This window comes from Facklamia sp. P13064 (assembly GCF_050409425.1).
Classification (GTDB): Bacteria; Bacillota; Bacilli; order Lactobacillales; family Aerococcaceae; genus Facklamia.
Map to the genome: position 1 here is coordinate 1 of NZ_JBNUPM010000011.1, position 57,671 is coordinate 57,671.

Genomic DNA, 57,671 nt, shown 5'->3' on the forward strand with positions numbered 1-57,671 from the left:
TAGTTTTATCCCGCAAATTTTTAAAATTTCAGGACATTTTCATTTACGGTTGACATAGCTTTTTTAACTTTTTATAAATTTTTTGTGAATTCTTTTTTGTTCTTCAATTCTATCAATAACCTCTGATGAATAAAAATCATTTGAGACGATCTATAGTCCGACCATCTCAAATGTTTTAACTTTTATTATCGATTGATAATTCTATATTCTTTGACTAAGTTCCTTTGTTAATTCTTCATAACCATCTTTACCAAGTAAGGCAAACATATTACGTTTATAGGCTTCGACTCCCGGCTGATCAAATGGGTTGACACCATTAAGGTATCCAGAAATAGCGACTGCCATTTCAAAGAAATAAATCATTTGACCGAGGCTTTCTTCATTCATTGCTGGAATGTTAATAATAAGATTAGGTACCTCTCCGTCCGTATGGGCAATCATAGTTCCTTGATAAGCCATTTGGTTAACAGTTGACATTTTTTCTCCCTCTAAATATGAAAGACCGTCAACGTCTTCTTCTAATTGAGGGATTGTTAAATCTTTCCTAACTTTTTGGAAGTTTAATACCGTCTCAAATATATTTCGTTGGCCATCTTGAATAATTTGACCAATTGAATGTAGGTCTGTTGAAAAGTTAGCTGAACATGGGAAAATTCCTTTATGATCTTTTCCTTCAGACTCGCCAAATAACTGTTTCCACCATTCACCGAAAGCTTGTAAAGCTGGTTCATAGTTGATTAACAATTCATTGACCTTTCCTTTGCGATAGAAAATATTTCTTATAACAGCATACTGCATGGCTTGATTTTTTGCTAAATCCTCATTTAGATAAAGCTCTCTAGCAATTTTTGCCCCTTCAATCAGCCTTTCTATGCTTGCACCACTTACAGCAATCGGAAGCAAGCCCACTGGTGTTAAAACTGAGAAGCGCCCACCGATACCATCTGGGATTACAAAAGACTCATAATTATTTTGTTGGGCTTCTTTTTTTAATGCTCCTTTAGCTTGATCGGTTGTCGCATAAATTCTTTGATAAGCTTCTTTTTTTCCATATTTTTTGATTAGTTTTTCTTTTAAAACCCGAAAAGCAATTGCTGGTTCCGTAGTTGTTCCTGATTTAGAGATGATATTAATAGAGAAATCACGCTCTCCAATTACTTCTATTAAATCATTCAAGTAAGTGGATGATATGTTGTTACCAGCAAAAAGTATTTGAGGCAAACTTTTGCTTGGAGCCATCATATTATAAAAAGTATGGTTTAAAAAATCTATGGCTGCTTTAGCTCCTAAATAGGATCCGCCTATGCCGATTACTACTAATACTTCCGAGTTCTTTTGAATTTTTTGAGCTACTCCTTTAATTCGCTCTATTTCGGATTGGGGGAAATCAAGTGGCCAATCAATCCAATCCGTAAATTCAGAACCTGCCCCTGTTTTTTCTTTAAGTTCACGTAAAGAGGATTCTGCGAACCCACTTAAGTGCTCCATTTCTTTTTCTTGAAAAAAGTTCAAAGCCTTCGAATAATCAAAGCTAATTGTTTCCATTTATAAACCTCCTAAACTTCTATCTTGGTATTAAACTCATTTTCTTCAATAGAATGCATTGCTTGATCAATCCATTGTGGCATCTTATCTGCTATGGTCTTAAATCCTATGTCTGGTAAATTCCGTCTTTTTTTTCTTCGATTTCTAACAGGAAACAATGGGGTGTTAATTTTATCTAGTGCTCGCATGGATAAAGAAATTTTCTTACTGTATTCATCAATATCAATTACAACTACTTTAACTTTTTCTCCAATATTAATGAATTCATCTAAAGCCCCTACATATCCATGTTTACATTCGGAAATATGCACTAGACCCTGTTCTTCATCAGAAAGCTTTATAAAAATACCATAGTTCTGGATACCGGTTACTTCTCCTTCAATAATATCTCCTATTTTAAACTTCATATCGATTACCGTGCTTTCTCACTTATTTAGAAACGGTAACGGATTCAATCATCACATCTTCAACCGGTTTGTCTTGAGGCCCTGTTGTAACATTTTGGATAGCTAAAACATTCTCCATACCTCCAACGACTTGACCAAAGACAGTATGGCGTTGATCCAACCAAGGGGCTCCTCCTTTTTCTTCATAAGCCTTCACAACTTCATCAGGGAACCCTAAGTCTTTTAACTGTTGGAGCATATCAGCCGGTACATTTGGTGCAGTTACAATAAAAAATTGACTGCCATTTGTATTTGGTCCTGCATTAGCCATTGAAAGAGCTCCATAAAAGTTAAAAAGATGCATTGAAAATTCATCTTCAAAACTTTCTCCCCATTTGCTTTCACCACCCATGCCTGTTCCTGTTGGGTCTCCTCCTTGGATCATAAAATCTTTAATAACTCTATGGAAAATCACGCCATCATAGTAGCCTTCTTCAGCTAAAGTAATGAAGTTTTCGACTGTCCTGGGTGCTTGTTCTTTAAATAATGCTAATTCAATGTCACCCTTATTAGTATGTAAAACAACTTGACTTTGTATTTCCTCTGTCTTTAATTGTGGAAAATTATTCATTTTATCGCTCCTTATATCTATTTTCTCTATCATTTTACTCGAAAAAAAACTAAATTTATAGTTAAAGGGTCTTATTTTTGTTAAGATAGTTAGTGTTAAAAATAAAAAGAAGGATAAGGATGCTATGAATTACCCATTAATTGCTGCTTTTACCGCCATTTTTTTCGCGCAAATGATTAAATATCCAATTGCCTATTATTCAAAGCGAAGTCCTAAATTAGATATAATCACTTCTACTGGTGGCATGCCCTCATCGCATTCGGCTGCCGTCGCAAGTTTAATTGCCAGTCTTATATTTGAATACGGTTTTGCTTCAGCACACGTAGCCATAGCAACTGTATTCGGTGTTATTATCATGTTCGATTCTATGGGGGTCAGACGTCAAAGTGGTGAACAAGGCCTTGTAATTGATGCTATCGTTAAACGTCTCTCTCAATCAAATTATGAGGATATAAATGTTCAATCAATTAAAGAAAAACTAGAAGACTCTGAATTTGAAACTGAAATTATTGATAATTATCAAGACCTTATAGTTACTAAATACCTTGGACATAAACCAACAGAAGTATTTGCAGGTATTATTACAGGCGGATTTGTGGCAGTAGTCATGCGCTTAGTATTCCTTGCGTTTTTTTATTAGAAAGGCAGAAATTATGGAAAATATTTATGATATAACAATTATCGGTGCAGGCCCTGTAGGCCTTTATACCGCTTTCTTCGCTCATATGCGAAACGCAAAAGTAAAAATTATTGAGTCACTTGAGGAGGTGGGGGGGCAACCAAATCATCTTTATGGTGAAAAGTTGATTTTCGATATTCCTGCCTATCCTTCGATTAAGGGGAATATTTTGAGTCAAAAACTATTTGAACAGGTCAATCATTTTAAACCAGATATTTCTTTGGGAGAAGAAGTCTTAAATCTCTCTCCCAGAGAAGATGGCATCTATACAATTCAAACTAGTAAAGAAATTTATTACTCAAAGACCGTTATCATTGCAGCAGGTAATGGAGCTTTTCAACCCCGAAAGCTTGGAATGGATAATGCGAATCATTTCGAAAATCATTCCTTACATTATATTGTTAAAAAACCTGAACATTTTAAGCATCAGAGGATAGCAGTATGTGGAGGAGGAGACTCTGCAGTTGATTGGGCACTCACCCTAGAACCAATTGCTAAAGAAGTCTATTTAATACACCGACGTGAAAACTTTCGAGCTTTAGAAAGCTCAGTATCCAAATTACATGCCTCGTCTGTTAAAATTCTAACCCCCTATAAAATTTTAACCTTAGAGGGTAAAAATCACCAGCTCGAATCACTCAAGCTTCAGCAGGTGAAATCAAAAAAAATAGTAGAACTTTGCCTCGATCAATTAATTGTCAATTATGGCTTTTCTAATTCTTTAGGCCATATAAAAGATTGGGGACTCAAGCTTTCTCGCAACCAAATCAAAGTTTCATCATTAATGGAAACTAATTTGCCTGGTGTTTTCGCTGTTGGGGATATTGCTGACTATCCTGGTAAGGTAAAGATCATTGCAGCTGGATTTGGTGAAGCCTTATTAGCTGTTAATCAAGCCTTACACTTCATCGATCCTAATTATCGACCGTCGCCCTTACATTCATCAACTATTTTTGAAGGAGAGTTCAATGACTAAAGATTATATTCACTTAAAACACCTAGAATCCAGATCCTATGAATTGCTAGCTGAAAGAGGTGTTAGCATCGAAGAAATCGCTAAAATCGTCTACGATTTACAAAATACTTATGTTGAGACTTTAACTATGCAAGACTGCATTGATAATTTACATGCTGTGATGCAAAAACGAGAAGTTCAAAATGCTATTATAACTGGAATTGAATTAGATATTGCTGCTGAAAAAGGACTTTTGTCTCCACTTCTATGTGACTTATTAATGCGTGATGAGAGCCTCTATGGAATAGATGAAATTCTGACTCTATCAATCGTCAATGTTTATGGATCAATCGGTCTTACTAATTTCGGTTATTTAGATAAGCTTAAACCGGGCATTATTGGTAAACTAAATGATGAAAAAGATCAGCGGTGCAATACATTTATTGATGACATCGTGGGTGCCTTAGCCGCTGCCGCTGCAAGCCGAATTGCGCACGCACAACCACAAACTGATGAAATTTCCGTTCCTCCAAAAAAACCAAGTCATTTATAAGCTAAAAAAAGATAAGCTCAGCAGCTGAGCTTATCTTTTTTTATATTTTCTTTTTAATAAACAAATAAATAATTCCTAACAATAATTCATATAGCATAACGACAACAATTAGTAATAGAAAGAAGTAACTATCTGGAAGCACATTAATGACAGGATCTGTTAAAGGATCAAACAGCCATAAATCATTTTTAAAGAAAATTTGGTGAAAAAGAATAAAGATTTTATCAAAAGCGATAACTGCTAGAAATAATAAACCAATTGGCAACATGTAACTTAGCATCATATATATCTTAAGATAGGGATTACGTCTCCTCTGCTTGCGAATATTTATCAAAACAATCGCTAAAACAAAAATTAAAAACAAAGCTGCCATCATGGTTAGCTGGATTAAAACTTTAACTTCAGCAAAATGCTGAATCCCTCCGTCAGAAGAGGCAAAATCAGGCAATAGCATTTGACTTTCCATCGGATGGGTTAAGAAATCAACAATTGTTTGATAATTTTGATTTAATTGCTCACTCGTTAATCCAACTGTTTCATGCAATTTAAAATATTGATTAAAGATTCTATAAATAACTGGCGATAGAAAAACGGTCAATGAGATTGCCCCAGTTAAGGATGCTAGGCAAAATAAGCAAACTCTGGCAAAATTTTTAATGTGGTCAGTCAAACTATGGATCCTCGCTTTCTAATAAAGGCTAGTTGGGGCGTTTTTTTATAACGAAATCCTTCTTATGATTGATTCTGTTTGTCGGCTTATTCATCTTATTAGACCCGACAGTCAAATTGTTTTTACTTTCAGATTTACTTAGTGAGTGGCTTTTTTCATTTCTTCTCTTAATTTTAGGGGTAACAGTCTTAGAACGATGGCCGAGATTTTGAATTTTTCGATTCGTTCTTTTTTGATAGCTACGTCCCCGTGTGTTTTTATTTGAAGTTCTTGGATAAAGTGTCTTACTTTGAATGTTATTTATCTTGCCCGCCCTCAATCGATCTAATAAATGAGGATATTCAGCGATAGAGCTTTTTTTTCCAATAACAAAATACTTGGCGCCAAAATTACAATATTCATTGATATAATCCTCTAACGTTTCAATACGTTGATCGAAAGCCACTTTGGGTGTTCCGATTTGATAAAATCCTCTTAAGCGAAGCTGATTAAAAGCCCAATCACCAACAATATAATCATACTTAGCGAAGAGGTCTTGATAGCGATTATAGAAGGCTTCAAAGTCAAAAGCTTCTTGATGATTAATAATCAAATCGTATTCTTCGTCTTCAATCATTAAGGAACTGTCATTTAAAAATTTAATGTTTTTAATAACATCTTCATTTAATTCATCGCCCGTTAGGTCATCCAATAGTCGATCTATTTGTTTGTTAATTTTTAACTCTTTTGTTGAATCTGTCATAATTTACTCCTGTTCTAAAGGGAATTCTCCCTGAAAATAATCACTGATAATATGTCTTAAAATTAAGAAAGATAATCGTTAGTTTATCGTATTTCATTATAAACGGTAAAAAGGAAGATAGACACAGTCATCTAGACTGGCTAGACAATACATTTGTTCATTATCTAGCATTTCACAATCTATTAGCCATCGATTAATCCAACGTTCATAGAAACACCTTTAAAGAACATTGTAGCAAAAAATATACCTCCAAATCTATTGCCAAAGAGTCCCCTACTTGCTAATGTAAACTTTTGATGATTCATTTATTCGGAAAGAAATCTTAATAGCTACCGCTTTGCTCAATACGCTTTCTTTGGTATTGATATAAACTACTCTGATATATCGCTTTTCAGCTATCAATGCTATTTTATTAATAGATAAAACATGCAATTTAATTAACTATCCTTCTGCAGTTACATTTTTAACTCGTTATAAAAAGACCTCCTCTTAATAACAAAAGGAGGTTTTAAATGGACTATTTAAAAATACCTAAAAGTATATAAGCGACAATTAAGAATATTACACCAAATATAAGGTAAGTCATCCATTCTTTTTTTAGACGCGGAATTGGTTTTGCAATCACATAACCGGCAGCTAAGACTATCATAACAACCATGATAAGCACTGAAAAGACAGTTGCTGGTATAAGATAACTAAGTAAATAAAGTATCGGTAAGACAATAGCTACTGAAATTAAGGGAAGACCCAAATAGAAATTCTCTTCATCTATTTGATAAGCTTGAAATTCCAAGGGACGGTTAAAATGTGCTAAACGAATGGCTACAGCAGTTAAGTAGACTGCAATAGTAATCATACCTAATATTCCACCTTGAGTAGCTGTTAATAATAATCCAATTGGAATCAAACCAAAGGATAGAAAATCAGCTATAACCTCTAACTCTGTGGAAAAAGCTAGTTGTGCATCTGTCTGGTCAAATTGCTCAGAAATATCAATTGAATACTCATTAAGAATGGCTCCTATCATCATAGATATTAAACCATACTCAATTGCCCCTATATAGGCAAAGCCTAATCCTACAATCGAAAAAACTATTTGAACTAAGACGATTAAATTGGACCGATGTAGATCTCCTAACATAATCTTTCCTCCTCACATGAAATGTATGTCAACTCCTATTTTACCGATAATATGCTGTTTTTAGCAAGTGTTAAAATTAAACTTTCAATAAATTGAAACTGATTCTGAAATTAGTTATACTACTGATAATTAATTGACCATAATTGGGGGAAATATTATGCAGTGGAAAATAGTAACTGACTCTGGCGCGAGTATTCGTTCTGTCAAAGATATCAACGAGGAAATAGAGTTTGAAGTTGTTTCTTTAATACTGAATATCGATGAGCATACATATAAAGATAACAATCAAGTGGATACCCAAACTCTAGTTAATAAAATGGAAAGTGGCCAACAGACTGGAACTGCTTGTCCAAGCCCTGAAAGTTATGCACAAACATTTGAGTCCAATCAAAATGTTTTATGTTTCACTTTATCTTCAGGTGTTTCAGGCTCTTACAATGCTGCTTGTTTAGGAAGAGAGTTAGCCTTAGAGAAAAGTCCTGATGCTAATATTAAAATCATCGACAGTCGATCGGCTGGAGCTGAAATCGACCTACTTATTACTCTTGCTGCAAGTATCATTAAAGAAGAGACTGATTTTGATTCGGTAGTGGCAAGAATTGAAAAAGAACATTTAAATACAAATGTCAATTTTTTGTTAGAATCTGTTGATAATCTAGTAAAAAATGGCCGAATATCTAAAATTGTTGGAAACATGATTGGATTACTAAATATACGTTTAATCGGAAAAAGAAGTTCTGAGGGTACGATTGAACTTGCTCAAAAAGCTAGAGGCCATCAAAAAGCAATGAAAAAACTTTGGGCAGAAATAAAAAGCAAGGGATTTAATGGAGGGAAAATATTTATTAACCATGTCCTAAACCCGGAAGCGAGCCAAGAACTTCAGTCAATGATTCTTGCAGAATTTCCACATGCAGAAATTAATATTTTACCTTCTTCTGGCTTATGCACTTTCTATGCTCAAAGAAATGGTCTAATTGTTGGCTACCAAACCAAATAATTCAAACAAAGAAGGTTGCCTTAAACATCCCTTAAGGCAGCCTTCTTTGTTTACTATATATTTTTATTAATAAAGTGAAGGATTTGACTCACTATCTTTCTCACTTGATCATCATGTCCTAAAAGAATCTCGTGCTCACTTGAAGGTACAAGGAAGTTTAATGAATTTGGAAGACAATTATAAAAATGGAAGATACCCTCTTTTTTTACAATCTTATCACTAGCTGCTCGGAAGATGAGACTTGGAAAAGTCATTTTCTTGATTTCTTTTTCTTGATGGATAGTTTGCAAAGCATCTAAAGATGCCTTCAACCAGTTAATAGAGCCTGACTTGGTAGGATAAAGATGAAGTTTTTTATTGAGTTCAAAAAAGAAGCGCCCTCTTACTTCAGAATTGGACAGCTGATTGGGTGTTCTGAAAACTAAATGGTCATCTATTCCTCCATTTGAATCTTCAGGTAAATAATTCTTACCCCGGCCGACTTTTTGCATCAAGCTAGCGCTCATATGCGCCAATTCCATTGGCATTCCCTTAGTATCAATCGCAAGCATTGGGGAGGATAAAATAAGACCATCTACTAAATCTGGCCATAATTGAGCAAAGCGAGAACTGACAGCCCCACCCATTGAGTGTCCAAATATAAAGAGAGGCTGTTCTTCTCCACCCAGTTCTTTAACCCTTCTTACTAGGCATTTTAAATCATTGATATAAACGTTAAAATCTATAATATCAATTTGGGTTTGGTTAGGTGATAATTTAGATTCCCCATGTCCTCGTGCATCATAAGTCAGTACTTGAATTCCTGATTGTAATAAATAATATACTAATTCTCGATATTTTTCTTTAAATTCATTAAAACCATGGACAATAAGGCAAGTTGCTTTGGCTGTTTCTAAAGCATAGAAGTCATAAGCTAAGTGATAAGCCCCTTGGTTAATTGATCCCTCTTGTCTTAAATTATCGATAAATGGGCTTAGTTTTTCATCCCAATTCTTCTCATATTCTTCTTCTTGCAACCAATCCATGGAATTTTCAATTTCAGCTAATTCAAGCAATCTTTCAGCATGACTAATCTTAGGAAGTGGATGCTTAAAATTTTGATGTAATTGAGAAGCTAGAGAAATACTTGCTAATGCAAGAGACCATCTAAGGTAATTGTTACTTTTCATATTATCCTCCCTATTTAAAGTTTCTGTGTGTCAAAGTTTAATACCACAACAATCCGCACATAGGACGAATCATCTAGACGAAAATCACTGGCTGAAGCTTTAGCAGATATAAATACCGACCGCATGTCAGAAAAATCTTCATTTTGTTCGAAAAAAGCTTTGGCTAAATATTGAGCGAATACTGCTTCATCTTTAGACCAAGTATCTAAATGAATATCATCAGACGAAATAAAAACCTCATATAAGTTTTCGCCAATCCGATATTGATTATTTTCAATCTCGTAAAAACGCTCGCGGAAATTTAGTCCCTCTGTAGTTTTAGAATCTAAATATACATAATTGTCTAACTCATCGAGTCTAAGTAGATTCCCATTTGACAAATATGGTGCTAGATAGACTGTTTGTTGTGGGAGATAAACTCTGTTAATTGCTTCTATAAATGACCTGTTTAGCTGACTTATATCTAACTGCTTATTAAAAGAGTCTGCCATTTGCTGGCCTTTGATAAATCGAGGATGTGCTAAAACTGCTTGTGGATACTGGATGGGTTGTTTATTCCCTGGGTACGACTGAATCTGATTAATTATATCGGGAGAGTCTTCATCTGGAACTTTTTCAATTCCAATCAGTTCCTCAGATATTTTACTGAGTCTTTGATAAGTGGATAAACCTTCTTGAGACAAAGCTTGATCGATCATTTCTTCATGAAAGTGATAGATGGTGCTTAGTCCAAGTATTATAAATAAGAGTTTAAAATAAAAAGATAGAGGAAAATATTTTTTCAATCGATTCGCCTAGCTTTCTTTTTCAAAATTTGGTTTACGAATTAATAAAGGATCAACTATATGGTAACCTTGCTCACGATAACCGTCTACCATCCTCGAGATAGCACCATTAGTCCATGGACGATCATGCATAAGAATGTTTGCTCCTGCCCTTAAATAATCATTATTTAAAGACACTTCTAATAAAGCTTCGCTTTCTAAATACTCATCCATCCAATCATATCCAAAATTCCAAGTCATTAATTGCATTTCTAGTTCTTGGCATATCTGATAGGTATCCATGTTAAACAAACCAAAAGGCGGGCGGAACCATCTTGGTTTTTCTCCTGTAATTTCTTCAACCAAATCACTTGTTTGTTTAATTTCTTGATACTGCTGGTCGTAGGTCATTTCTTTTAAGTTAGGATGATGCTGAGTATGATTACCGATTTCGAATCCCATATCATAAATTTGCTTGGTAATCTTTCTCCCCTTTTCCTCTGTTAAGAACATACCATTCACTAAGAAAATAGCATTTACATCCTTAGCTTTTAATTGTTGGGCAATTTCAAGTGCATAGGAATTCGGTCTTTGAGGCGCATCATCAAAGGTAAATAAAAGAACTTTATGATCACTACTATCGTATAAAGGAAATATTTCCGAAGAAATATCAGGGTTTTCTTGCATATAGTAGGCATAGCCATCCTCATCGACTTCCGCATAGTTAGAATAATCTGTCCAAGCTTGACGAGTACCATCCTTTTTTAAAGAACTTTCTTTAGTGGAATCTTCATCGTAAGTACTCTCTAGTATTTCTAATTCATCAAGCTGTACTTGTTTTGATTCTGTTTCTTCGTTTAAAGGCGCCTTTTGACAAGCGGATAAACAAAATAATAAAAGAATTAAAGCCGAGAATTTCATCAATAATTTGTCCTTTCTAAATCCGATTTGCCTTTTTAGTTTATCATAGAAAGAATTAAAGTTAAAAGGAAGACTATCCTAATACACGCTACATTTAACAAAAAAGTCCCTAACTCACTAAAAGAGTTAGGGGATCAAGCAGGCTATTCATAGCGAGTTAACTTTTGTAATAAGCGTTTCATTTCGAGCACTTCATCTGTAGTGAATTCTTCAAAAACTTCTAACAAATGTTTACGGTGCTCAGGATAAATCTCATCCATCAACTTAGTACCTTCTGCTGTAATTTCAGCAAAAGTTACACGACGGTCATTTAAATCTGGCTTTCGTTCCACATAACCCTTATTACACAACTTATCAATCACGTAAGTGGTTGAAGAGGAAGCAATTAAAATTCGATTCCCAATTTGTTGAATTGGTTGAGGGCCACGATTATATAATAATTCTAATACAGCAAACTCCGTCACATTCATATCTGAATGATTCGCATCTTTTTTCACCAATTTCTCAAAGTAGGCATGTGCTCTCATCATACCAATATATGTTTTTAAAACTTCTGTATCTCGATCTAACATCTACTCTCACCTTCTTATCTTAAAATTTTTAATCTCGAAAGCGAAATAATTATATCTTATCTATTAAAATTAGTCAATCCATTCCAATAAAAATCTAAAAAATTTGTGTTAAACGTAAATGATAATGTCTCAAGAGAACACAAATCAAAATGTCCCACTTCTGAGTTATACTTCCTTCAGGGGGTTAGATGGGGAGTTATTTAATAATGTTCGAACAAAGAAAATATGCCGTCATTCAATCGGTTGCACAGGGCCGAAAATCAAAAACCAGAGCCCAGGTGGAGCTCGGTTTAACACGTCGCTCAATTAGTCGACGACTAACTGTCTATAAAACCGATGGTAAATTAGGCTTTCAACATGGAAATGAAGTGATTGGCTTTGCTTACCTTAGTGGTTTTTATAAAGCCTTTTTGCCTCAGGCTACTTTACTTTCAATCTAGACAGCTGAAGGTTGTCCAGTAAAGGGGGGCGGTCATGAACTTTATACGGTGATAGTGTTGATGCTCTCTCAAACTAATATCGAATACATCATTTCTACCATTGTCGCTGATAATTATCGCTCTCTAAGCTTTCATGAAAAAGAAGGCTTTAAACCTATGCTTACTTTCCCAAAATTAGTGCGCAAAGCTGAACGCTTTATTGATGTGATTTGGATGCGAAAAGCTATAAGAGCTGTTTCACCAAACCATTCAATATCCAGCAGTTGAATTCGACTTTGAAAGAGACCAATTAATTACTGATTAATTATATCACTACACAGTCAAATAAATAGCAGGTTTGTTGAAGTTTCATTTTAAACTCCATTATAAACCTGCATTTATTTTTGAAAAACTATTCGGGATAAGTAAAGCTTAAATCAGTCACTTTTTCAAGATTTTTTACATATCGCTTTACTTGATATTTAGCCATTGGTAGGTTTTGATCGAGATAATTTCCACAATCTCTGGCAGTAGCACCAGGTATCTCCCCTTCAAAGTCTGCTGTAAATTTAAAGGTTTCTTTAATTAAATTCAAAACTTCTAGCCCTTCTAAGGCGTCCGTTAAAATTAAATAGAAGCCCGTACGACAGCCCATTGGTCCAAAATAAATGACTTCCTTTTTATATTTTTCGTGATTACGTAAAAAAGTTGCTGCTAAATGCTCAATTGTATGTATTTCTGCTGTATTCATTACGGGTTCAGCATTTGGTGCTGTGAAACGTAAGTCATAGGTATGTAGTTTTCTTCCACCAATCTCATCTGTTCGAGACAAGTAGATACCGGGTTTTAAGATTAAATGATTGATGGTAAAACTTGGTATTTTTTCCAATAGAATTCCTCCTTTATATTGCTTCCAATGTAACGAAAGAAGAATTATCTGTCAATTTTTAGTTAAATAAAAAGTATATTAGAATAAAATGGATGATTAAACGCAAAAGATGATGGCTTATATTAGCTTGTCGACTACTTACCAATCGATCGCGATAGAGCGTAATGGAAAGGGCTAGTAACAAGATAGAAATAGCAATGTCTAAAGGTTTCAAGCTTGACCATAAATTCATTAGGGTCAAAAGAAATAGCAAATCAATAACAGTCAATGTTATCTTTGAAATATTGAGCTCATTTTTTATTCCTAAAATGCCAGTTATAAACACTATAGATGCATAGATAAAGACTATTATGTTCATCACAAACCTCCCTTTACTTCAATTTTTTAAAATATATCATATATCGCTAAGATAGTAAATTTGAATTTCTAATCTGTATATTTAAGTTCTCCTTGTTTATTGCTGTTCTAATTGACCAGCCATAAAAAGGTAAGTATGAAATTTCGATAGCACCGACATCTTGTGTATCTAAATAATTAAGGTGTCTTTTTTCTAATTTTTCAATTGTTTCACTATGAGGATGATTATAAGGATTGTCCTTCCCAGATGATATGAGCGCTAATTCTGGTTGCAGTTGGTCTAATAGATCTTCACTAGTAGAAGTTTTACTACCATGATGACCAATTTTTAAAACGTCTATTTTTTCACTTGAAAAAACTTGTAACAAAGATTTTTCTAGCTCAATTGGTAGATCTGCCATATTAAGAAATTTTTTATCGTCTATTACAAAAGAAGTGATTAGCGAAGAAGCATTACTAAAATCATCTTTAAGACTCGCAGGCATATCCAAACAAATTATCTCAATTTGATTGCCTCCTACCCTCACCTTAGTTCCCGGATTTAAGATGTGATGCTGGGTCTGATTAGGAATTTTATTTGCCATGGTTTGCCATATTGCTGACTCTTTAGTGAATTTTGAATAATACAAATGTTTTATTTCAATCTCTTGGATAAGTGTTATCAAATTACCAAGGTGGTCGATATCTGGATGAGTGATAATGACGCCTTCCAAACTAGCAATTCCTTGTGATTTTAAAGCTGGAATGACATTTTTTAAAGCAAATTGAGTATCCAATTTATTTTTCTCCTGGTAGCTAGCCATCTTCCCTCCGGTATCAACTAACCAAGCCTCTTTTGAAAAAGCCTTTTTATAGAGTAAAGCATCTCCTTGCCCTACATCTAAAACGATGATTCGCTCACGTGGATCAAGATAAGGATAAAATAATATTCCGATTGAATAACCGATAATTAAAGATTGCCAAGCTAATTTTGGGTTACTTTTTAAATAATAAAACCAAATAATAGCTATACCAAATAAAAAGATTGGTAAGAAAAAGCTTCCGTTTCCTAATAAGATTGTCCCGCTTTCTATAACAGAATGAAGCGAAAGGAATTCCCACATTCTTTGGAAGACATTAGATAGATAAGTAATGAACTTTAATAAAGCTGGATAGTACTGACTAACATATAATAAAATTGAAAAAGAGAACATGCTTGGCAGAATCCATCTTTCGAATATAGGCGTAAATAAAAGCACGACTGCTAGTTGTAAAAAATTAATGGTATAAGTACTTGAGAGTAAAAGGGGCCATGAAAATAAGAAACAAAATAAAGTTAGTTCACTTTTTTCTTGCCAAGTAGTTGAAAGGCTATCGACTATACTTCCTTGATAAAAATAAATCAGATACGACATTATGAATGATAAAAGAAAGGCTAAACTTTTTATATTAAAGGGATTAATAATTAGGAGGGTTATATAAATTACTGACAAAACATCTAAAGAAGAAAGTGGCCAATCAAACCTTTTGCGTAAATCATTAATTATAATAACCGACATAGAACGGATAACACCTATAGGCCAAGCTACTAACCATGCAAAAAAGGTTAAAAGTATAAAATTGATTTTTTTACTTACTAGAGGAGAAATACCTATTCTTAATAAGATAGTATTGAGAACTCTTCGGAGATAGTTGACATGAAAACCTGAGATTGAGAAAAAGTGTAAAATTCCTAAAGTCATAAAGGCCTGTTTATAATCTTGATAAACAGTGGAATTTAAATTGTAGAGTAATTTATTATGAATACTAACTAAAGGAATCTGACCACATTTTCTTATATAATGTGTTAACCTTGCTCTAACATTAGCAAGTAATACTAAGGGGTGGTTGATTAAATTAGATTGATTCAATGAAATTTTTTTAATTTTCTTTACCTCCACCCCCCAAGCTATGCCTTTTCTTTTTAAGTAACTTTGATAGTTAAAAAGATCAAAATTGCGATTAGGCTCTACTTGCTTAATTTCGCCTTCTATTTCTAAACGATAGGAGCTAAGGGTTAAGTCAGGTAAATTTTCTTGCAAAGCTTCCTCATTCCAATAGGTCACTGTCACAGGGAAAGTGGTATCATTTTCGATAATTAAGAAGACTTCACCATAAAAAGTATTTTCACTTTGTTGGATTTGGTTTGGATTGATAGTTATAGTGGCTTCAATTTTTTCTTGGTCATTAAGCATAGAAAGTTGTTCTTGTAACTTGTTTTCTAAAAACCGATGCCTTACGAACACTAACAATAAAAAAAAGACAGCTAAAATGATTACGGCCTTATTATCACACTTAATAATTCGTATAAGGCTTAAACAAAATAAAATGAAGAAAGACAAGGTGGAATGTATAAGAAACAATAAAAATAAACTAATTAGCATAGCAATTAAAGTCCAGTGATAACGACAACTTGTCAATTTATTCATTGCTGAAGCCCTACTGTAATAAGGTCTTTTAATCCTTCAAAGGTTTTTGGACCGATGCCTGAAACTTGTAAAATATCTTCAGTGGCTTGAAAAGAACCATGGTCCTGGCGATACTGAATGATTTTTTGAGCTTTAGAAGGACCGATTTGTGGCAAAGTTTCTAATTCTGCTTGATCTGCTGTATTAATATTAATGAGTGTTTGCCTCTCCTCTTTATTAGAAGATCCTACCAACATTAACTCCTGGTTTAAGGCCGATGTTTTCTGCTCGGATTGCTCGTTTATGATTAGGGTATCCCATTCCGACTGACTATATACTGTAACCATCATCTGATCTTCTAACAGTAACGCTAAATTTAAGCTGTCTTGTGCCGCATCTTCAGTAAAACCTCCAGCCTTATCGATTAAATCAATTAAACGTGATCCTTGCTGTAATTGATAAACTCCTGGTTTCATAACCGCTCCCTTCAAATCTACATAAAGTTGTTTTAATACAGTGGTCTCATTTTCTTGACTGGTCATTTCCAATGCTAGTGAATGCTCTTCTGCTTGTAAATCAACAGTATCCCTTAATAAATTGTTTTGATTTAGCATCATAAAAACACATACACAAGCAACTAATATCAATAAAAATGGCTTATTTCTAATTTTTGCATAAACAGACGCTTTTTGACTTTCTTCAAAATAAGACTTCATGACTTTCCTCCTCACTTGACAATCTTAAATACAAGGAGAATTTCTTAAAGGCGCTTTTAAGACCCCCAGCATCAAAATACTGAGGGTCTTAAAATAAGCTTTGGATATCTCTTTTTATTTTATCCTTTGAGCAAGTGCTTGGGCAACATTTGGAGGAACCATTTGCGAAATATCTCCACCAAAATAAGCGATTTCTTTAATTAAACTGGAGCTTAAATAGCGATAATTTTCATTCGCAAATAAAAGAACTGTTTCAAGGCCTGGGAATTGGGTTCGATTAACAGTCGCAATGTTCGCTTCATATTCAAAATCTTGTGCCGAGCGTACTCCCCGAATAAGGGAAATCGCCTTAACTTTTTGATAGTAATGAGCAATTAAGCCATCTTCTAAGTAATCAATTTTTACATTTTTAAATGCTGCTGTAGCCTCTTCGATTAAAAGCTTTCGCTCCTCAACTGTAAAGACGGTCTTTTTTGTGGTATTCACTGCAATTAATACGATTACTTCATCAAACAATTGACTGGATCGCTCAATCAAATCTAAGTGTCCATATGTTAAGGGGTCGAATGAACCAGGAAAAACACCTACCCTTTTACTCATACTCTTCGCTCTCCTCACCTTGGTATTGATATATTCGAATGACTGTAATCCCATATTTTTTATTTTTTAATTCAAGAAAATTAGGGATTTCTTTTACGGAATGCACTTCGTCAGCCTCAAGAACAATTAAGCAACTCGGATTTAGAAAATCATTTTTGATTAACCACTCTAAGTCTTGCTCAACTTGATTTTCAGCGTAAGGGGGATCAAGAAATACAAGGTCAAAGGCTCGTTGGTTTTTTAGACCCCAATCTAATAACTTTGTCCGGTTTTTGCCACTTAGAAGTACAAACTTTTCTTCTTCTTTTGTCATCTTTATATTTTCTTTAATCGTTAAAACGGCTCGCCGATCTTTCTCGCACATAACAGCTCCTGCCAGTCCTCTTGAAACAGATTCTATGGCCAAAGCTCCTGATCCCGCGTAAAAATCCAAACAATAGCCATCAATCGGTAATCGATTAGCCAAAAGGTTAAACATCGATTCTTTTATTTTATCGGTTGTAGGCCGTGTGTTTTTCCCGGGAACCGCCTTTAAAGGACGAGATCGATAACTTCCTGCAATGACTCGCATCATACCACCTACTTCTTATCTTTTGCTTCTGGGACGATTTCTTGGGCGAGATCTTTAAAGAATTCGTCAAAGGAAACCTCTTCTTCCTCTTCTGCTTTTAAATCAGGATCAATTCGATCCTTTATAGCATCTTTAAAAGTCATATCGATATCATCTCGGTATGAAACCTCTAATTCCCGCACAAAATTTAATTTACGCAAAGAAGATAAAGTTTCATCAAGCTGAGAATCATTCACGTACATGATGGCATATTTCAAGCGTTCACTTAAATAATGTACTGTGCCATATTTTCTTAATTGCTTCCATTGTTTAAGACTATATAACCATACAACAAGCGATTTTCTTTTTACTGCTTCAAATGTCATTAGCGTCCACCTTTCAAATTGGATACTTTTGAGCGATTAGTTGTTTGTCTCATCCGAGCTTCTTCACTGATGAATTTTTGAACAATGCCTATTATTATCAAATTGACTACCATGCTCGTCCCTCCATACGATATAAAGGGAAGTGTCACTCCAGTAAGGGGGATTAAACTTGTCAATCCTCCAATATTTACAAATGTTTGCGTAAAGATTAAAATAGCAAATCCCGTAATACAAATACGGTGAAACAATTTACTCATCATACTGGCTGTTCTGAGTAAGTAAAAAACTAAACCAAGTAATGTTAAGATTACAGCGCTTACCCCTAGCAATCCTGTCTCTTCTGCTATCACTGATAAAATAAAATCTGTATGAGCGGCAGGAAGCATTTCTTTTATTACTCCTTGACCTAAGCCCACACCGAAAAGGCCACCATTAGCGATTGCTTTATAGGATTGAATGACTTGATAGCCTGTCCCATGTTGATATTTAAACGGATCAATGAAAGATCCTAAACGTTCAAAAAAGTGCCTTCCAGTACCCACAAAATAGTCTGCAAAGTATATTGAAACAATATAGATAACTATAGTAACAACAATAAAAAATAACAGAGAAAGAATATTCTTCTTTCTTGATAAATTAAAAATCATAAACAGAGAATAAGCACAAAAACCAATAAGTACTGTTGTGCCTACATCAGGCTGAATTAAAACAAACATTGCCGATATTATCATTAAACCAAAGGGCAAAATGATATACCAAAAAGAAGACTTTTCTAGTGCTATCAGATAAGTTCTTTTAAAATAAACAGCCAGTCGACTACATGTGAGCACCATAGCTATTTTAAATAGCTCAGAAGGTTGAAAATTATATCCTCCAATATTGATCCAAGAAGATGCCCCTCCTCCTTCCTGACCGAAGAAAGTAGCATAAAAAATTAAAACCATTGTTAGAAAATTGAGTATATTAATTAAAAAGATGTTAGAAAACCATCCGTTTGGAACAAGCCGAACGAGTAAAATCATGCAAAAACCAATCAAAATTGAGAGGGCTTGCTTCTTCACCATGGCTAATGGATCTTGTGACATGGTAGAAGAAAAGACGGCTAACATGGAAAAAAGTAGTAAAACAATGACAATAAGACTTAGTAACTTATCGCCCTTTCCATATAGATCAAATTTTTTCTTAAAGCTTGTGATAAAACGCTCTTTATTCATTTCTTTAGAATCTACTTCTCTAGTTTTAGGAGTGATGTGAAAGACTTTGTTTTCCATAATTATTCCTCTCTAATTCGCTAAAAACATTATAGCATAAAGCATCAGTAGTGGGTATTTATGAAAATAAGATCGGGATTTACTCTGACTAGGAATTAAAAAAGCACTTACTTTTCTTAAGTTTAAAAACTTGGAAAGTAAGTGAAAACTAAATAGATAGTTTTAAAAATAATCATTATACTTATTTATTCATAAATATTATGCTGAAAAGCGTTCTGCAACTTTGTCCCAATTAATAATAGACCAGAAAGCTTTAACGTAGTCCGGACGTCTATTTTGATAGTTTAAGTAGTAAGCATGCTCCCAAACGTCTAAACCTAATAAAGGAGTTAAACCTTCAGTTAAAGGATTGTCTTGATTTGGAGTGCCTAAAACTTTTAGTTTGTCGCCATCTTTAACTAACCAACCCCAACCTGATCCAAATTGACCGGTTGCAGCTTTTGTAAATTCTTCTTGGAATTTTTCGAAAGACCCAAATTCTTCATCAATTTTCTTAGCTAAGTCTCCAGAAGGCTTGTTGTCTTCTTGAGGAGCTTGTAATGATTCCCAGAATAGCGAGTGGTTATAGTGGCCTCCACCATTGTTGCGAACAGCTGTTTGAATATCACTTGGAAGTGATTTTAAGCTCTTGATAATTTCTTCAATCGATTGGTCAGCATACTCGGTTCCCTCAACGGCTGCGTTTAATTTAGTAACATAACCATTGTGGTGTTTAGTATGGTGAATCTCCATGGTTTTTTGATCAATAGCGGGCTCTAAATTATCATATGCATAGGGTAATTCAGGTAATTTGAATGTCATTTTTACTCCTCCTAATTCTGTTATGATCTTTATCATATCATGCCACTATAGTCAGACAAAGAAATATGCTTATATATCTATTCACAAAGGCATTGAACCCAAAGATACTCTTTTATTATCTTCGAGTTCTATGTTTATATTATTTTTTATTTTTTTTCGCTTTTTCACGGGTTGATTTGTCTAGAATACGTTTGCGTAAACGGATTGCCATTGGTGTAATTTCACAATATTCATCATCTGCCATGAATTGTATAGCTTCTTCCAATGTCATTTTTTTAGTGGATTTAATCACAGCTGTTTGGTCTTTGTTAGCTGAACGGACATTCGTTAATTGTTTTGCTTTAGTGATATTAACCGTCAAATCATTCTCACGATTATGTTCGCCAACAATCATTCCTTCATATACCTCCGTACCAGGTTCAACAAAAATCGTTCCACGATCCTCAAGATTCATAATTGAATATGTGGTTGCTTGACCGCTATCGATGGAAACTAAGGTTCCGTTACGACGCTGACCAAGTTCTACATTAATCACCGGACGGTACTCATCATAAGTATGGTTCATAATGCCGTATCCCCTTGTTAAAGACATAAATTCGGTTGAGAAACCAATTAAACCACGAGCTGGAATTGAAAAGACCAGACGAATCTGTCCATTGCCAGAGTGAACCATATCTGCCATTTCACCCCGACGATTACTGATAGCCTCGATAATGCCCCCCATGTATTCTTCCGGGGTATCGATTTGAAGACGTTCAAATGGTTCTGACTTAACGCCATCGATTTCTCTTATAATCACTTGCGGACGTGAGACTTGGAATTCATAGCCTTGACGTCGCATATTTTCGATTAAGATCGATAAATGTAACTCCCCACGTCCAGCCACCTTGAAAGTATCTGGCGAGTCTGTTGGCGTAACATTTAAAGAAACGTCTGTATGCAATTCCTGCATCAAACGATCTTCCAAATTACGCGCAGTAACATACTTCCCTTCACGGCCAGCGAATGGAGAATTATTGGTTAAGAAGTTCATTTCTAGAGTTGGCTCATCGATATGAAGCAATGGCATAGCCTCTGGATTATCAACTGAAGCAATCGTTTCTCCTACATAAATATCATCCATTCCAGAAATTGCAATTAAGTCTCCGGCCATCGCTTCTTTAATTTCAATTCGGTCTAATCCAAGAAAACCATATAATTTTGTCACCCGGAAATTCTTCTTAGAGCCATCAATCTTAATAACCGTTACCGCATCCCCAACTTTGATCTTGCCACGGAAAACGCGACCGATTCCAATTCTGCCGACAAAGTCATTGTAATCAAGCATGGTGACTTGACACTGCAGTGGGTCATCTGAATTATCAATTGGTGCTGGAATATGTTCAATTACTGATTCAAAAATTGGATCCATGGTATTTTCTTGGTCTTGCAAATCACTAGAAAGCGAAGAAGTCCCATTAATAGCTGAAGCATAAACAACTGGGAACTCTAATTGATCATCATCTGCGCCTAATTCAATCAATAGGTTAAGCACTTCATCAACAACTACCTCCGGACGAGCCGATGGCTTATCAATTTTATTAACAACCACTAAAGGAGTCTTACCTTCTTCTAAGGCTTTCTTCAACACAAAGCGTGTTTGAGGCATAGTACCTTCATAAGCATCTACTACCAAGATAACGCCATCAACCATTTTCATAATACGTTCTACTTCACCACCGAAGTCTGCGTGTCCAGGCGTATCCATGATATTGATCCGTGTTCCCTTGTAATTTACAGCTGTATTTTTAGCTAAGATGGTAATGCCACGTTCTCTTTCAATATCATTGCGATCCATTGCACGATCGTCTATCTGAGCTCTAGCATCTAAAGTATCCGATTGCTTAAGGAGCTCATTAACCAAAGTGGTTTTACCATGGTCAACGTGGGCAATGATTGCAATATTTCTTATGTCATTTCTTATTTTCATTAAATTCTCCTAATTTTCTTTTGAATTAATTATCTGTAATACTTCCTCATAAACTGCAGCGTTAGAGAAGAGACCAGGATTCGCTGTTAAAAGGTTCAGATCCTGTCCGTTAGGTTGACTATACTTAAAACCTAAAGATTCTAAAATTGCTACTCCCGCTGCAAAATCCCACGGCATTAAACGACTTGCTAAATAAAAAGCGGATTCCCCTCTAATAACGGAAATCATTTCATAAGCTGCACAACCATAAGACCTTGAACCCAGAGATGCATGTAATAATGCTTGACTATTAAATTGGTTTTCAACTAAAATGTGGGCGTTTGTCACCATAAGCCCTTGCTCTAACGAATTAATTTCTAATGGTATCAGAGGACGATCATTCAAAAAAGCGCCTTGACCGACAAACCCATAATAAAGATCGCCTTGCATTACATCATAGATATAGCCCGCTAGCGGCCGACCGTCTTTATATATACCAATCATGACGCCAAAAAAACGCCCTTGCTTGACAAAATTCAAAGTTCCATCAATCGGGTCAATTATCCATAAGACTCCATGAGTCTCTTTAATCGAATGTCCCTTTCCTTCTTCGCCTAATACACGATGGTCGGGATAGTAAGTGTTAATTTGTTGGGTAAAATAGGCTTCTACTTCTTTATCCATCCGTGTGACTAAATCACTTGCGTTCGTTTTTTCTTCAACCATTAAATTGGTATTCAAGGAAGCGATCAACGAGTCCCCAGCTGTTTTTAACCAAGATATTACACGTTGATGTAATTGAAAATCCATAGTGACCTCCTAAGGCATTTTTAACGTTTGGGAATCTTTCAATGTTTTAGCTTTTTGCATGCATCGATAGATAGAGTATCCCGAAGCCGCTTGAAATTCACGATCAATTTGTTTTTCTTCACTTATCGAATTGACAATTTCTTTAAATGCTCGATACTTATCTTTAATCCGTTCTACTCTAATTCCTCTTTCATAGGCGGATTCAACCCCTGCTAAAAAATCAACAACGATCGTAATTTCTTGACTTGACCAATCTTCATTTAATGGATAGGAATAACTAGACATCTTATTACACCTCCAACAAATTCACTTCGGTTAATACTAATATAACGCATTTTTACGCAAATGAAAAAGTATTTCGAATATAAAACGTTTTCTTAATAAGATACATTGTTCTACTCAATCAAAAAGCGGATCCTAGTCAATAGAGCATACTAATTACCGTCAAAAACTCCTCACATTCAATATTTTGAACGCCTCAAATATAAAATGTTAAAAATAGTGTTTTATTTGCAACGTATCTTTTTATCTTTCATTCATGGATCTGTTTCTTGCTTGTTTAGAAAGGCATAATACTCCGGTGAAAGAGTGTTGGTAAACTCTCTTTCCACTTTCGGGACTACTTTGAGCGTTAAGCATACTTTTTTGAAGAGATATCAGAGAGTAAGGAGATAGAGTATCTCAAGACCCGTCCCTATTCTCTATGGCAGAACGGCATAGTTGAAAGAAGTCACCGAGAAGATGGGGAACGATTCTACAATCGTCGAGAATTTAAGAGTGTGCAAGAATTGAAGAAAGCACATCGTCGATATGTGAACCGAGGCAATAATATCCATCGAAAGTTTTAAATTTTAAGAGTCCCAATGAAGTAGTACGTAAATACTTTAGGAGCAAGCCTGCTTAGTCTTGCCCATGATCTCAAATTCTTTATTTCTGTCAAGGATCGCTCCGCTTTCCTCTTTGACAGATATAAAGAGTTTGAGGGCTAGACGCTAAGACATAAGCATGCCATTTTAGAAGCACCTTGTGTAACATATGTTTGACAACTCTAGATCACAAATTTTCTTTTTTAATTGGATCGTTTTACCTTTAGAATTTTTTTATGTTATAATGGGAAGTCGATTATCATAATAAAAATAAATTTGCTAAGAAAGGAAGAAATTTGTGACAGAAACTAATCCCTCGCTTGAAATTCCTAACATACACAACCCTCTTGAAACTGAACCCGTGTCCAAATTACTTAAACAATTTGCAATTCCCAGTATTATTGCCAACCTGGCCAACTCTCTTTACAATATCGTAGATCAAATCTTTATTGGACAAGGAGTTGGCTATTTAGGAAATGCAGCAACCAATATCGCTTTTCCGATAACGACGGTCTGTTTAGCCATCGGATTACTCACAGGAATTGGCGCCGCTGCTAACTTTAATTTAACTATTGGTCGAAAAGATTTCACTACGGCTCGCAATACACTCGCAACAGCCTTTGGATTTTTACTTTTATCGGGAATTCTTCTCGCTCTTGTAATCTTTTGGCAAGCAGGTCCACTAATGAAGTTTTTCGGAGCTACTGAAAAAGTTTATCCTCTGTCCGTTCAATATGTACAAATTATTGCTATCGGCATTCCTTTTTTTATGTTGAATATTGGTGGAGCAAATCTCGTTAGAGCAGATGGTAGTGCAAAATACTCCATGATAAGTGTTCTCGTAGGGGCAGCAATCAATATAGCATTGAACCCTCTGTTTATTTTCGGATTTAATTGGGGAATGCGTGGTGCTGCTTTGGCCACAATTATCGGGCAAATAGTCTCAGGACTTTTTATTCTTGCTTATATTCCAAAATTCAAACTAGTATCCATTCATTTTCGTGAAATAACTATCCAGCTGAACGAACTTTGGCAAATATTTAAACTGGGTATCAACTCTTTTGTCTTTCAGTTGTCAAATACCGTCGTTCAAATTGTCCTCAATAATACTCTTAAATTTGCCGGAGCCAACTCTATTTACGGAGCGGATATCCCAATCGCTGCTGCTGGTATTACCATTAAAATTAACACCTTGTTCATAGGTGTTGTCATCGGAATCGTTCAAGGAGCTCAACCTATTTTGGGTGTCAATTACGGCGCTAGAAACTATCAGCGCGTTAGAGACACTTTCAAATTAGAGATGAAAGTTTTAGCCGCTTTCTCATTAATAATGTTTGTTATCTTCCAAACCCTCACCCGTCCTTTAATCCGTATCTTTGGTAATGGTGAGGAGTTATACTTTACTTATGCCATGCATTACTTACGTAGCTTTTTATTCATGACGGTTATTATAGGCATGCACATTGGAATGGCAAATCTCCTATCAGCCATTGGTTATGGCTTTAAGAGTGCATTATTGGCCCTTAGTAAACAGATTTTTTTCTTGCTTCCCCTCATTTTGTTTTTTGGCCACCAGTTCGGTGTCGAACAAGTCCCTTTGGCAGCCCCTATCGCGGACGTAATGGCTTTTATCTTAGCTAGCTATGTCATTTATCATCAATTCCAATCAATGCCAAAAAAGGATCTGGGAACACTGCCTCCTCTTTAAGGATGCAAATCGTCTAACCTTAAAATTTAAGCCCCCTGCATGATTTTTGCATGGGGCTTAAATTTTTCCCCTAGTTGATTATTAAATACTGTCCCTTTTAGAAAACGAATAAAAAAACCCTTGATAGAAGTTGTTCTATCAGGGGTTATAGAGTTATTACATGTGAATTGGCATGCCGAGTGCTGCTTCAGCTGCATCCATCGTTGCTTCACTTAACGTTGGGTGCGCATGAACAGTTAAGGCAATATCTTCAGCATTCATACCGGCTTCAATTGCGAGGGTGATTTCTGCTAATACATCTGAGGCACTTGGCCCAGCCACTTGAGCTCCGATAATGACATCGTCCTCTTTTCTTGTAACCAAACGAACAAAACCATTATAGTGATCTAAAGCTACTGCACGGCCATTACCACCAAATGGGAATTTAGTTACAGTTACATCAATCCCCGCTTCTTTAGCAGAGTCCTTAGTGTGTCCTGCTGAAGCTAATTCAGTGTCAGAATAACATACAGACGGCATGGCTTTATAATCAACAATGTCTTTTCCACCAGAAATTGCTGATGCAGCAACTTTCGCTTCGAATGAAGCTTTATGGGCTAACATGGCTCCAGGAACGATATCGCCAATGGCAAAAATGTTTGGATTAGAAGTACGTCCTTGATTATCTACTTTAACCAATCCACGTTCATCTAATTCAACACCTGCTTGTTCCAAACCACAGTTGTCAGTGTTTGGACGGCGTCCTACAGTAACCATTACATAGTCCGCTTCAACTTGAATTTCTTTACCTTTGCGCTCATAAGTTACAACCACACGGTCTCCCTTTTCCTCAGCCTTCTTAGCCATTGCGTTTGTGACGATTTCGGCTCCTAAAGCTTTTAGATCTCTTTCAACAAGACGTGTCATATCTTTTTCAAATGAAGGAATAAATTGTTTAGATCCTTCTAAGATAGTCACATTTGTTCCTAGGTTTGCATAAACGCCTCCTAGCTCTGTACCGATAATTCCACCACCGATAACCACTAGATCTTTAGGAATTTCAGGCAAGTTTAATCCACCTGTTGAGTCAATCACACGGCCTTTGAATTCAAAACCTGGAATTTCAATAGGGCGAGATCCTGTTGCAACAATTGCATTTTTGAAAGTATAGGTTTGCGCTTCTTCACCGTTGACAACGCGAAGAGTATCTTTATCAGAGAAGAAAGCTTCTCCTTCAATAATCTCCACCTTATTTTTCTTAAGAAGCATTTCCACACCAGAAGTCATTTTCGCTACAACTTCATTTTGCTTCCAATTTTGGGTTTTTTCCCAATCAATTTCCACATTTGAAGTAGAAACACCAAATGTTTCACCATGTTTTGCTTGATGATACACGTGCCCTGCTTGAATCAAGGCTTTTGAAGGAATACAACCCACGTTTAAACAAACGCCTCCTAAGTATTCTCTTTCAATAATTGCTACTTTTTGTCCAAGCTGTGCAGCACGAATAGCTGCTACATAGCCTCCAGGACCTGCTCCAATTACGACGGTATCCAATTCCATTGCGAAATCTCCAACTACCATTTGATCACTATCCTTCCATTAATAATAGTTCTGGGTCTGCAAGAAAACGTTTCACTTCATTCAGTGCACGCTGTGCAGTTGCTCCATCAACAATACGGTGGTCAAAGCTTAATGACAACTTACATACACGTCCCACAGCTAATTCACCCGCTTCATTGACAACTGGCTGTTGCACAATCGAACCGAATCCTAAGATGACTACTTCAGGATGATTGATAATCGGGCTGAACCACTTTCCGCCGGCTGAACCAATATTTGAAATAGTCATTGTTCCACCTGACATTTCAGACATCAATAATGAACCATCATGAGCCTTTTCAGAAAGCTCAACAATTTCATTAGCAATTTGGAACATATTCTTAGTATTAGCTTCTTTAATGTTTGGAACGTATAGTCCCCGTTCTGTATCTGTCGCAATACCTACATTATAATAGTTTTTGTAAACAATTTCATTAGAAACATCATCAATTGATGAATTTATCACTGGATATTGCTTAGCAGCTGCGATTAAAGCCTTCACAACATATGGAAGAAAAGTCAATTTGACCTCTTTATCAGCAGCAATGACCTTATATTTCTTACGGTGTTCCCATAGTTTAGACACTTCAACTTCATCGAATAAAGTAACATGGGGAGCCGTATGCTTAGAATTGACCATTGCCTTAGCGATGGCATTTCTAGTGCCTGATAAAGGCACACGTTCTTCACGCTCAGTTTGATTGGATACAAATGGCTTGGCTTCAGATTTTGACTGTTGAGCTTCCGTTTTAGCCGCAATTTCTTCATTTGTGCTAGAAGTAGCCACTTTTTGCTCAGACTTATTAACTGGTAACTCCATTTTGGCCGATGCGGCGAAGTTATTAATATCTTCGGCTGTGATGCGACCGTTCTTGCCGGTTCCTGCTACTCGTGTGATATCAATTGCCCTATCACGTGCAAGTTTACGAACGGATGGCATTGCTAATACGCGACGGTTCGCTGCCTCTTCATCCGATAACCCTTGAACATGTGGTACCTCTTTAGTTACCGTCGTTTCAATTACTGGGTTTTTCTCAGCTGGAGATGCTGCATCATCATAAGAGTTTGCTAGCGCTTCTCCTTGTTCTTCCCTACTAGTTGAATTGTCGGTTTGACCATTGTGTTCTGGCGAGTCAATTTCAACTAAAACTTGCCCTAATTGCGCAATTTGACCAGTCTGTACATGAATTTTCTTAACGATGCCAGAAACTGGAGAAGGTAATTCTTCAATTGATTTATCATTTTGAACTTCTACTAAGGTTTCGTCTTCTTTAATTGTTTCACCTTCCTTTACGGACCAAGAAACAATTTCTCCTTCCATAATCCCTTCTCCCAAAGCAGGTAATTTAAATTGGAAAAATGCTGTGTTCGAATTGGCTTTTGCTGTTTGATCTACTTTTGAATCAGATGCTTCTTTGGCTGGACTCGCCGGCGTTTCTTCTCTCTCAGGGTTAGCTTCGTTTTCAAATCCTGGCGCATCAATTTCAACAATTATTTGACCGAGCTGAGCAATTTGACCGGTTGCTACATGAATTTTTTTTATAGTTCCAGAAACTGGAGAAGGTAATTCTTCAACGGATTTATCATTTTGGACCTCGACTAAAGTGTCATCTTCTTTAATTGTGTCTCCTTCTTTAACCGCCCAAGAGACGATTTCACCTTCCATAATCCCTTCGCCCAAAGCTGGTAATTTAAATTGGAATGCCATATAATTTTTCTCCTTTTCTTAACTTGACTCGAAAGCAAGCAGATGGAACATCTGCTTGAAATCATTTATCGTCTAAAAATCTTCTAATTCCTTAGCCTTGGCCACAATATCTTCTGCATTTGGTAACCAGTCTCTTTCAGCCATTCCAAATGGGAAGATGGTATCAGGAGCAGCTACGAATCCAATTGGTGCTTTCAGAGAAAGAACTGCACGTTCAGAAATCTCAGCAATCACTTTGCTTCCAACACCCGCTTGACGTTGCGCTTCTTGAACTACAATTACTTTTCCTGTTTTTTCTACCGAAGCAATAATTGTTTCAATATCTAATGGTTGAACTGTTCTTAAGTCAAGTACCTCAACATCAACGCCTTCTTTAGCTAATTTTTCTGCTGCTTTGACCGATTCTTGTACCATAGCACCATATGCAATTAAAGTTAAGTCTGTACCTTCTTTAACAACTTTTGCCTTGCCTAAAGGAACAGTGTATTCTCCTTCTGGAACTTCCTCACGGAAAGAACGGTACAATTTCATGTGTTCCAAAAAGTACACTGGATCGTTATCTCGGATCGCTGAAATTAATAAGCCTTTAGCATCATATGGATTAGAAGGAATTACCACTTTAAGGCCTGGTGATTGAGCTAAGAGACCTTCTAATGAGTCTGCATGAAGCTCAGGTGTGTGAACTCCTCCACCAAAAGGAGAACGGAATGTAATTGGTAGGTTACGGGAAGCTCCCATACGGTAACGGGTACGCGCGGCTTGAGCTACAACAGAGTCCATTGTTTCAAAAACAAATCCATTAAATTGAATCTCAGGAATTGGACGGAATCCTTCAAGAGCTAGCCCGATAGCCATGCCACTTATACCAGATTCAGCTAACGGTGTATCCATTACACGTTCTTCGCCAAATTCTTCTTGTAAGCCTTGAGTAGCTCGGAAAACCCCACCATTTTTACCCACATCTTCTCCAAAAACAAGTGTGCGGTCGTTTGTGCGCAATTCATTGGCTAAGGCTTCTGTAATAGCCTCAATCATTGTTAATTTAGCCATAATTATTTATTCTCCTTTGCTTCAAATTTACTAATTTGTTCTTGTGTTACAAAATCTGGTGTCTCATACATATTTTTTAAAAAATCTGAGATTTTTTGTTTTGGTTCTTGGTCAGCTAATTTAATGGCATCTCTAACTTCTTCTTTTGTCCTTTGAATAACTTCTTCTTCTTGTTCTTCTGACCAAAGTCCTTTAGCAGTTAGGTAGTTACGCATACGAATTAAAGGATCTTTAGCGCGCCATTCTGCTTGAGAGCCTTCTGCTTGGTAACGTTTTGGATCATCTCCAGAAAGGGTATGAGGACCAAAACGATAACAAACAGTCTCGATTAGTACCGGTCCATTACCTGCAATCGCATATTCCCTAGCAGCCTTTGTAACTGCATAAACAGCTAAAATATCCATCCCATCCACTTGAATACCAGGAATGCCGGCTGCTACAGCTTTTTGAGCTAAAGTCGGTGCGGCTGTTTGGACAGAACGGGGCGTTGAAATCGCCCAGCCATTATTTTGAACAACAAAGACAGCTGGTGATTGATATGCACCAGCAAAGTTAATTCCTTCATAAAAGTCTCCTTGTGAAGAACCACCATCACCCGTCCATGTCATCGCAATCGCTTGTCGTTTATTCTTTTTAATTCCTAAGGCAACTCCCGCTGCTTGAACATACTGTGCACCAATAATAATTTGTGGTGGATACGCCTTTAGGTCTTCATCAAAAGTTGATCCAGCTACATGTCCTTTTGACCATAGAAAAGCCTTATGTAAAGGAAGTCCATGCTTAATTAATTGAGGAACATCACGGTAACCAGGTAACAGTACATCTTCTTTTTCAGTAGCCAATACAGTACCTAATTGAGAAGCTTCTTGACCAGAGGTTGGAGCATAGAAACCTAAACGTCCTTGACGGTTAAGCGCTGTTGAACGCTCAAATAATTCGCGAGCCCAAACCATTTCTTCCATAAATTTAACCATGTCTTCCTCAGTAACATCACCTAAAAGATCTGGATTAACAATCTTCCCCGCTTCATCCATCACTTGAACCATTGAAAAATCAAAATTATCTGGCATCAATAATTCATCCATTGTCACTTTTGCTTTAGCTCGTGCCATTCTTTCACATTCCTCTCATTTTTTGTCCTTAATAACAGTTAAATTAAAACTGTAGCAATAATTGCTCATTTTCAACGATAACACCTTAGCTGCCCAATTGCAAGAAAAAAGATGAGTTATGCATACAATTACAATTAAATCATAGGTTTTTATAATAAACTTTGATAAAAAATGCACAAAGAACTCTGTTTTATCTGTTATAATTTTCAGTGATAATCTGTTATATTTAGTGATTTTTTATGAAACAGCTTGACAATCAAAAAAAAAAAAACTATAATAATGTAGCTGTTATGTGCCAGTAGCTCAGCTGGATAGAGCAACGGTCTTCTAAACCGTAGGTCGCAGGTTCGAATCCTGCCTGGCATATTTTATAACATTAAACCACCTCAATTGTTCTCTATTAATAGAGTTCGTTGAGGTGGTTTTTATTTTGATTATTTAATATTCTGATAGGTTGCTTCTACTTATATAATTATTTCACAGATGTTTATTACCATTTATTACTCAATAGTACTAAAATACATGAAGGAAGAGTATTATAAAAAATCACAAATATACTTTTAGTATTTTTATTATCACTAGGTCTTAGCTCGTATAACAGTTTTATTGCATTTGCAAGTGACACGGAGAACTCAAGTGCTGAAACAGCTGAGCGTGAGTTAAATGGAGATAAAGCTGATTTCAATCGTTTCAATGGAGTTTATATCGTTGATGTCAATTATTTGGCTTCCAGATTTGGCAATTCAGATACTATAATTATTGACACCCGCGGTCAAAAAGAAGCAAAAAAAGGCCATGTTTCAGGAGCAATTGCTAAATCTGATATTCAATTGGTTAAAGATCAAATAACCTTAGATCCAGTGGAAGCAACTGTCAAAGATATCGATCGTACAGCTGTTATTGATACACACAAATTAACTGAGACAATTGCCGATTATAAAATCCTTGACTCACTTAAAAAAAGGTGGTCATTTGCCTGGCGCAATTAATATTCCATATACAGAATACAGACCTTTATAATGAGGAGGTTTTATTAAAATCAAATGAAGAATTCGAAGCTCTTTTCATAGAATAAGGATTTAATAAAGAGGATGCCATCGTCACTTATTGTCCAAGCAATATTCGTTCGGCCTATATGCAATTAATTATGGAAATGTTAGGTTTTGAAAATGTTAAGAACTATGAAGGTTCTTATTATAATTGGGCAACCTTTACTGAACTTGATTAACTGATTAAAAGCCCCTTGCTGAATCTTTAATCAGCAAGGGGCTTTTATCTTCGAACAATCATGATATAAAAAATTCATTAAGCTGCGTCTTTTAAACTTATTTGTTAGCTCTTCCCTTATAAGATCCGTCAGCTGTTCCAATTTCTAATGCTTCACCTGCTTCAATAAAATCAGGGACGTTTACAACTAAACCTGTTTCCATTGTAGCCGGCTTGCCTGAGCCAGTAACGGTTGCTCCCTTAATCGAAGGTTGAGTTTCCGAAACAGTCAAGACAACCGTTCCTGGTAATTCAACTCCGATTACTTCATGACCGAAGAATTGAATTTTACAGTTCATATTATCTAATAAATAGAATAGCTCATTTTCAATGGTATCAGCTGGCAGTTCATATTGCTCGTATGTTTCTAAATCCATAAACACAGCCATACCGTCCATTTTGTAAAGATATTGAACTTCTTTAGTGTCTAAATATGCGCGTTCAAACTTTTGATCAGGTCGAAAAGTAGTATCATAGGTTGCACCTGAGCGAACATTACGAAGCTTCATACGCATAACAGTATTTCCTTTACCCGGTTTATGGTGACTAGCTTCTAAAACTTTAATCAAGTTTCCCTCGTCCACAAAAGTCATACCGGCTTTTAAATCTGTTGCTGAAATCATCTTATCTTCTCCTAACTTCTTCAAATTACTTAAGTATTATATCATAGAATATTAAATTCAAACAATCTATTCTCTAGATTAGCTAATACTTAAACTAAATTATTATTAAATCCTTGTTAGCATACCAAGGCGCTTGCTCATTAATATGATCATAAAACATGATACCATGCAAATGATCAATTTCATGCTGAGCTACCACAGCTTGATAATTCCTTAATTTTAAACTATGTTCATTCCCTTCCAGATCTTGATACTTGAGTGTTATTCTTTGTGGACGAGGCACATAACCTTCTACTTCACGATCCACTGATAAGCACCCTTCACCTTCACTTAAAGCGACTTCCTGAACAGAGTGTCTCGTAATCACTGGGTTAACGAAAATTTGACTCATTTCTTCACCAGAAATGTTGCCTTCATCATCAAATTGATAAATATGCATAGCAAATATCTGTTTGCTTATATTTATCTGTGGGGCTGCTAAACCTACCCCCGGTCTTAACCCATATTTTTCTGCTTTTTCCTTATCTTGGCTATTCTTTAGAAACTCTAACATTTCCATGGCTTTTTGTTTTAACGAAGGATCCATTGGGAAAGTTACCTTTTTTGCTTTTAAACGCAAGGTTGGGTGACCTTCTTTAATAATATCTTTCATCGTTAACATTTTCATCCTCCTTTATAGTCTCTGCTAGTCATTTTGTTTACGACGGTATCCTGTCACTCGATAGAATTGATTTTCTTCATCGAAGTCTAAACTCTCGACTAGCGTATTTTGTTGGTAATGCGATAAGAGGTCTGCTTCTTCGGGTAAAATTTTTACAGAGTATGCCTCAGCTGACTGAATACAAAGAGCCCAAATCGCTTCTTTTAATTTTTCAATGTCCGTCGCTTCTAAAGCGGAAATCGTTATATTTGGTTTTTGAACAGCAACAAATGACTCTTCCATTGCATCTTTTTTATTATAAACCGTTAAAACCGGAATATGGTCTGCTTCAATATCTTTCAAAATACGGTTGACTGTTTCTTCATGCATGAGATGGGCAGGATTGGAAGCATCAACCACATGTAGTAAGACATCCATATAACGGATTTCTTCCAATGTTGACTTGAAGGATTCGATTAATTGAGTAGGTAGTTCTTCAATAAAACCGACGGTATCTGTCAAAGTAAACATTGGGTGACCATGAATGGCAAATTGTCTAGTGAGAGGATCTAGAGTGGCAAATAATTGATCTTGTACGAAAGTTTCACTTTCCGTTACTTGACTCAAAATAGTCGATTTGCCAGCATTAGTATAGCCTACTAAGCCAATGTTAAACTCACGACCACTGTGGCGATTTTCGCGTGTTCGTTTACGATGCTGCACCACTTCCTGCAAATCTTTTTTTATTTGGGTAATGCGAGAGCGGATATGACGGCGATCGGTCTCTAATTGCGTTTCACCTGGACCTCTGGTACCTATCCCTCCTCCCAAACGAGACAGAGACTTACCTTGGCCACCAATTCTTGGTAATAAATATTGATATTGCGCTAAACCAACTTGTAGCTTTCCTTCGCGACTCTTAGCTCGCATGGCAAAGATATCGAGGATTAATTGAACACGGTCAATGACTTTCACACCTAATTCAGCCTCAATTACTTTGTTCATACTTGGTGAGAGTGCATTAAAAAAGATAACTAGGTCAATAGCGTCACTTTCTACATAGAGCCGGATTTCTTCTAACTTGCCAGACCCAACGGCAGAATGATGATTGAGTCTGGGTAAGTTTTGTATCATTTTTTTAATGACCACACCTTTTGCTGTTTGGGTCAAGGATTCCATCTCTGAGATTAATTCCATAAAACGATCTTCTTGATAAGTATCCGTTCGGATACCCACTATTAGGACTCGTTCAGGCCCTTTTCTTGTTTCAATCATTTTTCTCCCTTTCAATTTCTTCTAGGAAATTTGCGATTAATTCATTTGCTTCATCTTCATAATCTGGATTGCTTAAATCAATCCAATGCTGATTTTTCATGCGGTTACGATACCAAGTTAATTGTCTTTTTGCATAGCGCCGGCTATTTTGCTGGATAGTCGTAATCGTTTCTTTAAGTGATTGATTTTGCTCAAAATAAGGCCACCACTCTTTATAGCCAATACCTTTCATACTTGAAAGCTCTAGATTTTTGTTAAGCTGATACAGCTGATGGACTTCATTTTCCAATCCTTCTTCGACCATTAATTCAACTCTGCGGTTAATTCGACTATACAATTCCTCGCGCGGACGATTTAAAATAATCAATAATTCATTAAACCGTGATTGACGGTTACTTATATCGGTCTGACTTGAAAAAAGTTTGCCTGTTTGCTTAATAACTTCTAAAGCTCGTACAATCCGACGGCCATTTTGTATTGGGATTTTCTTTGCAGCTAAAGGGTCGATAGCATTCAATTCTTGCCATAGAATACCTTCGCCTTCGTTTTGCAATCTTTCTTCTAAATGTTTACGGTAGTGAGAATCCATTGATTCCTGACCACCAAATGAAAGGTCATAAAGTAAACCCTCTAAATAAAGACCTGTCCCCCCCACTAATATGGGCAAGTCTCCTTCCGCCGAAATTTGTTCGATTGCACGATTGGCATCGGCCTGAAACTGACTGGCATCATAATTATCTTGCGGGTCGTAGATGTCTAAGAGATGGTGAGGTACTCCTGACATTTCTTCCGATTTAATTTTTCCTGTTCCAATATCCAATCCACGATATACTTGCATTGAATCCGCATTAATAATCTGCCCTTTGAAACGTTTAGCCAAACGGATTGAAAGAGTGGTTTTCCCAACTCCTGTTGGTCCTGTAATCACTACTATCGGTAGTTTATTCAAACAAAAACCCCCTAATTCTTTTGATAGGATGTGAGCAGGTCTTGAGCTACTTGTAGACTGGATTCAGATTGTACTTCACCAGACATCATGCCAGCAATCATGGCTACTCGCTCTTCTTCTGATAAATAATCCACTTGTGTAACCGTGCGCTCTTGATTAATTTCTTTTTTAATAATTAGCTGTTGATTGGCTGCGGCAGCTACTTGTGCTAAATGGGTGATGCATAAGACTTGTTTATTTTGAGCGATTTTAGCCAGTTTGCTCGCTATAGCACTAGCGACTCTACCAGAAACCCCTGTATCAATTTCATCAAATATTAAGGTCTCAACTGCTTGATTTCTTGCGAAAATTGTCTTCAAGGCCAACATAAATCGTGAAAGTTCACCACCAGATGCTATTTTAGCCAGTGGTTGACTTTCTTCTCCCAAATTAGTCCTTGAGTAGAATTCAACTTGGTCCATACCCGCTTCATTCAAACGTAAATAAGAATTGGAAAAGAATGGTTGCAAATTAGAATCAGACTCTACCTGTCGCATCTTGACCTCAAATTCAGTATGCGGCATGTAGAGTTCTTTTAATTGACCTTCAACTTCTGAGACAATTGCTTTGGCTGCTTCTTTACGGAGATTGGATATGCTTTGAGCTAATTCAAAGGCTTCTTCATAAGTTTTGAGGAAGGCTTCCTGTGTTTGTTTTTGATAACTTTCAAAATGTTTAATTTGATCAATTTCCTTAACGAGTTCAAGCTGGTAATCGATTAACTCTTCAATATTACGCCCATATTTTTTTTGAACTTTTTCCAACTGACTTAGTCTTCTTTGAATTTCATCCATCACTTGTTCATCATAATCTGGCACATCAAAAGAAAAAGCAATTTCTCGGCTTAATTCTTTTAAATCTACTTGCAGGCCTTGTAAGCGCTCCTCAAATGACAAATATTGATTATCAAATCTTCCCAAGTGCTGTAACAGATAAAGCACTCGCTCAATTTGCTGATCGACACTAGCTTCTTGATCGGTCATTAGCTGGTTGATTTCATTAAGATACTGACTCATTAGCTGTGCATTTTGAAGTCTCTTGCTTTGTTGTAGCAGTTGCTGATCCTCATCTGCCACTATATCTAAATTTTTTAATTCTTCTAACTGAAACTCTAAATAATTTAAACGTTGAAGTGCATCTTGTTCGTCAAATTTCTTAGTTAACAATTGCTGTCTTAAATCTTGATAGTGATTATAAACTAGCTGATATTTTTCTTTAACTTGAAGTAAGCTCTCACTAGCAAAAAGATCCAGTAACTCAAGATGTCGTGAGGAGTCTAACAGAGCTTGATGTTCATTTTGACCATGAATATCTACCAAATAACGACCAATTCGTTTTAGCATGGTCACATTAGCTGGTCGTTGATTAATTTTAATAACATTTCGTCCACTCTTATGGATCTCGCGTTGAATCAAAAGGGCATCTTCTGGATCCTCAATTTCAATTCCAATTGCTTGCAATTGCATTAAGAGCTTTTCATTTCCTTGTAAACTAAAAAGACCTTCAATAAAGAGATTTGGGCTTCCTTTTCGCACAAACTCAGTAGACCCTCTTCCACCACATAAGATACCAATCGCATCAATAATAATCGACTTTCCCGCTCCAGTTTCCCCTGAGAGCACTGTCATCTGTTCATCAAAATCAATAGAAACTTGATCAATAATTGCAAAGTTTTCAATTCTTAAACTGATTAACATAAGGCACCTCTTTGCATTGTTTATTCAAAAGCTTGATGGCTCTCCTCCACAATTTTTGCGATGGCAATTGTTGAGTGGCTTTGATTATCTACTTGCCTAGCATTGATTAAATGCACTAAATATTCAATATTCCCTTCGCCTCCTGTAATTGGCGAATAGGTAAGCTCTTTAATAACAAAGCCAATTTTACTAATAAAGGCTAATACTTCTTCAAGGACCTCTTGATGAACTGCTGGGTCTTTTATGACACCCTTTTTACCAATCCGACTAGGTCCTGCTTCAAATTGTGGTTTAATCAAGGCAATAACAGAACCATCTTTTTTTAGAATCGGCTGTAATGGTGGCAAAATTAAAGCTAAAGAAATAAAAGAGACATCAATTGTTGCTATTGTTGGCTGTCCTTTTGTAAAATCTTCGAAGCGAGCATAGCGAAAGTTTTGCCGTTCCATTACGACTACTCTAGGATCTTGTCTTAAGGAATAAGCTAATTGATTGTAACCTACATCTAAAGCATAAGATAAGCGTGCGCCATTTTGTAAAGCCGCATCGGTAAATCCTCCTGTTGAAGCACCGATATCTAAAAGTAGATGGTCTGTAATATCAATATTGAAAGAAGATAAGGCTTTTTCTAACTTTAATCCCCCACGCGATACATAAGGGAAAGGTTTCCCTTTCAGATAGAGCTCGCGATCAATCGGTATTTTTTCACCTGGTTTATCATAGCGCTGATCGTTTTGATCATAGATTTTTCCTGACATAACCAGACGGCGTGCTTGTTCACGTGAGTGAGTAATTCCTGCTTGGACCACTAGCTTATCGACTCGTTCTTTTTTCATTCATTACTCCTTATAGGTGTTTTTCAAGAGGTGATAGAAAGTTATCTAACTGTTTGAAAGATTTATGGCTAAGCTTTTCTAAATCGTTTAAAGCTTTTCTGGCTAACTTGATTTCTTCAATCAAACTCGCTTTAGCTTGTCCTACTCCTAAAAGACTAGGATAAGTTGATTTATGATTGATAATATCTGAGTAAGTTAAGCTATCCACTTCTTCATTCAAGTCTATGACATCTTTTAGATCATTATGAATTTGATACGCAACACCGTAGTGCTGTCCAAAAGTAATCATTAGATCGCTTTCAGCTTGATCAGCCTCTAAAATAATTGTAGCTGCTTTCATAGCAAATATAAATAAAAGGCCAGTTTTCATCAAATGAATTTGTTGTAACTGCTCAATGTCTATCGTTTTATTTTCTGCCTTAATGTCATAAAGCTGTCCAGCAACCATTCCAGATGAACCTGCAGCATGAGCCAATTCTCTGATCAGAGCGACCTTCTGATGGGCTTGCAAGCTTTCATCTTTAGATAAAATTGCGAAAGCATCCGCTTGAAGGGCATCACCAGCTAAGATTGCTGTGGCTTCATCAAACCTAACGTGAGAGGTTGGTTGGCCTCTTCGCAGTTTATCATCATCCATGGCTGGTAAGTCATCATGGATTAAAGAATAAGTATGGATAAATTCTAAAGCAATGGCTGTTAACATAGCCTGATCAATTTTCTTTTTGTTAAAAATCGCAATAGTTGTCAGTAAAAGTAAGGGTCTTAATCTCTTTCCACCGCTATTAAGCGAGTAGACCATTGGCTTCACCATTTCTAAAGGTGAATTTAAAGAGATAACTTGCTCTTGCAAAGCCTGTTCAAATTTGGAACGTAAGGGCCCACCTAATATCATTCTGTTTTATTCTCCTCATCTAAAGGCTGTAATCCCGATTCAGTCATCATTTTGGTAACTGTCGCTTCGGCTTCCGTTAATTCTTCTTGGCAATGCTGACTTAATGAAATTCCTTTTTGAAAGGCTTGTAAGGCATCTTGAAGTGGTAGTGTCCCTCTTTCTAATTGTTGAACAATTTCTTCTAACTCTTGTAAAGCTTGTTCAAAACTAATGGTTGATTCTACTGTTTTATTTTCTGTCATCGATTAATCCTCCCTATCTATTGGCTCATTTTTATCAAGTGATTCTACTAAAACATTCGCACACCCCTTATATAATTGGATATTTAAACGATCTCCTTCAGTTAATTGATGACTTGAAGTTACTTGTTGACCTTCTTTTTCAACTAAAGAATATCCTCTTGCCATTATTTTCAGCGGACTATATGCATCTAATAAGGCACTTGCCTTCATGTGCCTATCGTATTTTCTTCTTAAATAATCATTGAAGGAGCGTTGTAAACTTAGTTGAAGTGTCCCTAATTTTTCTTGACGGTAGCTAATTTGTTGTTGAGGATTATAAGCATATACAGCCTGTTTTAGTTGATTGATTTTTTGTTTTTGGCGTGAAAAATATTGTTCTTGACGCATTTTCAATCGTTCATTTAAATGCATAACACTCTGCACGTAGGATTGGTACAGTCTTTCTGGCTGAGTAAGAACATATGATCGAGCAGATCTTGCCAGACGCTCTTGAGACCATTCTAAGCGCCCTCGAAAAGCATTTATTAATCGTACTTGTTGCTGGCTAATCGTCATTAAAACTTCTTGCAGCACAGGAACAGATAGTTCCGCTGCAGCAGTCGGAGTTGGAGCTCTTAAATCAGCCACTAAATCAGCAATCGTAGTATCGGTTTCATGGCCAATCGAAGATATTACTGGCAAGGGACATGCAAGAATAGCATGGGCAACTCCTTCATCGTTAAAACACCATAAGTCCTCAATCGAACCACCTCCGCGTGCTAAGATAACACCATCGAAAGAAATAGTGCTTTCTTCTAGCCGCTTAAATGACGCAACAATTTCTTTAGCCGCTTCCTTACCTTGAACTTTAGTAGGAAAGACAACAATTTCGACAATTGGATAACGACGTTGAACAGTCGTAATAATGTCACGTATGACAGAACCCGATGGGCTAGTTATCACTGCTAGTCGTTTAGGATATTTACATATTTTTCTCTTGGGACGATCAAAAAGTCCCTGGGCTTTCATTTTTTCTTTTAATTGTTCAAGTGCTAGGTATAAAGAGCCAATTCCATCAGGCTCAATATTTTCAACATAAAGTTGATACCTTCCTCCACCTTCATAAACTCCTACTCTAGCCGTTACAAAAACTTTCATGCCTTCTTCTAATTGGAATTTTAAACGGTGAAATTGACTCTTGAACATAATCGCATTAATTTGGACTTGGCCTTCTTTTAAAGAAAAATATTGATGAGAATTAGGACGATAACGATAGTTAGAAATCTCTCCCAAGACTCTAATCCTTTGAATATGCGGGTCACGATCAAATTTTTGACTGATATATTTTGATAAGGCTCCTACCGTGATATAGTTCTTTTGATCTTGGGTCACTCCATCACCTCTCTTGATATCATTCTTTTCTATTTTAGCACAATCTAATTCAGAGAACTAGAAAACAAAAAGAACCAGGCAATCATTGACCCTGGTTCTTTTTATAGCTTAAGACCATCTATCAGTTTACACTGGATCGACACTCTCTGTCTCTTCAGTTGGAACTGTCTCATCCACGCTTTCTTCACTTGGTGCTTCTTCCTCAAGAAGTTCTTCTGTTGGCTCTTCTGCAGGGGTTTGAGTTTCTACAGAATCAACTGGCTCTTCAACCATTTCTTCTAAAGTTGTTTCTTCTTCAGTGGATTCAACTGGTGTGTAACCAGGAATCCTATAATCAACTGGGATTTTATTAGCAATATAATTATTTTCAACATTGACACCATAAACAGCATTGAAATCATAGGTATCCTGATTTAATGGCACAGCTTCCATGGATACTGGGTCAACTTCACTAATTACTCCAGTTTCTAAATCGTATTCAAAACGAGCTAATCTAATCACCTTAGAATGTGTTTCCTCTGCTACAGATAGATTAATCACTTTATCATCCTGTTCAATATCAGTAAACGTATAGACCTGAGGAGCGTATCCTGTGGCATTAGCTATTAACTGAATAATCTCAGCTAAAGCTGCATCAGAAGTTTTAAGATTTTCAGCTTCTTGTAATTTAGCCATCCACTGATCTTTGATTGGTTGGAATTCGAAGCCTTCACTTTCAGCTAGTGCCTTTATATTTCCTTCAAAGGTTGCTGTATATTGATAAAGCAATTCTCTAAAATTATCTAACTCTGCTTTCGTTTCAACTGTTAAATTTGGTTGAATCGCTTCAAGAATAAAAGTATGAGCATAGATATCATCTACACGGATCCCCTGATCGACTGCTTGCTTGAAACGATTGTATAAAGCAGGTAAAATTTCGTGATACTTTTCAGTATCAGAAAAATCAGGTGTTTCTACTGCTTTAATTTCATCAATAGTCATTTTAGGCTCTAGTTGAGCAAGAATATTGTCCCATTTTTTGTCTTCGATTGATGCATCTAGTTGTTGAACAGTGTCTTCATTAGCAGCAGCATCGGTCTGGGCAAAATCATTGGCATATTGCTCTAATTCTTGCTTCGTTTGATTAGAAATCTCTACATCGGTAGCAACTGAATTATCGACAACATTGCCATCGCCTTCAATATTAGTGTTATTAATAACATTATTTACAACTGTGTTTACAATTTCAGTCGAGTTTACTTGACCATTATTTTGAACTTGAGCAGCAACTTCTTTCTTAATTTCAGCAATAATTACGTTTACTTGTGCATCGGTTAACCCTGTTTCAGTCTTAACATTATTTACGACAGAAATTTCTTTTTGTGCCGTTTGCATGTCATGCTGCTTAACTTCTACACCTTGTGACTCTAATAGAGCGTATAAGCCAGTAAGTGCCCCCTCACCCGTTACAGGTAAAAAACTACCAATTTTTAATAAAGCATTTTGAGCCCCTGCAGTAATAGCTGCATTTTGATAGGTTGTCGCTGAAACAGCAGTGATATTTTCAGGCGTTACAATTTGAACTTTAATTCCTGTACCAGGTGCTTGAGGCTTAATATATACGGACGAGTATACATCTGTTGAAGCATCTGATCCAATGTTTAAATAGCGATCAATCATCACACCGTCAACATAAATTGTATTCTCAGGAGTTACCTGATTAGCGCCTAATAATTGAATGGTTTGTTGGGCTTGTTGTGAATTTAAAGTCGCTCCTAAAGCTAATTTTTCTACTTGCAAAGTTTGCTCAGCCTGTTCAACTGCCATAGCTGATTGGCTAATCAAAGGCATACTGGCTGGAAAAGTTGTTAAAGCAGCTAAAGCAAGTAGTAAAACTTTTTGTTTTTTCATAATTTTATGCTCCTTTTAAATTAATATGATGACACTTTGATTATATCCATCCTAAAATACTTATACAAGTTATACCCATTTCTTTAATAAATTCTTATAAGAAAAAAGCCAGAAAAAGAATAATTTCTTCACATTCTTCTTCTGGCGCCATTTAGATTTGGTTAGCTAAAAGTTTAGCGAGAACACCTGAGATAAATTGTCGTGATCGATCATCTGAAAAAGTCTTAGATAATTCAATCGCTTCGTCAACCGCTACTTTGGCTGGAACTTTCTCTTCGTCAATGAAGAGCACTTCAAAAAAAGCTAAGCGTAAAATGGTTAGATCAATACTTGCTATTCTATCAAGAGTCCAAGATTGGCTGAGATATTGTTTAATCATATCATCTAACGCCAACTGATTGTCTCTTACTCCTCTAACTAAGGTTATTAGATAAGAATCTATCTCACCTGAGTATCCCTTCTCAGGATCATTACCGGCTTCTAAAGCGAATTCTACAGCATCCTCACTTTGAAACTGGTCACTAGCAATTACTAATTGATATAAACTCTGGACTGCTTTTTCTCTTAGCTGATGACGTGATAATTTTTTCATCCTATTCTCCGATTTCTTTTTCGCTATTCCTAATAGTTTTTAACTCTGAATTCATTTTTGGTTCTGTATCAATCGATTGGACATGAACATTCACTTCACTGACGATAAGATCTGTCATGTATAGAATTTGTTCTTTAACACGTTCTTGAATAGCAGCGGCTATAACTGGAACTGTTTTACCGTAAGCAATGCTTACATTAATATCAATCGAAATACGGTCTTCAATTTGACGCATTTTAGCATTAACACCTGATCCTTGAATACGCAAAAATTTTCCTGCTTCTTTTTTTTGTGATGAACTAAGTACACCATCAATTTCTGAAGCAGCTTTGGCTGCAATGTCTTCCAAGACACCCATCGTAATATTAATTTCGCCTAAGTATTGTTCGCTGAGAGATTCAAATGCGACAGTTTGTTTATTTAACATCCTTTAGCCTCCTATATAATTATTAATTCTTTGGGACTACGGTTGATTGGTATTACACGATCTGCTTGCACAATTAAATCATCTTCAATGCGAACACCACCGATACCTGGTAAGTAAATACCGGGTTCATCAGTAATTACCATGTTCGTCTCTAAAACCGCTTCAGAACGACTAGAGACTGCAGGTTCTTCATGGACATTTAAACCGACACCGTGGCCAGTAGAGTGTCCAAAGTACTCACCATAGCCTTTTTCCGTAATATAATCACGAGCTATCGCATCTACTTCCTTACCAGTCATGCCAGCTTTAGCCTCTCTGATTACGCGTTGATGTGCTTCAAGTACAATTTCATAGACTTCTTTCATTTTATCTGATATCGATCCTACCGCAATCGTACGAGTCATGTCAGACGAATAACCTTTATAGTAGCAACCAAAGTCTAGCGTCACAATATCGCCATCTTCAATCACTTTTTCACTCGCTACACCGTGAGGCATGGCAGAGCGTTCACCTGAAGCGACAATAGTATCAAAAGACATGCCTGTTGATCCTTTATCCTTAAGAAAAGCTTCTAACTCATTAGCAACCTGAATTTCAGTTACACCAGGTTTAATAAAGGTTAAGATATGTTCAAACGCTTGATCGGTAATTTCACATGCTTGTCGAATGGTCTCAAGTTCCGATTCATCTTTAATTAAGCGAATTTTTTCGATTAACCCTTGACTTGCTTTAATATCTGCTGCAAATAGATCTTTAATTTTTAGATATTGACTGACATTCATATTATCTGCTTCTATGGCTAGTATTTGAACCTTTTCTTGATCGATTAAGTTTTTAACTTCTTGATCTACTCCGTTTTGATGGATAACAACTGTTGCAGACTTAACTTGATGGCTAGCTTGAGTATTGTAACGGAAATCGGTAATAAAGAAGGCCTTATCTTGAGTTACAAATACGGCACCAGCCGAGCCGGTAAAGCCGGTTAAATATCTTATATTTAACATATTCGTTACATAGATTGCATCGAATTTTTGTTCTTTAAGTGATTGACGTAATTTGTTGATTCTATACATATGATCGCTCCTTTACTTGTTTTAACTCTAATACTAACTACTACTTCGTTTGATGAGGTCTTACCCCTTTATTAATATCTAATAAAATCGGCATAATCATCGGATTTCTCTGCGTCTTCTGATAAATAGCCGGTTCTAATTGACTGAGCAATAGATCTCGCACGCTCCGTTCATTTATATTAGCGCCTGACTCATTTAAGCCGCGGTTGATAATTGCGCGCGCCTTATTTTGAATATCATTGATCAGGTCTGCTGATTCTCGCATGTAAATAAAGCCTCGAGACATAATATCCGGTCCGGCAATCAATTGTTTAGCTTCAAAGTCAATAGTAGCTGAAACAATGATTAGTCCTTCTTCTGACAGAGCTTTACGGTCTCTCAGTACAATGTTACCAATATCACCAATACCATTACCATCGACATATACATCCTGAGCAGGAAAGCGTCCTGCTACACGAGCAGAGTCGGCAGTAAGAGCTAGAACATCGCCATTAGACATAATAAAGCAATTTTCTTTTGGAATCCCAGTCATCTGAGCTAATTCCGATTGGATTTTTAACATGCGATATTCCCCATGAACTGGCATGAAATATTTAGGCTTCATTAAACGGTGCATTAATAATTGCTCTTGCTGACCACCGTGACCAGAAGTATGAATATTATTGACCTTTCCATGAATCACTTTGGCACCTTGCTCGCTTAATTGATTGATGACACGGTTAACACTCATAGTATTTCCTGGAATAGGTGAAGAAGAGAAAATAACGGTATCATTAGGTTGAAGCGAAATTTGTCGGTGCGTACCATTAGCGATACGGCTTAAAGCTGCCATTGGCTCCCCTTGTGAACCAGTACATAGAATTAAAATCTTATTAGCAGGATATTTATTAATATCTCTTGGTTCAATGAAAATATCTGCCCCTTTGTCATCCACATAACCTAATTCTCTAGCTGTCTTAATGGAAGATTCCATCGAACGACCGAAAACAATTATCTTACGACCTGTCTCATAGGCTGTCATTACGACTTGTTGCAATCGAGACACATTGGATGCGAAAGTAGCGAAAATAACGCGTCCTTCTTCTTTTTGGATAATGTTGCGAATCGAACGGCCGACAATTTTTTCTGAATTAGTAAAGGTTGGTACTTCGGCATTTGTTGAATCACCTAGTAATAATAGGACTCCTTCTTCACCAATTCGTGCCATCTTATGTAAGTCGGCTGGTTTGCCTACCGGTGTGAAATCGAACTTATAATCTCCTGTAAAGACAATATTTCCAGGAGGTGTTTTAACTACCACACCATATGCTTCTGGAATGGAGTGAGTTGTTAGATAAAAACTAACGCTTGTTTTACGGAAACGGATCACAGAATCTTCATCAATTTCATGAATTTCTGCATCACGCAACAGTCCACGTTCTTGTAATTTATTACGAATTAAAGCTGAGGCTAACTTGCCAGCATAGATAGGCACGTTTATCTCTTTCAATAAGAATGGAATTCCACCTATATGGTCTTCGTGACCGTGAGAGATAATAACTCCCTTAATCTTATTACGATTTTGTAATAGGTATTGATAATCAGGAATGACATAGTCAATACCTAACAATTCGTCTTCTGGGAACATCACACCAGAATCCATAATGATAATTTCATCTTGAAATTGGACGCCATACATATTCTTACCAACTTCATTTAAACCGCCTAAGGCAAATACGCCTACTTCATTATTTTTAATATTTACTGACATCTTAGAACTCCACCAACTTAAAGCCTGCTTGTTCTTTTTCATATGCCAAATGCGCCTCATCTAAGGCTTGGACATATTGGATGTTGTAAGATGTATTTTGAGTCACTTTTTCAATCGCTTCTACGCGATTTTCTGCTTCAAGATAAAGGGAAAGTGTCCTTTCTCTTGTTGGAACTTGATCTTTACTTTCTTGGTACATTACTTTAAAAATCATGTAATAAAACTCCTTTATTATTTTTTATTTCAACTGGTGGGTGAGCTAAACACTCGTTGTCAATTTATTCTATCATACTTTCATATATAGGTATAGTTAGACACTGAGACGCTTATTTGAGAAAAAATATAAGCACCCTTTTAACCTTTATCTTGTATTTATCATTAGACTAATCAAAAGGGTGAGTTGATGATCGAAGAACTTTCTAAATCATTGATTAACGAGGCCATCAGTTTGTTGGCTTCCGATATTCATTTCATGCCAATAATTGATAACTATCAAATCTTCTTTCGAGTCAATGGTCAACTCCACTTCCACAAAAATGTCCCTTTAAGTCTAGGAAGAAAAATAATCGCTCATTATAAATTTTTAGCCAATATGGATGTCGGTGAAAAAAGACGGCCCCAATCAGGTGCTTGTCCGTTTAAGATCTCAGAAGAACAAACGATTGAATTAAGATTGTCCACTATTACTAACGTCAACCTCATAGAGTCCTTAGTGGTTCGAGTGATTTTTAGTAAAATTCATAATTTTCAACAAATCAACAGCTACTTTCCCAATCAAATTGACCGCATTCGGAAATTAATTAGAAGAAAATCAGGGATGATTTTAATTTCTGGCCCAGTCAATTCAGGTAAAACCACGACGATCTATCAACTTTTAAGAGAAAGAATGAATGAAGAAAAGTTACAAATTATTACTATGGAGGACCCTGTAGAAATCAAAGAAGCTTCTTTTTTACAAACGCAGGTAAATGAAAAAATAGGTATTTCTTATGACCTACTGATTAAATCATCACTCAGACATCATCCCGATATTCTTTTTATTGGAGAAATTCGGGATGAGGAGACGGCGCGTATGACTTTAAGAGGTGCATTAACCGGGCATTTGATGATTGCAACGATCCATGCTAAAGATACTTTCGGAGTGATTGCGCGTCTTAAAGAGTTAACCATTAGTGAGCAACAATTAAAACAATCTCTCATTGGTGTCATCTCACAAAGACTAGTGCCTCGCTTTTGTCCTTTTTGTAAAAGTAGTGTTCAAGTATCCTGCAATCATATTCCTAAAAAATTTCACCGAGCCGCTTTGTTCGAAATATTAGATGGCCAACAATTGAAAGAATATTTGAATCATTTTAATTTACCTTTAAACTTCTCGCCCCTTAATCACCAACTAAGAAAGGCATGGGCCTATGGATACATCACTAAAAAAGAGTATGAACACTTTGAAGTTCTTTAATAAAGAAAAATTGCTCTTTAATCAAGAGGAAAAAATATATTTTTTACAGGTTTTAGCTGAAATGCTTGATGAAGGTTTCTCAATTTATCAAAGTCTGCAATTTATGAAAATACTATTACCTAAAAGAATTTTAATTATTAATCAAATGCTGGAAAAATTAAATGTAGGACAAAGCTTTGATCAAGTTCTTTTAAATTATGGGTATTCAAACCGAATTGCCGCTCAATTATTTTTTGCTCAAAGACAAGGCCGATTTATTCAAGCGCTTTTTGAAATTGTAAACCATTTAAAAAAGATTAGAAGCTATCAAAAAAAATTAATAAAAACACTTATCTATCCCTGTTTTTTAATGCTTTTTCTCTCCTGCTTATTGTTTGCAATGAGACATTGGATGCTTCCACATATTTTATCCTTCATCGATCAAGAAATTTTAAAAACTCATTTATTAGCTCGTTATTTACTCATTCTCTTTACCTTTCTTCCACAAATTAGCATCAGCTTTTTAGCAGTCATTTTAATTATTTACTTAGCTATTGATTTTTATTTATTAAGACTCCCTGTTATTAACAGATTTCAACACTTAGTTAAGATACCTCTCTTTGGAAAGCTAATTAGGAAATATGTATCCTATCGTCTAGCTGATGAACTTTCATATTTTTACGCAGCTGGCTTTTCCATGCAAGAGACACTAGATCTTTTAATCTCATATCCCATTGATCCCTTAATCAGTGAAATAGCTGATTATCTGCAGCAACAATTTTTGGCTGGGAGCGAGTTGAGCGATTCATTAGAAAACATGGGTATTTTCACTAAAACACTTAGTTTAGTCATATATCAGGGTGAACTAACCAGTCAGACCGGTCAAAAATGTAAGCTTTATGCTAAAAAAATATTTGAGGAGGTGGTCGAAGATCTTAATAAGAAGCTCACTTTAGTGCAACCCATACTTTTTTTAATTATCGCTATTATTGTAATGGCCATGTACCTTGTTCTAATGTTGCCGATGTTAACCATGGAGATATGAAAAGGAGCTATTATGAAAGAAAGAACCATCAGAAAAGTCAAGTCTTGTCAAATATTAAAGTCTAAAAGAGCGTTCACACTTATCGAAATGCTAATTGTTCTTATTATTGTTTCACTATTAATGGCTATTATTATTCCCAATGTTTCTGGCCAAAAAGATCGTATTGACCAACAAGCAGTTGAAAATATCACAGAGATTGTTGAAACTCAAGCGGATGCCTATTATCTAGTAGAGGATACCCAAGAGCCTTTAAGCTTAGAAACTTTGGTTGCTGAAGGTTACCTCACTCAAAAGCAAGCAGACGAAGCGACTGAGAGAATTGAAGCTGAAGTCCTCAGTCAAATACTGACCCCTTAATGAAATCAAAAAATCAATCAGCCTTTACCCTAATCGAAGCTTTGTGCGTACTTTCAATTTTTAGTATATTGATGATTTTGCTAATTGCTTTACCCTATCAACAATTAAAAGCTGATTATCAGACAAAAGTTTTTAAAGACCAACTGAAGAGTCAGCTACATTTAGCTCAAGATAAAGCAATTATTGATCAAGATCCAGTTCAGATTGTCTTTAGTAAAAGAGGAGTAGTCTACTTCTGGCAAGTAGAATCCCGCAAAAATTTTAGTCAACTCAAACTCCCTAAACATTTAAATTTACTTAATTCTTTTTCTTTTTATTACTTAAGTAGTGGTCGTATTAATGATTTTGAAACTGTTTACTTTGAAAATGCAGAAGGCGATAATTTTGAGCTTGTTTTTCAACTAGGAAGTGGTCAATTTGTTTTTAAGGAGCAAAAAGGGAAGTAGTCTAATTGAAGCATTAGTAGGTTTATTGATCTTGTCTTGGATTTTGAGCTTTTATTTACCCAGTTTTAACCAAGAATTAAGGACTTTTAAACAATTAAAATCAGAAAATAATGAATGGCAATTATTTTATCAAATGGCGGACATTCAACTTTCTGATTTAGATTCAATAAAAAAAGAGACACTTATTCAATCTACAATGGAAAGTTACCAATTATTATTTTCAGTCGAGGTTGATGATTTTTCATGCGACACTAATTCCTGTCAAATAGAGTTTAAGAGAGGGAGTGCCTATCAGATTGAAATTCAAGCTATTCAAACCTTATAAACAGTCAAAATGGGCCTTCACTTTAATTGAGTGCCTTATTACACTCTCTATTGTTGCTTTAATAATGAACACTCTCATGATAAGTGTTTCACATTACCGCAAATTAGATGAAAATATGCGGCAAGATCGTTCGCTAGATTGGCAGCACTTCACACTGATGATGGAAAGTGAATTTGATCATTTTTTAATTATAGGTGTCTCTGAACAAGAAATAAATCTTTGTCTCAAAGAGGATTACTATGAACAGAGCTCAGTCATTTTAAGAAATCAAAAGATTTATCGCAGACCCGGACATCACCCTTACCTCTTTCAAGTAAAATCTTGGCATCTAAATTCCGAAAAACCTTTTATAACAATCTCCGTGGAGCTAACCAATGGTCAAATCTTCTCACATACCTTTCATACTGATTACATAAGAACGGAAGATTTTGATGAAACATAAAAAAGGGCTTATCCTACCAATGGTATTATGTTTTATGATGTTAAGCCAAGTTATATACTTAGGAGTCATTCAACTTAATGCTCTCCAAAGACAAAGAATCCACCAGTCAAATAATTATTACCAATTACAAATTCAAACTCTTTTAACAGATTTTAACCTGCGTCCTGTTCTCCAAGAGCAATGGACAAAAAGCATAGAAGAATCTATTCAAAGAGAATGCCAACTTCTACAAAAAGAAAGCTTAAATGACTTGGGCCTGTTTACAAGTGATTCCTTAATTCAAACAGTCAACTTAATCGAAGTTGATACTTTAGACATTGAGTCTTTACTTTTACTCTATAAAACGCTTATTTTTATAGAATATCCATCCAATTTTGAGTCAAGCTTTTCAATAATAGAAGCTGATGGCGAATGGTTAGCTAATGGCCAAGTGACTCTTTTTCCTAATTCTTCTAAGGAAAGCTCTTTCGATGCTAGTCAAATATTCCTCAGTTCGCAAGGCTATCGGCTAAACAAACAACTTACTAAACAAAAAGAATCGCAATGGGTAGGAACCATTGAAAAAGAGTTTCAGATTGAATTTAATTCAGGAACAAGTAAGGTTTTAAGTTCTAGGGACGAATTAATTTTCGACTCAAGGCTTTCTTCTGGTGAGTCATTCGAAAAGAAACAAGACTTACCTCAACTAAATTACCTCCTCCAATGGCATGGGAATCTTTATCAGGATTCTAAGGCCAGTTAACGAAGAAACAGCAAGCATTCTCAAATCCTCCAGAGTGCTTGCTGTTTTAATTTATCTTACTTTGAGAGCCCGATCAATATCTCGCTTAGCTTGTTGTTCTTTGAGCGCCTGTCGCTTATCATAGTGATGTTTACCACGTGCAACTCCTATTAATAGCTTAGCTCGACCCCTAACTAAATAAACCTTTAGGGGAACAATGGTCATTCCCTTCTGACGCGTTGCTTGGTCCATATCCACTATTTCCTTATGGTGTAATAATAACTTTCGATCTCTTAAAGGATCATGATTAAATAAATTACCATGGTCATAAGGACTTATATGAACATTCTTTACCCAGGCTTGGCCCCCATAGATTGAAATAAAGCCATCTTGAATATTTATTTTTCCTGCTCGAATGGATTTAATTTCTGTTCCTTTGAGGACTAAACCCGCTTCATAAGTATCAATAATCTCATAATCATGTCTGGCCTTTCGATTTTGGGCCAGTGGTTTATCGTGTACTGCTTTATTATTTGCCATAAAATCTCCTTGCTAGTGCTAGGAGTCTATTTTACATCACCTACTAGCATCTGATGGACTCCTAGTATTTCTTTTTCTTAGTTCTTTTTGCTTTCTTAAAGTTTCCCTTAGCAGAAATTTTTTTACCTGCTAAATTTTTACCCATTTTAGGATTCGCTTTATTTGATTTGTTTTGTCTGTTCGATTTATTCTTTTTCTTATTTTTTGTTGAAGATTGAATGATTTTTGGATCGATACCTTCTACTGCTTCTGCTTCAATTAGCTTAAAATCAATTTGTCGATCTTCGATACTGACATTACCAACCTCTATTTTAACCCTTTGCCCGATTCTAAAGATTTTATGTGTCCGCTCACCAATCAACAGCATGTGTTCTGGATTAAAATGATAATAGTCATCATCTAAATTTTGAATAGAGACAAGTCCTTCTACTGTATTGGGAAGCGCTACAAAAATTCCAAAAGAGGTAACCGATGAAATAGTTCCCCAGAAACTTTCTCCAACTTTATCCATCATATACTCAGCCTTCTTGAGAGCATCAGTTTCTCTTTCTGCATCAACCGCCCGGCGCTCCATTTTAGAAGCATGAGTCGCTATAGCTGGCAGTTGATCTTCTAACTTAGAAATCTCCTTATTTGAAGGATTGCCTAATAAATATTGACTAATTAGACGGTGAACAATCAAATCAGGATAACGGCGTATTGGCGAAGTGAAATGTGTATAGTCTTCTGCTGCTAAACCAAAGTGACCTGCTGCTTCATCTGAATACTTGGCTTGTTGCATCGACCTTAGCATCATAGTTGAAACAGCTTGTTCGTAATCTTCACCCTTGACCTGTTTAAGCGCCTCTTGCAAGGCCTTCGGTGCCATATCTTCAGTATTTCCCCTAAGAATGACCCCAAAACTTGAGATGAATTCCGCAAAACGGTCTATTTTATTAGAGTCTGGCTGCTCATGAATTCGATAGATAAAGGGTAGCTGCTTAGCTAAATAATCTTTGGCCACCGTTTCATTAGCAGCTAGCATAAAGGATTCAATTAAGCGCTCACTAGTAAACCTCTCACGTAAAACAATCTCTGTCGGGTGTCCTTTTTCGTCTACCAAAATCTTGGCTTCAGGCGCATCAAAATCGAGTGCTCCTCTATGTCGACGCATCTGATAGAGAATATCATGTAACTCAGCCATGTCCTCCAACATAGGAACAATTTCTTGATAATCTTGTCTTAAAGTTGGATCACCATCTAAAATAGCATTCACATCTGAATAGGTCATCCGATAGGATGAATGAATGACTGATTTGAAAATGCGATGCTTAATTACTTGCCCTTGATTATTAATCACCATCTCACAAGTTAGACTTAAGCGATCCTCATGAGGATTCAAAGAACAAATACCGTTAGACAATCTTTGCGGTAACATAGGGACCACGCGATCTGTCAAATAAACAGATGTTCCTCGCTCATAAGCTTCGCGATCAATAGCAGTGCCTGGTCTTACATAATGCGATACATCGGCAATATGGACACCTAATTGGTACTCTTTATCCGAAATTTTTTCTAAACTGATGGCATCATCTAAATCCTTGGCATCTGCTCCATCAATTGTAATGATTAATTGATCACGTAAATCCTTACGTCCTTGGATTTCTTCAGATTTAATTGTTTGCTCTACGGCTTCAGATTCTTTGACCACCTCTTTTGGAAATTCGTGCGGAATACCAAATTGGAAGAGAACGGCTAGTATATCAACACCTGGAGCGTCTTTATGGCCAATTTCTTTAGTCACAAGGCCTACCATTTCATTGGGCTTATGGCTATCTGGGTATTCAGCGATTTCTACAATACAAATAGTGTGATTAGCTGGATGAATACCATCTGGACGAATGAAAATTTTAGTCTCATCTGGAAATTCGCCTTGAGGCTTAATGTATCCTACATAGCCTGTGGTTTCACGTTCTTCTTGATTAAAACCATAAAACTCGCCAACTAACTGACTAACTTTACGGTCTATTACTTCAAGCACTTGAGCTTCCGAACCTTTGCCTGTTGTAGGATTAACATGTTTAACGATTCGAACACGGACTGTGTCTCCTTCCATGGCTCCTCCGTTTTTACCTCTAGGCACGAAGAAATCACTTTCACCTTCTTCATGAGATACAAAGCCAAAGCCTTTTTCATTCGCTCTGTATACTCCTATAACTTCTTCGTTTGAAGAAAAAGCTTTAAAATGGCCCTCAGATGTTAATTGAATTTCGCCAATTCTTTCCAAAAAGGCTAAAGCTTTAATTAATTTTTTATAATTTTTGGTTCCGCGATAATTAAAATGTTGGGAAAGCTGTTCCACCGAAAAGGAATCCTCTTTATTCCCTTGTAAAAAAACAATAATGTCTTTTTCTAGTCTAGATAAACTCAAATTTATTCTCCTCTCTCACCCTAAAAGGGTTGGGTCACTTGCTTGATGAAATCTAAAACTGATTTTTCAAAAGCCTTACGATCACGGTTTGTAGGAATGGAATGTGTATTATGTGGGAAATAATGAAAATCAATGCGTGCATTTACCAAATGATCTTGTAATAAATAAGAATCATCTGGCTCAATTAATTCATCTTGGCCTGATTGAGCGATATAAAAAGGCACCTTAACATTCACCAACTGTGAAGCGATTTCTTCTTTAATTTCTTCTAATTCTTTCATTTGTTGCCAATGGCCTGCCAATATATCATCAAACTCTTCCATAAATGTCTCTGTATCATGTCGTTGACTGGCCAAAAATTTACCTAAATGCATAAATGAGTTGGAAATATTGATCGGTTCCTCAGTCATAACCGGCGCATTAAAGATTCCTCCACCACTTCCTTGAAAATCTTTCTGAGAAATAATATCTGTAGCCATAACTCCACCTAATGAAAGACCAAAGACTAAAAGGTGCTCAAATTTTTGTCCTAGCATCCAATGATAAGCATCATTGGCTTCTTGACGCCAAATATTTGGAGAAAAATCCAAAACTGATTTGATGTCTTGTGTATCATGACCACTAAATTGTGGCACTAATACGTTATAGCCTTGGCGATTCAATAGCCTTCCTAATAGGTTCATATCACGTGTTGATCCCGTATAAGCGTGGAAGAGTAGGATCCCTACCTTCTTATCTTGACCTTCTAAATAAACCGCCTTATCAAATGGAACATTCATCACACTTTTCACTCCTAACCTCTTATTATCATTGTATCTAAACCTTGTTGGAAACTAAAGAAATTCCTCTGTTTCTAAATAAATACGCACATGTGGCCTAATGAGCCGACATGTGCGTCTATTCAAAATCTTTAACGATTATTTAGCCGATAAGTAAGCTAAAGCTAAGGCAATGACAAAGAACAGCACGCCTAAAACGGTTGTAGCACGAATTAAAAAGGCTTCAAAGCCACGTGCTTTTGATTTAACAGAGCCATCGTCTCCTCCACCTGTTAAAGTTGAAGCAGCATTACTCTTAGATGGTTGCATAATAACTAATAAAATAATCAAAATAGATACTACAATTAATGAAATCATTAAAGCGTTATACATAGTTGCCCTCCTTTATATGGACTATCTAGGAAATTATATCATACTTTCTTAAGAATGTGATAGACATCTCCGGAACTTTTAATATTAAAAGTAAAAGCCCTTAAAAACACGACCAAAGATCTTCGTTTTTGAGGGCTTATTTTAATCGCTTTAAGATTACTTTATCATTGATTATTAGACTCATTTGCCTTTGCAGCTTTACGTGCTTGTGAAAATTGACGGATTTCTTCTTTAGTCTTTTTAGCAGTTTTAGCTCTTCTTTGACGTTCGTATTGAGACCGTAACTGCCCACAAGCCGCTTCGATTTCTGTTCCGTGTTCTTTACGAACAACACTATTAACCTTGTTTTTCATTAAAATATCAAAGAATTGCGCAATATTTTCAGCCTTAGAACGCCGGAAAGAATTTTCTGCAACCGGATTATAAGGAATCAAATTAACATAAGCTAATTTCAGCATCGGTTTCAACAGATTTGCCAATTCTTTAGCATGTTGAGGTGTATCATTGACACCATCAATCATAATGTATTCGAAAGTTACCCGGCGATTGGTTTTTTCAATATATTCATAAATAGCATCAAATAATTCTTCAATGGGATATTCTCGGTTAATCTTCATAATCGAAGAACGAGTCTCATTGTTAGGGGCATGGAGGGAAACTGCTAGATTGACTTGTAAACCTTCATCAGCAAATTCACGAATTTTTGGTGCTAAGCCAGAAGTTGAGACAGTAATATGACGTGCCCCAATAGCTAGTCCCTTATCTGAATTCACAATTCTTAAGAATTTCATCACGTTATCATAGTTATCAAAAGGCTCACCTATACCCATAACCACAATATGCGAAACCTTTTCTCCTTGACCTAATTGGTCCAAGTGTCGTTGAACGTACATGATTTGAGCGACTATCTCACCTGTTTCTAGATCTCTTACTTTGGGTATCAAACCCGAAGCACAGAACTTACAGCCAATATTACAGCCAATTTGCGTTGTGACACACACTGAAATACCATAATGATGATACATTAAAACCGTCTCAATCATTGATTTATCTTGTAATTCAAACAAAAATTTAGTGGTTTTATCTTGGGCTTTCTGTACAATTTTTGCCCTTAAGGGAGAAAAAATAAATTCCTCGGATAAAGGTTCTAAAATCGTTTTGGGGATATTAGTCATCTCTTCGTAGGACGCCACATGGTGACGGTAAAGCCATTGCCAGATTTGATCTGCCCGGTATGGCTTTTCTCCTCTTTGAGCTAGCCATTCGATTAGATCGTCTAGGGTCAAACTATCTATTGATTTCACTGATAAAACTCCTCTATTTATTAAAAACTTCATGTTCAGTTTAGCACAAACAAAAGAGCCTGTCTTTATTTTATTTCCATTCTAAAGAATAGCCATTAGCCTCTAGCAAAAATTCATGAGATATTCTTACGCCTGATAAACAAGATGGCCCTGATAAATAGTTGCTAAGGTTTTACCTTTAACTTGCCAACCTACAAAGGGTGTATTGGTCGATTTAGAAGCAAATTCCTTTGGATCGATTGGATATTCATGGTCAATGTCGAAAATAGCTAGGTCAGCAATAGACCCCACAGTAAGATCGGAAGCTGGTATATTAAAGATTTTAGCTGGTTCCCATGCCATCCAATTGATTAACTGTTCTAAACTACAAATTCCTCGTTCAACAAGATAAGTATACAGCAAAGCGAAAGCAGTTTCTGATCCCACAATACCAAAAGGTGCTTTAAGCATACTCTGATTCTTTTCTTCTGCCATGTGCGGAGCGTGGTCGGTTGCTATACAATCAATCGTTCCATCTAGTAGACCTTGAATTAAGGCTGCTTGATCCGCGCGACTTCTTAATGGTGGATTCATCTTCCAATTGCCATCATCAGTTGGAATATCTTCATCACACAAGAGAAGATGGTGGGGACAAACTTCACAAGTTACTTTTACGCCCTCAGCTTTGGCAGCGCGAATAACCGCTACACTTTCTTTAGTTGAAACGTGACAGACATGGTAGTGGCAGTTTGCCTCTTTAGCCAAAATACAATCTCTGGCAATCTGACTGGATTCAGTCGCAGAGTATATTCCTGGTAAACCTAACTTTTCACTTACCTTCCCCTTATGCATGACCCCTCCAAAAAGCAAAGAATTATCTTCAGTATGGGCCACAATTGGTCGGTCTAATTGCTCAGCCATTTGCATAGCTTGAAGCATTAAACCAGCTGTTTGAACGCCCTTGCCATCATTGGTAAAGGCAACAGCTCCTTCTTGTGTTAAAGCAGGAAAATCAACCAATTCTTTTT

At 36.2% G+C, this 57,671-nt stretch carries 61 protein-coding genes, 1 tRNA gene and 4 pseudogenes (1 of these 66 running past the window's edge); 19 read left to right on the top strand and 47 right to left on the bottom strand.

The genetic code is table 11. From position 1 onward, the window contains the following. Positions 1–201: 201 nt before the first annotated feature. From ACQV2S_RS05720 to ACQV2S_RS05730, 3 genes are read right to left on the bottom strand one after another with little or no spacing between them, the layout of a single operon-like run. Complete coding sequence (locus ACQV2S_RS05720) at positions 202–1,545, bottom strand: glucose-6-phosphate isomerase (RefSeq protein ID WP_428874507.1); 1,344 nt, start codon at positions 1,543–1,545, stop codon at positions 202–204. An 11-nt stretch (positions 1,546–1,556) separates the two neighbouring features. Beyond that, the gene (locus tag ACQV2S_RS05725; protein ID WP_428874509.1) at positions 1,557–1,952 is read right to left on the bottom strand and encodes a CvfD/Ygs/GSP13 family RNA-binding post-transcriptional regulator; all 396 of its coding nucleotides are present in this window, start codon (positions 1,950–1,952) and stop codon (positions 1,557–1,559) included. A 22-nt stretch (positions 1,953–1,974) separates the two neighbouring features. After that, on the bottom strand, positions 1,975–2,562 hold the full coding sequence (locus ACQV2S_RS05730; RefSeq protein ID WP_428882413.1) for a peptidylprolyl isomerase: 588 nt from the start codon (positions 2,560–2,562) through the stop codon (positions 1,975–1,977). A 124-nt stretch (positions 2,563–2,686) separates the two neighbouring features. On the opposite strand from ACQV2S_RS05730, the gene ACQV2S_RS05735 reads away from it, so the two are divergent. Genes ACQV2S_RS05735 through ACQV2S_RS05745 form a run of 3 tightly spaced genes read left to right on the top strand, consistent with a single transcriptional unit; the run spans position 2,687 to position 4,749 of the window. Beyond that, positions 2,687–3,202 carry a divergent PAP2 family protein gene (locus ACQV2S_RS05735; RefSeq protein ID WP_428874511.1) on the top strand — a complete coding sequence of 172 codons (516 nt, stop codon included), beginning with the start codon at positions 2,687–2,689 and terminating at the stop codon, positions 3,200–3,202. 13 nt (positions 3,203–3,215) lie between these two features. Next, positions 3,216–4,217: an NAD(P)/FAD-dependent oxidoreductase gene (locus ACQV2S_RS05740; protein ID WP_428875484.1), complete on the top strand. Its 1,002-nt coding sequence runs from the start codon at positions 3,216–3,218 to the stop codon at positions 4,215–4,217. Next, positions 4,210–4,749 (top strand): phosphatidylglycerophosphatase A family protein, encoded by a 540-nt coding sequence (locus tag ACQV2S_RS05745; protein ID WP_428874513.1) that lies wholly within the window; start codon positions 4,210–4,212, stop codon positions 4,747–4,749. The genes ACQV2S_RS05740 and ACQV2S_RS05745 overlap by 8 nt, the downstream gene beginning before the upstream one ends. A 40-nt stretch (positions 4,750–4,789) precedes the next feature. On the opposite strand, the gene ACQV2S_RS05750 is transcribed toward ACQV2S_RS05745, so the two are convergent. The 3 genes from ACQV2S_RS05750 to ACQV2S_RS05760 form a co-directional block, all read right to left on the bottom strand. Next, the gene (locus ACQV2S_RS05750; RefSeq protein WP_428882412.1) at positions 4,790–5,419 is read right to left on the bottom strand and encodes a TIGR01906 family membrane protein; all 630 of its coding nucleotides are present in this window, start codon (positions 5,417–5,419) and stop codon (positions 4,790–4,792) included. A 28-nt stretch (positions 5,420–5,447) separates the two neighbouring features. After that, positions 5,448–6,161 carry a YutD family protein gene (locus ACQV2S_RS05755; protein WP_428874515.1) on the bottom strand — a complete coding sequence of 238 codons (714 nt, stop codon included), beginning with the start codon at positions 6,159–6,161 and terminating at the stop codon, positions 5,448–5,450. Between the two features lie 517 nt (positions 6,162–6,678). Continuing rightward, a complete protein-coding gene (locus ACQV2S_RS05760) occupies positions 6,679–7,302 on the bottom strand; it encodes a hypothetical protein (protein WP_428874517.1) in 624 nt (207 codons plus the stop codon). Between the two features lie 157 nt (positions 7,303–7,459). Here ACQV2S_RS05760 and ACQV2S_RS05765 point away from each other — a divergent pair, with 157 nt between their 5' ends. Further along, complete coding sequence (locus ACQV2S_RS05765; protein ID WP_428875487.1) at positions 7,460–8,302, top strand: DegV family protein; 843 nt, start codon at positions 7,460–7,462, stop codon at positions 8,300–8,302. Positions 8,303–8,355: 53 nt separating this feature from the next. Here the strand turns inward: ACQV2S_RS05765 and ACQV2S_RS05770 are convergent, their stop codons facing one another. From ACQV2S_RS05770 to ACQV2S_RS05785, 4 genes are all read right to left on the bottom strand, one after another. After that, positions 8,356–9,471 (bottom strand): alpha/beta fold hydrolase, encoded by a 1,116-nt coding sequence (locus ACQV2S_RS05770; RefSeq protein WP_428882410.1) that lies wholly within the window; start codon positions 9,469–9,471, stop codon positions 8,356–8,358. Positions 9,472–9,485: 14 nt separating this feature from the next. Then, a complete protein-coding gene (locus tag ACQV2S_RS05775; protein WP_428882409.1) occupies positions 9,486–10,256 on the bottom strand; it encodes a hypothetical protein in 771 nt (256 codons plus the stop codon). A gap of 9 nt (positions 10,257–10,265) precedes the next feature. Next, entirely contained in the window at positions 10,266–11,156 is an 891-nt protein-coding gene (locus tag ACQV2S_RS05780) for a polysaccharide deacetylase family protein (RefSeq protein WP_428874521.1), read from the bottom strand. Positions 11,157–11,299: 143 nt separating this feature from the next. Continuing rightward, positions 11,300–11,728: a MarR family winged helix-turn-helix transcriptional regulator gene (locus tag ACQV2S_RS05785; protein ID WP_428874522.1), complete on the bottom strand. Its 429-nt coding sequence runs from the start codon at positions 11,726–11,728 to the stop codon at positions 11,300–11,302. Positions 11,729–11,916: 188 nt separating this feature from the next. On the opposite strand from ACQV2S_RS05785, the gene ACQV2S_RS05790 reads away from it, so the two are divergent. Beyond that, complete coding sequence (locus ACQV2S_RS05790; RefSeq protein ID WP_428885166.1) at positions 11,917–12,168, top strand: hypothetical protein; 252 nt, start codon at positions 11,917–11,919, stop codon at positions 12,166–12,168. Between the two features lie 36 nt (positions 12,169–12,204). Then, a pseudogene (locus ACQV2S_RS05795) lies at positions 12,205–12,435 on the top strand (N-acetyltransferase family protein); the annotation flags it as partial. Between the two features lie 124 nt (positions 12,436–12,559). On the opposite strand, the gene ACQV2S_RS05800 reads toward ACQV2S_RS05795, so the two are convergent. The 12 genes from ACQV2S_RS05800 to ACQV2S_RS05855 form a co-directional block, all read right to left on the bottom strand. Next, entirely contained in the window at positions 12,560–13,036 is a 477-nt protein-coding gene (locus ACQV2S_RS05800; protein ID WP_428885168.1) for an S-ribosylhomocysteine lyase, read from the bottom strand. 58 nt (positions 13,037–13,094) lie between these two features. Beyond that, a complete protein-coding gene (locus ACQV2S_RS05805; RefSeq protein ID WP_428875368.1) occupies positions 13,095–13,394 on the bottom strand; it encodes a hypothetical protein in 300 nt (99 codons plus the stop codon). Positions 13,395–13,440: 46 nt separating this feature from the next. Next, on the bottom strand, positions 13,441–15,840 hold the full coding sequence (locus tag ACQV2S_RS05810; protein ID WP_428885170.1) for a DNA internalization-related competence protein ComEC/Rec2: 2,400 nt from the start codon (positions 15,838–15,840) through the stop codon (positions 13,441–13,443). Beyond that, entirely contained in the window at positions 15,837–16,535 is a 699-nt protein-coding gene (locus ACQV2S_RS05815; RefSeq protein ID WP_428885172.1) for a helix-hairpin-helix domain-containing protein, read from the bottom strand. The genes ACQV2S_RS05810 and ACQV2S_RS05815 overlap by 4 nt, the downstream gene beginning before the upstream one ends. A 114-nt stretch (positions 16,536–16,649) precedes the next feature. Then, positions 16,650–17,135, bottom strand: a complete 486-nt coding sequence (gene coaD, locus ACQV2S_RS05820; RefSeq protein WP_428885174.1) for a pantetheine-phosphate adenylyltransferase — start codon at positions 17,133–17,135, stop codon at positions 16,650–16,652. Beyond that, positions 17,128–17,709, bottom strand: a complete 582-nt coding sequence (gene rsmD, locus ACQV2S_RS05825; protein ID WP_428874317.1) for a 16S rRNA (guanine(966)-N(2))-methyltransferase RsmD — start codon at positions 17,707–17,709, stop codon at positions 17,128–17,130. Before rsmD ends, coaD begins: the two co-directional genes overlap by 8 nt. A gap of 5 nt (positions 17,710–17,714) precedes the next feature. Continuing rightward, positions 17,715–18,071, bottom strand: a complete 357-nt coding sequence (locus tag ACQV2S_RS05830; RefSeq protein WP_428885176.1) for a YlbG family protein — start codon at positions 18,069–18,071, stop codon at positions 17,715–17,717. After that, positions 18,071–19,342 carry an FtsW/RodA/SpoVE family cell cycle protein gene (locus tag ACQV2S_RS05835; protein WP_428874314.1) on the bottom strand — a complete coding sequence of 424 codons (1,272 nt, stop codon included), beginning with the start codon at positions 19,340–19,342 and terminating at the stop codon, positions 18,071–18,073. Before ACQV2S_RS05835 ends, ACQV2S_RS05830 begins: the two co-directional genes overlap by 1 nt. A 198-nt stretch (positions 19,343–19,540) precedes the next feature. Then, the gene (locus ACQV2S_RS05840) at positions 19,541–20,143 is read right to left on the bottom strand and encodes a superoxide dismutase (RefSeq protein ID WP_428874313.1); all 603 of its coding nucleotides are present in this window, start codon (positions 20,141–20,143) and stop codon (positions 19,541–19,543) included. 139 nt (positions 20,144–20,282) lie between these two features. Next, positions 20,283–22,112: a translational GTPase TypA gene (gene typA / locus ACQV2S_RS05845; protein ID WP_428874312.1), complete on the bottom strand. Its 1,830-nt coding sequence runs from the start codon at positions 22,110–22,112 to the stop codon at positions 20,283–20,285. 9 nt (positions 22,113–22,121) lie between these two features. After that, positions 22,122–22,901, bottom strand: coding sequence for an inositol monophosphatase family protein (locus ACQV2S_RS05850; protein ID WP_428875365.1), 780 nt, complete (start codon positions 22,899–22,901; stop codon positions 22,122–22,124). Between the two features lie 9 nt (positions 22,902–22,910). Next, positions 22,911–23,186: a UPF0223 family protein gene (locus tag ACQV2S_RS05855; protein ID WP_428875364.1), complete on the bottom strand. Its 276-nt coding sequence runs from the start codon at positions 23,184–23,186 to the stop codon at positions 22,911–22,913. Positions 23,187–23,545: 359 nt separating this feature from the next. Here ACQV2S_RS05855 and ACQV2S_RS05860 point away from each other — a divergent pair. Both ACQV2S_RS05860 and ACQV2S_RS05865 read left to right on the top strand, forming a co-directional pair. Then, positions 23,546–23,805: pseudogene (locus ACQV2S_RS05860) on the top strand (integrase core domain-containing protein); the annotation flags it as partial. Between the two features lie 260 nt (positions 23,806–24,065). Further along, positions 24,066–25,475, top strand: a complete 1,410-nt coding sequence (locus ACQV2S_RS05865) for an MATE family efflux transporter (RefSeq protein ID WP_428885178.1) — start codon at positions 24,066–24,068, stop codon at positions 25,473–25,475. Between the two features lie 156 nt (positions 25,476–25,631). Here ACQV2S_RS05865 and lpdA read toward each other — a convergent pair whose 3' ends face one another. From lpdA to pdhA, 4 genes are all read right to left on the bottom strand, one after another. Next, entirely contained in the window at positions 25,632–27,038 is a 1,407-nt protein-coding gene (lpdA, locus tag ACQV2S_RS05870) for a dihydrolipoyl dehydrogenase (protein ID WP_428874301.1), read from the bottom strand. Between the two features lie 7 nt (positions 27,039–27,045). Beyond that, complete coding sequence (locus tag ACQV2S_RS05875; protein ID WP_428885180.1) at positions 27,046–28,764, bottom strand: dihydrolipoyllysine-residue acetyltransferase; 1,719 nt, start codon at positions 28,762–28,764, stop codon at positions 27,046–27,048. 72 nt (positions 28,765–28,836) lie between these two features. Then, complete coding sequence (locus tag ACQV2S_RS05880) at positions 28,837–29,814, bottom strand: alpha-ketoacid dehydrogenase subunit beta (protein WP_428874299.1); 978 nt, start codon at positions 29,812–29,814, stop codon at positions 28,837–28,839. Positions 29,815–29,816: 2 nt separating this feature from the next. After that, positions 29,817–30,926, bottom strand: a complete 1,110-nt coding sequence (gene pdhA, locus ACQV2S_RS05885) for a pyruvate dehydrogenase (acetyl-transferring) E1 component subunit alpha (RefSeq protein WP_428875356.1) — start codon at positions 30,924–30,926, stop codon at positions 29,817–29,819. Between the two features lie 292 nt (positions 30,927–31,218). On the opposite strand from pdhA, the gene ACQV2S_RS05890 reads away from it, so the two are divergent. The 3 genes and pseudogenes from ACQV2S_RS05890 to ACQV2S_RS05900 form a co-directional block, all read left to right on the top strand. Next, positions 31,219–31,292, top strand: a tRNA-Arg gene (locus ACQV2S_RS05890). A 356-nt stretch (positions 31,293–31,648) separates the two neighbouring features. Next, positions 31,649–31,915 carry a hypothetical protein gene (locus ACQV2S_RS05895; RefSeq protein ID WP_428885182.1) on the top strand — a complete coding sequence of 89 codons (267 nt, stop codon included), beginning with the start codon at positions 31,649–31,651 and terminating at the stop codon, positions 31,913–31,915. Between the two features lie 104 nt (positions 31,916–32,019). Then, positions 32,020–32,154, top strand: a pseudogene (locus ACQV2S_RS05900) (rhodanese-like domain-containing protein); the annotation flags it as partial. A gap of 97 nt (positions 32,155–32,251) precedes the next feature. On the opposite strand, the gene efp reads toward ACQV2S_RS05900, so the two are convergent. From efp to ACQV2S_RS05975, 15 genes are all read right to left on the bottom strand, one after another. After that, the gene (gene efp / locus ACQV2S_RS05905) at positions 32,252–32,815 is read right to left on the bottom strand and encodes an elongation factor P (protein ID WP_428874295.1); all 564 of its coding nucleotides are present in this window, start codon (positions 32,813–32,815) and stop codon (positions 32,252–32,254) included. A 94-nt stretch (positions 32,816–32,909) separates the two neighbouring features. Then, positions 32,910–33,476 carry a peptide deformylase gene (gene def, locus ACQV2S_RS05910; RefSeq protein WP_428874293.1) on the bottom strand — a complete coding sequence of 189 codons (567 nt, stop codon included), beginning with the start codon at positions 33,474–33,476 and terminating at the stop codon, positions 32,910–32,912. Between the two features lie 24 nt (positions 33,477–33,500). Beyond that, entirely contained in the window at positions 33,501–34,730 is a 1,230-nt protein-coding gene (gene hflX, locus ACQV2S_RS05915) for a GTPase HflX (RefSeq protein ID WP_428882404.1), read from the bottom strand. Next, entirely contained in the window at positions 34,723–35,679 is a 957-nt protein-coding gene (gene miaA, locus ACQV2S_RS05920; RefSeq protein ID WP_428876143.1) for a tRNA (adenosine(37)-N6)-dimethylallyltransferase MiaA, read from the bottom strand. Before miaA ends, hflX begins: the two co-directional genes overlap by 8 nt. Positions 35,680–35,690: 11 nt before the next feature. Next, positions 35,691–37,415 (bottom strand): DNA repair protein RecN, encoded by a 1,725-nt coding sequence (gene recN / locus ACQV2S_RS05925; RefSeq protein ID WP_428885184.1) that lies wholly within the window; start codon positions 37,413–37,415, stop codon positions 35,691–35,693. A 20-nt stretch (positions 37,416–37,435) separates the two neighbouring features. Beyond that, complete coding sequence (locus tag ACQV2S_RS05930) at positions 37,436–38,251, bottom strand: TlyA family RNA methyltransferase (protein WP_428885186.1); 816 nt, start codon at positions 38,249–38,251, stop codon at positions 37,436–37,438. 10 nt (positions 38,252–38,261) lie between these two features. Beyond that, complete coding sequence (locus ACQV2S_RS05935; RefSeq protein ID WP_428874286.1) at positions 38,262–39,143, bottom strand: polyprenyl synthetase family protein; 882 nt, start codon at positions 39,141–39,143, stop codon at positions 38,262–38,264. Continuing rightward, entirely contained in the window at positions 39,140–39,385 is a 246-nt protein-coding gene (locus ACQV2S_RS05940) for an exodeoxyribonuclease VII small subunit (protein WP_428874285.1), read from the bottom strand. The genes ACQV2S_RS05935 and ACQV2S_RS05940 overlap by 4 nt, the downstream gene beginning before the upstream one ends. A gap of 3 nt (positions 39,386–39,388) precedes the next feature. Then, positions 39,389–40,756 (bottom strand): exodeoxyribonuclease VII large subunit, encoded by a 1,368-nt coding sequence (gene xseA / locus ACQV2S_RS05945; RefSeq protein WP_428885188.1) that lies wholly within the window; start codon positions 40,754–40,756, stop codon positions 39,389–39,391. 126 nt (positions 40,757–40,882) lie between these two features. Further along, positions 40,883–42,646: a DUF1002 domain-containing protein gene (locus ACQV2S_RS05950; protein ID WP_428876146.1), complete on the bottom strand. Its 1,764-nt coding sequence runs from the start codon at positions 42,644–42,646 to the stop codon at positions 40,883–40,885. 151 nt (positions 42,647–42,797) lie between these two features. After that, positions 42,798–43,238 (bottom strand): transcription antitermination factor NusB, encoded by a 441-nt coding sequence (gene nusB / locus ACQV2S_RS05955; protein WP_428874282.1) that lies wholly within the window; start codon positions 43,236–43,238, stop codon positions 42,798–42,800. A gap of 1 nt (position 43,239) precedes the next feature. Beyond that, positions 43,240–43,665 (bottom strand): Asp23/Gls24 family envelope stress response protein, encoded by a 426-nt coding sequence (locus ACQV2S_RS05960; protein ID WP_428875302.1) that lies wholly within the window; start codon positions 43,663–43,665, stop codon positions 43,240–43,242. 11 nt (positions 43,666–43,676) lie between these two features. Beyond that, entirely contained in the window at positions 43,677–44,738 is a 1,062-nt protein-coding gene (locus ACQV2S_RS05965) for a M24 family metallopeptidase (RefSeq protein WP_428885190.1), read from the bottom strand. A gap of 40 nt (positions 44,739–44,778) precedes the next feature. Then, the gene (gene rnjA, locus ACQV2S_RS05970) at positions 44,779–46,488 is read right to left on the bottom strand and encodes a ribonuclease J1 (protein WP_428874279.1); all 1,710 of its coding nucleotides are present in this window, start codon (positions 46,486–46,488) and stop codon (positions 44,779–44,781) included. 1 nt (position 46,489) lies between these two features. Then, positions 46,490–46,702: a DNA-directed RNA polymerase subunit epsilon gene (locus ACQV2S_RS05975; RefSeq protein WP_428874278.1), complete on the bottom strand. Its 213-nt coding sequence runs from the start codon at positions 46,700–46,702 to the stop codon at positions 46,490–46,492. 189 nt (positions 46,703–46,891) lie between these two features. On the opposite strand from ACQV2S_RS05975, the gene comGA reads away from it, so the two are divergent. The 8 genes and pseudogenes from comGA to ACQV2S_RS06015 all read left to right on the top strand — a co-directional run bounded on the left by comGA (position 46,892) and on the right by ACQV2S_RS06015 (position 51,280). Beyond that, positions 46,892–47,944, top strand: coding sequence for a competence type IV pilus ATPase ComGA (gene comGA, locus ACQV2S_RS05980; RefSeq protein WP_428874277.1), 1,053 nt, complete (start codon positions 46,892–46,894; stop codon positions 47,942–47,944). Then, the gene (comGB, locus tag ACQV2S_RS05985; protein WP_428885208.1) at positions 47,922–48,968 is read left to right on the top strand and encodes a competence type IV pilus assembly protein ComGB; all 1,047 of its coding nucleotides are present in this window, start codon (positions 47,922–47,924) and stop codon (positions 48,966–48,968) included. Before comGA ends, comGB begins: the two co-directional genes overlap by 23 nt. Before the next feature lie 12 nt (positions 48,969–48,980). Further along, entirely contained in the window at positions 48,981–49,325 is a 345-nt protein-coding gene (gene comGC / locus ACQV2S_RS05990; protein WP_428874273.1) for a competence type IV pilus major pilin ComGC, read from the top strand. After that, a complete protein-coding gene (comGD, locus tag ACQV2S_RS05995; protein ID WP_428875304.1) occupies positions 49,325–49,771 on the top strand; it encodes a competence type IV pilus minor pilin ComGD in 447 nt (148 codons plus the stop codon). The genes comGC and comGD overlap by 1 nt, the downstream gene beginning before the upstream one ends. Positions 49,772–49,802: 31 nt before the next feature. Beyond that, on the top strand, positions 49,803–50,096 hold the full coding sequence (locus ACQV2S_RS06000) for a hypothetical protein (RefSeq protein WP_428885192.1): 294 nt from the start codon (positions 49,803–49,805) through the stop codon (positions 50,094–50,096). Then, a pseudogene (locus ACQV2S_RS06005) lies at positions 50,056–50,163 on the top strand (prepilin-type N-terminal cleavage/methylation domain-containing protein); the annotation flags it as partial. The gene ACQV2S_RS06000 and the pseudogene ACQV2S_RS06005, both read left to right, overlap by 41 nt. A 9-nt stretch (positions 50,164–50,172) precedes the next feature. Continuing rightward, positions 50,173–50,538 carry a competence type IV pilus minor pilin ComGF gene (locus ACQV2S_RS06010; RefSeq protein WP_428874297.1) on the top strand — a complete coding sequence of 122 codons (366 nt, stop codon included), beginning with the start codon at positions 50,173–50,175 and terminating at the stop codon, positions 50,536–50,538. After that, complete coding sequence (locus ACQV2S_RS06015; protein WP_428885194.1) at positions 50,528–51,280, top strand: hypothetical protein; 753 nt, start codon at positions 50,528–50,530, stop codon at positions 51,278–51,280. The genes ACQV2S_RS06010 and ACQV2S_RS06015 overlap by 11 nt, the downstream gene beginning before the upstream one ends. Before the next feature lie 51 nt (positions 51,281–51,331). Here the strand turns inward: ACQV2S_RS06015 and smpB are convergent, their stop codons facing one another. From smpB to ACQV2S_RS06045, 6 genes are all read right to left on the bottom strand, one after another. Then, positions 51,332–51,799, bottom strand: coding sequence for an SsrA-binding protein SmpB (gene smpB / locus ACQV2S_RS06020; RefSeq protein WP_428874269.1), 468 nt, complete (start codon positions 51,797–51,799; stop codon positions 51,332–51,334). Between the two features lie 61 nt (positions 51,800–51,860). Then, positions 51,861–54,209 (bottom strand): ribonuclease R, encoded by a 2,349-nt coding sequence (gene rnr / locus ACQV2S_RS06025; protein WP_428885196.1) that lies wholly within the window; start codon positions 54,207–54,209, stop codon positions 51,861–51,863. Between the two features lie 20 nt (positions 54,210–54,229). After that, positions 54,230–55,000 carry an alpha/beta hydrolase gene (locus ACQV2S_RS06030; RefSeq protein WP_428876150.1) on the bottom strand — a complete coding sequence of 257 codons (771 nt, stop codon included), beginning with the start codon at positions 54,998–55,000 and terminating at the stop codon, positions 54,230–54,232. 126 nt (positions 55,001–55,126) lie between these two features. Then, a complete protein-coding gene (secG, locus tag ACQV2S_RS06035; RefSeq protein WP_090290184.1) occupies positions 55,127–55,360 on the bottom strand; it encodes a preprotein translocase subunit SecG in 234 nt (77 codons plus the stop codon). A 164-nt stretch (positions 55,361–55,524) separates the two neighbouring features. Beyond that, positions 55,525–56,664: a 23S rRNA (adenine(2503)-C(2))-methyltransferase RlmN gene (rlmN, locus tag ACQV2S_RS06040; RefSeq protein WP_428885198.1), complete on the bottom strand. Its 1,140-nt coding sequence runs from the start codon at positions 56,662–56,664 to the stop codon at positions 55,525–55,527. 126 nt (positions 56,665–56,790) lie between these two features. Continuing rightward, positions 56,791–57,671: the 3' portion of a dihydroorotase gene (locus ACQV2S_RS06045; RefSeq protein WP_428885200.1), read on the bottom strand. The gene runs 403 nt beyond the window's last position; the window shows 881 of its 1,284 coding nt (coding positions 404–1,284); its start codon lies beyond the right edge, outside the window — the gene reads right to left on this strand; it ends in the stop codon at positions 56,791–56,793.

Coding starts and splice junctions, on each gene's coding strand:
- ACQV2S_RS05720 (WP_428874507.1), bottom strand. CDS start 1,545: ATGGAAACAATTAGCTTTGATTATTCGAAGGCTTTGAACTTTTTTCAA.
- ACQV2S_RS05725 (WP_428874509.1), bottom strand. CDS start 1,952: ATGAAGTTTAAAATAGGAGATATTATTGAAGGAGAAGTAACCGGTATC.
- ACQV2S_RS05730 (WP_428882413.1), bottom strand. CDS start 2,562: ATGAATAATTTTCCACAATTAAAGACAGAGGAAATACAAAGTCAAGTT.
- ACQV2S_RS05735 (WP_428874511.1), top strand. CDS start 2,687: ATGAATTACCCATTAATTGCTGCTTTTACCGCCATTTTTTTCGCGCAA.
- ACQV2S_RS05740 (WP_428875484.1), top strand. CDS start 3,216: ATGGAAAATATTTATGATATAACAATTATCGGTGCAGGCCCTGTAGGC.
- ACQV2S_RS05745 (WP_428874513.1), top strand. CDS start 4,210: ATGACTAAAGATTATATTCACTTAAAACACCTAGAATCCAGATCCTAT.
- ACQV2S_RS05755 (WP_428874515.1), bottom strand. CDS start 6,161: ATGACAGATTCAACAAAAGAGTTAAAAATTAACAAACAAATAGATCGA.
- ACQV2S_RS05760 (WP_428874517.1), bottom strand. CDS start 7,302: ATGTTAGGAGATCTACATCGGTCCAATTTAATCGTCTTAGTTCAAATA.
- ACQV2S_RS05765 (WP_428875487.1), top strand. CDS start 7,460: ATGCAGTGGAAAATAGTAACTGACTCTGGCGCGAGTATTCGTTCTGTC.
- ACQV2S_RS05770 (WP_428882410.1), bottom strand. CDS start 9,471: ATGAAAAGTAACAATTACCTTAGATGGTCTCTTGCATTAGCAAGTATT.
- ACQV2S_RS05780 (WP_428874521.1), bottom strand. CDS start 11,156: ATGAAATTCTCGGCTTTAATTCTTTTATTATTTTGTTTATCCGCTTGT.
- ACQV2S_RS05785 (WP_428874522.1), bottom strand. CDS start 11,728: ATGTTAGATCGAGATACAGAAGTTTTAAAAACATATATTGGTATGATG.
- ACQV2S_RS05790 (WP_428885166.1), top strand. CDS start 11,917: ATGGGGAGTTATTTAATAATGTTCGAACAAAGAAAATATGCCGTCATT.
- ACQV2S_RS05805 (WP_428875368.1), bottom strand. CDS start 13,394: ATGAACATAATAGTCTTTATCTATGCATCTATAGTGTTTATAACTGGC.
- ACQV2S_RS05810 (WP_428885170.1), bottom strand. CDS start 15,840: ATGAATAAATTGACAAGTTGTCGTTATCACTGGACTTTAATTGCTATG.
- ACQV2S_RS05815 (WP_428885172.1), bottom strand. CDS start 16,535: ATGAAGTCTTATTTTGAAGAAAGTCAAAAAGCGTCTGTTTATGCAAAA.
- coaD (WP_428885174.1), bottom strand. CDS start 17,135: ATGAGTAAAAGGGTAGGTGTTTTTCCTGGTTCATTCGACCCCTTAACA.
- rsmD (WP_428874317.1), bottom strand. CDS start 17,709: ATGATGCGAGTCATTGCAGGAAGTTATCGATCTCGTCCTTTAAAGGCG.
- ACQV2S_RS05830 (WP_428885176.1), bottom strand. CDS start 18,071: ATGACATTTGAAGCAGTAAAAAGAAAATCGCTTGTTGTATGGTTATAT.
- ACQV2S_RS05835 (WP_428874314.1), bottom strand. CDS start 19,342: ATGGAAAACAAAGTCTTTCACATCACTCCTAAAACTAGAGAAGTAGAT.
- ACQV2S_RS05840 (WP_428874313.1), bottom strand. CDS start 20,143: ATGACATTCAAATTACCTGAATTACCCTATGCATATGATAATTTAGAG.
- typA (WP_428874312.1), bottom strand. CDS start 22,112: ATGAAAATAAGAAATGACATAAGAAATATTGCAATCATTGCCCACGTT.
- ACQV2S_RS05850 (WP_428875365.1), bottom strand. CDS start 22,901: ATGGATTTTCAATTACATCAACGTGTAATATCTTGGTTAAAAACAGCT.
- ACQV2S_RS05855 (WP_428875364.1), bottom strand. CDS start 23,186: ATGTCTAGTTATTCCTATCCATTAAATGAAGATTGGTCAAGTCAAGAA.
- lpdA (WP_428874301.1), bottom strand. CDS start 27,038: ATGGTAGTTGGAGATTTCGCAATGGAATTGGATACCGTCGTAATTGGA.
- ACQV2S_RS05875 (WP_428885180.1), bottom strand. CDS start 28,764: ATGGCATTCCAATTTAAATTACCAGCTTTGGGCGAAGGGATTATGGAA.
- ACQV2S_RS05880 (WP_428874299.1), bottom strand. CDS start 29,814: ATGGCTAAATTAACAATGATTGAGGCTATTACAGAAGCCTTAGCCAAT.
- pdhA (WP_428875356.1), bottom strand. CDS start 30,926: ATGGCACGAGCTAAAGCAAAAGTGACAATGGATGAATTATTGATGCCA.
- efp (WP_428874295.1), bottom strand. CDS start 32,815: ATGATTTCAGCAACAGATTTAAAAGCCGGTATGACTTTTGTGGACGAG.
- def (WP_428874293.1), bottom strand. CDS start 33,476: ATGTTAACGATGAAAGATATTATTAAAGAAGGTCACCCAACCTTGCGT.
- hflX (WP_428882404.1), bottom strand. CDS start 34,730: ATGATTGAAACAAGAAAAGGGCCTGAACGAGTCCTAATAGTGGGTATC.
- recN (WP_428885184.1), bottom strand. CDS start 37,415: ATGTTAATCAGTTTAAGAATTGAAAACTTTGCAATTATTGATCAAGTT.
- ACQV2S_RS05930 (WP_428885186.1), bottom strand. CDS start 38,251: ATGAAAAAAGAACGAGTCGATAAGCTAGTGGTCCAAGCAGGAATTACT.
- ACQV2S_RS05935 (WP_428874286.1), bottom strand. CDS start 39,143: ATGATATTAGGTGGGCCCTTACGTTCCAAATTTGAACAGGCTTTGCAA.
- ACQV2S_RS05940 (WP_428874285.1), bottom strand. CDS start 39,385: ATGACAGAAAATAAAACAGTAGAATCAACCATTAGTTTTGAACAAGCT.
- ACQV2S_RS05950 (WP_428876146.1), bottom strand. CDS start 42,646: ATGAAAAAACAAAAAGTTTTACTACTTGCTTTAGCTGCTTTAACAACT.
- nusB (WP_428874282.1), bottom strand. CDS start 43,238: ATGAAAAAATTATCACGTCATCAGCTAAGAGAAAAAGCAGTCCAGAGT.
- ACQV2S_RS05960 (WP_428875302.1), bottom strand. CDS start 43,665: ATGTTAAATAAACAAACTGTCGCATTTGAATCTCTCAGCGAACAATAC.
- ACQV2S_RS05965 (WP_428885190.1), bottom strand. CDS start 44,738: ATGTATAGAATCAACAAATTACGTCAATCACTTAAAGAACAAAAATTC.
- rnjA (WP_428874279.1), bottom strand. CDS start 46,488: ATGTCAGTAAATATTAAAAATAATGAAGTAGGCGTATTTGCCTTAGGC.
- ACQV2S_RS05975 (WP_428874278.1), bottom strand. CDS start 46,702: ATGATTTTTAAAGTAATGTACCAAGAAAGTAAAGATCAAGTTCCAACA.
- comGA (WP_428874277.1), top strand. CDS start 46,892: ATGATCGAAGAACTTTCTAAATCATTGATTAACGAGGCCATCAGTTTG.
- comGB (WP_428885208.1), top strand. CDS start 47,922: ATGAACACTTTGAAGTTCTTTAATAAAGAAAAATTGCTCTTTAATCAA.
- comGC (WP_428874273.1), top strand. CDS start 48,981: ATGAAAGAAAGAACCATCAGAAAAGTCAAGTCTTGTCAAATATTAAAG.
- comGD (WP_428875304.1), top strand. CDS start 49,325: ATGAAATCAAAAAATCAATCAGCCTTTACCCTAATCGAAGCTTTGTGC.
- ACQV2S_RS06010 (WP_428874297.1), top strand. CDS start 50,173: ATGATAAGTGTTTCACATTACCGCAAATTAGATGAAAATATGCGGCAA.
- ACQV2S_RS06015 (WP_428885194.1), top strand. CDS start 50,528: ATGAAACATAAAAAAGGGCTTATCCTACCAATGGTATTATGTTTTATG.
- smpB (WP_428874269.1), bottom strand. CDS start 51,799: ATGGCAAATAATAAAGCAGTACACGATAAACCACTGGCCCAAAATCGA.
- secG (WP_090290184.1), bottom strand. CDS start 55,360: ATGTATAACGCTTTAATGATTTCATTAATTGTAGTATCTATTTTGATT.